Annotated in this window: 65 protein-coding genes and 1 tRNA gene (1 of these 66 running past the window's edge); 26 read left to right on the plus strand and 40 right to left on the minus strand. The window is 63.9% G+C overall.

Features of this window, described 5'->3' with window-relative positions; all coding sequences use genetic code 11:
* The coding region (locus D0Z70_RS06660; RefSeq protein WP_147418747.1) for a type II toxin-antitoxin system ParD family antitoxin at positions 1 to 242 on the plus strand (242 nt) is incomplete at its 5' end.
* A 16-nt stretch (positions 243 to 258) separates the two neighbouring features.
* On the opposite strand, the gene D0Z70_RS24580 is transcribed toward D0Z70_RS06660, so the two are convergent.
* From D0Z70_RS24580 to sdhC, 4 genes are read right to left on the minus strand one after another with little or no spacing between them, the layout of a single operon-like run.
* Complete coding sequence (locus tag D0Z70_RS24580; protein ID WP_147418748.1) at positions 259 to 963, minus strand: hypothetical protein; 705 nt, start codon at positions 961 to 963, stop codon at positions 259 to 261.
* A complete protein-coding gene (gene sdhA / locus D0Z70_RS06665) occupies positions 963 to 2,765 on the minus strand; it encodes a succinate dehydrogenase flavoprotein subunit (protein WP_119744678.1) in 1,803 nt (600 codons plus the stop codon). Before sdhA ends, D0Z70_RS24580 begins: the two co-directional genes overlap by 1 nt.
* Entirely contained in the window at positions 2,765 to 3,154 is a 390-nt protein-coding gene (sdhD, locus tag D0Z70_RS06670; protein WP_006956239.1) for a succinate dehydrogenase, hydrophobic membrane anchor protein, read from the minus strand. The genes sdhA and sdhD overlap by 1 nt, the downstream gene beginning before the upstream one ends.
* A complete protein-coding gene (sdhC, locus tag D0Z70_RS06675) occupies positions 3,154 to 3,549 on the minus strand; it encodes a succinate dehydrogenase, cytochrome b556 subunit (RefSeq protein ID WP_119744679.1) in 396 nt (131 codons plus the stop codon). The genes sdhD and sdhC overlap by 1 nt, the downstream gene beginning before the upstream one ends.
* Positions 3,550 to 3,732: 183 nt before the next feature.
* Here sdhC and D0Z70_RS06685 point away from each other — a divergent pair, with 183 nt between their 5' ends.
* The 3 genes from D0Z70_RS06685 to D0Z70_RS06695 all read left to right on the plus strand — a co-directional run bounded on the left by D0Z70_RS06685 (position 3,733) and on the right by D0Z70_RS06695 (position 6,987).
* Positions 3,733 to 5,085 carry a methyl-accepting chemotaxis protein gene (locus D0Z70_RS06685; protein WP_119744680.1) on the plus strand — a complete coding sequence of 451 codons (1,353 nt, stop codon included), beginning with the start codon at positions 3,733 to 3,735 and terminating at the stop codon, positions 5,083 to 5,085.
* Between the two features lie 173 nt (positions 5,086 to 5,258).
* On the plus strand, positions 5,259 to 6,254 hold the full coding sequence (locus D0Z70_RS06690; protein ID WP_119744681.1) for a 50S ribosomal protein L11 methyltransferase: 996 nt from the start codon (positions 5,259 to 5,261) through the stop codon (positions 6,252 to 6,254).
* Between the two features lie 10 nt (positions 6,255 to 6,264).
* A complete protein-coding gene (locus D0Z70_RS06695; protein ID WP_119744682.1) occupies positions 6,265 to 6,987 on the plus strand; it encodes a dienelactone hydrolase family protein in 723 nt (240 codons plus the stop codon).
* A gap of 84 nt (positions 6,988 to 7,071) precedes the next feature.
* Here D0Z70_RS06695 and ruvC read toward each other — a convergent pair whose 3' ends face one another.
* The 5 genes from ruvC to D0Z70_RS06720 form a co-directional block, all read right to left on the minus strand.
* Positions 7,072 to 7,563: a crossover junction endodeoxyribonuclease RuvC gene (ruvC, locus tag D0Z70_RS06700; RefSeq protein ID WP_006956228.1), complete on the minus strand. Its 492-nt coding sequence runs from the start codon at positions 7,561 to 7,563 to the stop codon at positions 7,072 to 7,074.
* Between the two features lie 178 nt (positions 7,564 to 7,741).
* A complete protein-coding gene (locus tag D0Z70_RS06705) occupies positions 7,742 to 8,485 on the minus strand; it encodes a YebC/PmpR family DNA-binding transcriptional regulator (protein ID WP_119744683.1) in 744 nt (247 codons plus the stop codon).
* 70 nt (positions 8,486 to 8,555) lie between these two features.
* Positions 8,556 to 8,882 carry a heavy metal-binding domain-containing protein gene (locus tag D0Z70_RS06710; protein ID WP_171899206.1) on the minus strand — a complete coding sequence of 109 codons (327 nt, stop codon included), beginning with the start codon at positions 8,880 to 8,882 and terminating at the stop codon, positions 8,556 to 8,558.
* 188 nt (positions 8,883 to 9,070) lie between these two features.
* Positions 9,071 to 9,313 (minus strand): DUF2312 domain-containing protein, encoded by a 243-nt coding sequence (locus D0Z70_RS06715; RefSeq protein WP_006956223.1) that lies wholly within the window; start codon positions 9,311 to 9,313, stop codon positions 9,071 to 9,073.
* 43 nt (positions 9,314 to 9,356) lie between these two features.
* Positions 9,357 to 9,656 (minus strand): DUF1244 domain-containing protein, encoded by a 300-nt coding sequence (locus tag D0Z70_RS06720; protein ID WP_119744685.1) that lies wholly within the window; start codon positions 9,654 to 9,656, stop codon positions 9,357 to 9,359.
* A gap of 116 nt (positions 9,657 to 9,772) precedes the next feature.
* On the opposite strand from D0Z70_RS06720, the gene pyk reads away from it, so the two are divergent.
* Entirely contained in the window at positions 9,773 to 11,224 is a 1,452-nt protein-coding gene (gene pyk, locus D0Z70_RS06725) for a pyruvate kinase (RefSeq protein WP_119744687.1), read from the plus strand.
* Here the strand turns inward: pyk and hemW are convergent.
* Complete coding sequence (hemW, locus tag D0Z70_RS06730; protein ID WP_119744689.1) at positions 11,221 to 12,408, minus strand: radical SAM family heme chaperone HemW; 1,188 nt, start codon at positions 12,406 to 12,408, stop codon at positions 11,221 to 11,223. The two genes, pyk and hemW, sit on opposite strands and share 4 nt — an antisense overlap.
* Here hemW and D0Z70_RS06735 point away from each other — a divergent pair.
* Positions 12,407 to 13,084, plus strand: coding sequence for a CAP domain-containing protein (locus D0Z70_RS06735; RefSeq protein WP_119745172.1), 678 nt, complete (start codon positions 12,407 to 12,409; stop codon positions 13,082 to 13,084). The two genes, hemW and D0Z70_RS06735, sit on opposite strands and share 2 nt — an antisense overlap.
* A gap of 139 nt (positions 13,085 to 13,223) precedes the next feature.
* Here the strand turns inward: D0Z70_RS06735 and rdgB are convergent, their stop codons facing one another.
* Both rdgB and rph read right to left on the minus strand, forming a co-directional pair.
* Positions 13,224 to 13,853 (minus strand): RdgB/HAM1 family non-canonical purine NTP pyrophosphatase, encoded by a 630-nt coding sequence (gene rdgB / locus D0Z70_RS06740; RefSeq protein ID WP_119744691.1) that lies wholly within the window; start codon positions 13,851 to 13,853, stop codon positions 13,224 to 13,226.
* A gap of 136 nt (positions 13,854 to 13,989) precedes the next feature.
* The gene (rph, locus tag D0Z70_RS06745; RefSeq protein ID WP_088183292.1) at positions 13,990 to 14,706 is read right to left on the minus strand and encodes a ribonuclease PH; all 717 of its coding nucleotides are present in this window, start codon (positions 14,704 to 14,706) and stop codon (positions 13,990 to 13,992) included.
* A 93-nt stretch (positions 14,707 to 14,799) separates the two neighbouring features.
* Here rph and D0Z70_RS06750 point away from each other — a divergent pair, with 93 nt between their 5' ends.
* The 5 genes from D0Z70_RS06750 (at position 14,800) to D0Z70_RS06770 (ending at position 17,501) form a co-directional block, all read left to right on the plus strand.
* The gene (locus tag D0Z70_RS06750; protein ID WP_220475627.1) at positions 14,800 to 15,306 is read left to right on the plus strand and encodes a DUF6438 domain-containing protein; all 507 of its coding nucleotides are present in this window, start codon (positions 14,800 to 14,802) and stop codon (positions 15,304 to 15,306) included.
* A 55-nt stretch (positions 15,307 to 15,361) separates the two neighbouring features.
* Positions 15,362 to 16,408, plus strand: coding sequence for a heat-inducible transcriptional repressor HrcA (gene hrcA, locus D0Z70_RS06755; RefSeq protein WP_119744693.1), 1,047 nt, complete (start codon positions 15,362 to 15,364; stop codon positions 16,406 to 16,408).
* Positions 16,405 to 16,956 (plus strand): nucleotide exchange factor GrpE, encoded by a 552-nt coding sequence (gene grpE, locus D0Z70_RS06760; RefSeq protein WP_119744695.1) that lies wholly within the window; start codon positions 16,405 to 16,407, stop codon positions 16,954 to 16,956. Before hrcA ends, grpE begins: the two co-directional genes overlap by 4 nt.
* Positions 16,957 to 17,033: 77 nt before the next feature.
* Positions 17,034 to 17,219: a hypothetical protein gene (locus D0Z70_RS06765; RefSeq protein ID WP_239018841.1), complete on the plus strand. Its 186-nt coding sequence runs from the start codon at positions 17,034 to 17,036 to the stop codon at positions 17,217 to 17,219.
* Between the two features lie 3 nt (positions 17,220 to 17,222).
* Positions 17,223 to 17,501 carry a DUF2218 domain-containing protein gene (locus D0Z70_RS06770; protein WP_119744697.1) on the plus strand — a complete coding sequence of 93 codons (279 nt, stop codon included), beginning with the start codon at positions 17,223 to 17,225 and terminating at the stop codon, positions 17,499 to 17,501.
* Positions 17,502 to 17,579: 78 nt separating this feature from the next.
* Here D0Z70_RS06770 and D0Z70_RS06775 read toward each other — a convergent pair whose 3' ends face one another.
* Together D0Z70_RS06775 and D0Z70_RS06780 are read right to left on the minus strand one after the other, a co-directional pair.
* Positions 17,580 to 18,710, minus strand: coding sequence for a M14 family metallopeptidase (locus tag D0Z70_RS06775; RefSeq protein ID WP_119744699.1), 1,131 nt, complete (start codon positions 18,708 to 18,710; stop codon positions 17,580 to 17,582).
* On the minus strand, positions 18,707 to 19,306 hold the full coding sequence (locus D0Z70_RS06780; protein WP_119744701.1) for a hypothetical protein: 600 nt from the start codon (positions 19,304 to 19,306) through the stop codon (positions 18,707 to 18,709). Before D0Z70_RS06780 ends, D0Z70_RS06775 begins: the two co-directional genes overlap by 4 nt.
* Positions 19,307 to 19,505: 199 nt before the next feature.
* Here D0Z70_RS06780 and ykgO point away from each other — a divergent pair, with 199 nt between their 5' ends.
* Complete coding sequence (gene ykgO, locus D0Z70_RS06785; protein WP_003046794.1) at positions 19,506 to 19,631, plus strand: type B 50S ribosomal protein L36; 126 nt, start codon at positions 19,506 to 19,508, stop codon at positions 19,629 to 19,631.
* A gap of 49 nt (positions 19,632 to 19,680) precedes the next feature.
* Here ykgO and D0Z70_RS24865 read toward each other — a convergent pair whose 3' ends face one another.
* From D0Z70_RS24865 to D0Z70_RS06825, 9 genes are all read right to left on the minus strand, one after another.
* A complete protein-coding gene (locus D0Z70_RS24865; RefSeq protein ID WP_182913872.1) occupies positions 19,681 to 19,845 on the minus strand; it encodes a hypothetical protein in 165 nt (54 codons plus the stop codon).
* 48 nt (positions 19,846 to 19,893) lie between these two features.
* Positions 19,894 to 21,423, minus strand: coding sequence for a M56 family metallopeptidase (locus D0Z70_RS06790; RefSeq protein WP_119744704.1), 1,530 nt, complete (start codon positions 21,421 to 21,423; stop codon positions 19,894 to 19,896).
* Complete coding sequence (locus D0Z70_RS06795) at positions 21,420 to 21,797, minus strand: BlaI/MecI/CopY family transcriptional regulator (protein WP_119744706.1); 378 nt, start codon at positions 21,795 to 21,797, stop codon at positions 21,420 to 21,422. Before D0Z70_RS06795 ends, D0Z70_RS06790 begins: the two co-directional genes overlap by 4 nt.
* A gap of 537 nt (positions 21,798 to 22,334) precedes the next feature.
* Positions 22,335 to 22,667, minus strand: a complete 333-nt coding sequence (gene grxD, locus D0Z70_RS06800) for a Grx4 family monothiol glutaredoxin (RefSeq protein ID WP_119744708.1) — start codon at positions 22,665 to 22,667, stop codon at positions 22,335 to 22,337.
* Positions 22,668 to 22,722: 55 nt separating this feature from the next.
* Positions 22,723 to 22,956, minus strand: a complete 234-nt coding sequence (locus tag D0Z70_RS06805) for a BolA/IbaG family iron-sulfur metabolism protein (protein WP_006965900.1) — start codon at positions 22,954 to 22,956, stop codon at positions 22,723 to 22,725.
* Positions 22,957 to 22,967: 11 nt separating this feature from the next.
* Positions 22,968 to 23,291, minus strand: a complete 324-nt coding sequence (locus tag D0Z70_RS06810; RefSeq protein WP_119744710.1) for a DUF1476 domain-containing protein — start codon at positions 23,289 to 23,291, stop codon at positions 22,968 to 22,970.
* Positions 23,292 to 23,348: 57 nt separating this feature from the next.
* Positions 23,349 to 23,942, minus strand: coding sequence for a 3-isopropylmalate dehydratase small subunit (leuD, locus tag D0Z70_RS06815; protein WP_119744712.1), 594 nt, complete (start codon positions 23,940 to 23,942; stop codon positions 23,349 to 23,351).
* A gap of 109 nt (positions 23,943 to 24,051) precedes the next feature.
* Positions 24,052 to 25,503, minus strand: a complete 1,452-nt coding sequence (gene leuC / locus D0Z70_RS06820; protein ID WP_119744714.1) for a 3-isopropylmalate dehydratase large subunit — start codon at positions 25,501 to 25,503, stop codon at positions 24,052 to 24,054.
* An 89-nt stretch (positions 25,504 to 25,592) separates the two neighbouring features.
* A complete protein-coding gene (locus D0Z70_RS06825) occupies positions 25,593 to 26,279 on the minus strand; it encodes a glutathione S-transferase family protein (RefSeq protein WP_119745175.1) in 687 nt (228 codons plus the stop codon).
* Between the two features lie 189 nt (positions 26,280 to 26,468).
* On the opposite strand from D0Z70_RS06825, the gene D0Z70_RS06830 reads away from it, so the two are divergent.
* Positions 26,469 to 28,277, plus strand: coding sequence for a DUF885 domain-containing protein (locus D0Z70_RS06830; protein WP_119744716.1), 1,809 nt, complete (start codon positions 26,469 to 26,471; stop codon positions 28,275 to 28,277).
* Between the two features lie 207 nt (positions 28,278 to 28,484).
* Here the strand turns inward: D0Z70_RS06830 and D0Z70_RS06835 are convergent, their stop codons facing one another.
* On the minus strand, positions 28,485 to 30,080 hold the full coding sequence (locus D0Z70_RS06835) for an isocitrate lyase (protein WP_119744718.1): 1,596 nt from the start codon (positions 30,078 to 30,080) through the stop codon (positions 28,485 to 28,487).
* A 141-nt stretch (positions 30,081 to 30,221) separates the two neighbouring features.
* Between D0Z70_RS06835 and D0Z70_RS06840 the strand changes: the two genes are divergently transcribed.
* Positions 30,222 to 31,610, plus strand: coding sequence for a helix-turn-helix domain-containing protein (locus D0Z70_RS06840; protein WP_119744720.1), 1,389 nt, complete (start codon positions 30,222 to 30,224; stop codon positions 31,608 to 31,610).
* On the opposite strand, the gene D0Z70_RS06845 is transcribed toward D0Z70_RS06840, so the two are convergent.
* The 9 genes from D0Z70_RS06845 to D0Z70_RS06885 all read right to left on the minus strand — a co-directional run bounded on the left by D0Z70_RS06845 (position 31,607) and on the right by D0Z70_RS06885 (position 38,736).
* Positions 31,607 to 31,801: a hypothetical protein gene (locus D0Z70_RS06845; RefSeq protein ID WP_119744722.1), complete on the minus strand. Its 195-nt coding sequence runs from the start codon at positions 31,799 to 31,801 to the stop codon at positions 31,607 to 31,609. The two genes, D0Z70_RS06840 and D0Z70_RS06845, sit on opposite strands and share 4 nt — an antisense overlap.
* Positions 31,802 to 31,832: 31 nt before the next feature.
* The gene (locus D0Z70_RS06850; protein WP_119744724.1) at positions 31,833 to 32,771 is read right to left on the minus strand and encodes a right-handed parallel beta-helix repeat-containing protein; all 939 of its coding nucleotides are present in this window, start codon (positions 32,769 to 32,771) and stop codon (positions 31,833 to 31,835) included.
* Between the two features lie 237 nt (positions 32,772 to 33,008).
* Positions 33,009 to 33,470 carry an SRPBCC domain-containing protein gene (locus D0Z70_RS06855; protein WP_119744726.1) on the minus strand — a complete coding sequence of 154 codons (462 nt, stop codon included), beginning with the start codon at positions 33,468 to 33,470 and terminating at the stop codon, positions 33,009 to 33,011.
* Positions 33,467 to 33,958, minus strand: coding sequence for a VOC family protein (locus D0Z70_RS06860; protein WP_119744728.1), 492 nt, complete (start codon positions 33,956 to 33,958; stop codon positions 33,467 to 33,469). Before D0Z70_RS06860 ends, D0Z70_RS06855 begins: the two co-directional genes overlap by 4 nt.
* The gene (locus D0Z70_RS06865; protein WP_119744730.1) at positions 33,955 to 34,758 is read right to left on the minus strand and encodes a VOC family protein; all 804 of its coding nucleotides are present in this window, start codon (positions 34,756 to 34,758) and stop codon (positions 33,955 to 33,957) included. Before D0Z70_RS06865 ends, D0Z70_RS06860 begins: the two co-directional genes overlap by 4 nt.
* A gap of 23 nt (positions 34,759 to 34,781) precedes the next feature.
* Complete coding sequence (locus tag D0Z70_RS06870; protein WP_119744732.1) at positions 34,782 to 35,144, minus strand: DUF1428 domain-containing protein; 363 nt, start codon at positions 35,142 to 35,144, stop codon at positions 34,782 to 34,784.
* Between the two features lie 129 nt (positions 35,145 to 35,273).
* A complete protein-coding gene (locus D0Z70_RS06875) occupies positions 35,274 to 36,137 on the minus strand; it encodes a hypothetical protein (protein ID WP_119744734.1) in 864 nt (287 codons plus the stop codon).
* An 85-nt stretch (positions 36,138 to 36,222) separates the two neighbouring features.
* A complete protein-coding gene (locus D0Z70_RS06880; RefSeq protein ID WP_119744736.1) occupies positions 36,223 to 37,236 on the minus strand; it encodes an NAD(P)H-dependent flavin oxidoreductase in 1,014 nt (337 codons plus the stop codon).
* Between the two features lie 234 nt (positions 37,237 to 37,470).
* On the minus strand, positions 37,471 to 38,736 hold the full coding sequence (locus tag D0Z70_RS06885) for an aspartate kinase (protein ID WP_119744738.1): 1,266 nt from the start codon (positions 38,734 to 38,736) through the stop codon (positions 37,471 to 37,473).
* Positions 38,737 to 38,818: 82 nt separating this feature from the next.
* Between D0Z70_RS06885 and ubiG the strand changes: the two genes are divergently transcribed.
* Together ubiG and D0Z70_RS06895 are read left to right on the plus strand one after the other, a co-directional pair.
* Positions 38,819 to 39,556, plus strand: coding sequence for a bifunctional 2-polyprenyl-6-hydroxyphenol methylase/3-demethylubiquinol 3-O-methyltransferase UbiG (gene ubiG / locus D0Z70_RS06890; RefSeq protein ID WP_119744740.1), 738 nt, complete (start codon positions 38,819 to 38,821; stop codon positions 39,554 to 39,556).
* Between the two features lie 4 nt (positions 39,557 to 39,560).
* The gene (locus D0Z70_RS06895; protein ID WP_119744743.1) at positions 39,561 to 40,151 is read left to right on the plus strand and encodes a YdeI/OmpD-associated family protein; all 591 of its coding nucleotides are present in this window, start codon (positions 39,561 to 39,563) and stop codon (positions 40,149 to 40,151) included.
* 38 nt (positions 40,152 to 40,189) lie between these two features.
* Here D0Z70_RS06895 and D0Z70_RS06900 read toward each other — a convergent pair.
* Positions 40,190 to 40,276, minus strand: a tRNA-Tyr gene (locus D0Z70_RS06900).
* A gap of 104 nt (positions 40,277 to 40,380) precedes the next feature.
* Here D0Z70_RS06900 and D0Z70_RS06905 point away from each other — a divergent pair.
* Positions 40,381 to 41,121 carry a TrmH family RNA methyltransferase gene (locus tag D0Z70_RS06905; protein WP_119744745.1) on the plus strand — a complete coding sequence of 247 codons (741 nt, stop codon included), beginning with the start codon at positions 40,381 to 40,383 and terminating at the stop codon, positions 41,119 to 41,121.
* Between the two features lie 35 nt (positions 41,122 to 41,156).
* On the plus strand, positions 41,157 to 41,876 hold the full coding sequence (locus D0Z70_RS06910; protein ID WP_119744747.1) for a hypothetical protein: 720 nt from the start codon (positions 41,157 to 41,159) through the stop codon (positions 41,874 to 41,876).
* Positions 41,877 to 41,893: 17 nt separating this feature from the next.
* On the opposite strand, the gene D0Z70_RS06915 is transcribed toward D0Z70_RS06910, so the two are convergent.
* Positions 41,894 to 42,211, minus strand: coding sequence for a 2Fe-2S iron-sulfur cluster-binding protein (locus D0Z70_RS06915; RefSeq protein ID WP_119744749.1), 318 nt, complete (start codon positions 42,209 to 42,211; stop codon positions 41,894 to 41,896).
* Positions 42,212 to 42,289: 78 nt separating this feature from the next.
* Between D0Z70_RS06915 and D0Z70_RS06920 the strand changes: the two genes are divergently transcribed.
* The 3 genes from D0Z70_RS06920 to D0Z70_RS06930 all read left to right on the plus strand — a co-directional run bounded on the left by D0Z70_RS06920 (position 42,290) and on the right by D0Z70_RS06930 (position 43,670).
* The gene (locus D0Z70_RS06920; protein WP_119744751.1) at positions 42,290 to 42,907 is read left to right on the plus strand and encodes a DNA-3-methyladenine glycosylase family protein; all 618 of its coding nucleotides are present in this window, start codon (positions 42,290 to 42,292) and stop codon (positions 42,905 to 42,907) included.
* Between the two features lie 2 nt (positions 42,908 to 42,909).
* Positions 42,910 to 43,137: a DUF2188 domain-containing protein gene (locus tag D0Z70_RS06925; protein WP_119744753.1), complete on the plus strand. Its 228-nt coding sequence runs from the start codon at positions 42,910 to 42,912 to the stop codon at positions 43,135 to 43,137.
* A 98-nt stretch (positions 43,138 to 43,235) separates the two neighbouring features.
* On the plus strand, positions 43,236 to 43,670 hold the full coding sequence (locus D0Z70_RS06930; protein WP_119744755.1) for a response regulator: 435 nt from the start codon (positions 43,236 to 43,238) through the stop codon (positions 43,668 to 43,670).
* On the opposite strand, the gene D0Z70_RS06935 is transcribed toward D0Z70_RS06930, so the two are convergent.
* Positions 43,618 to 45,144: a PAS domain-containing protein gene (locus D0Z70_RS06935; RefSeq protein WP_119744757.1), complete on the minus strand. Its 1,527-nt coding sequence runs from the start codon at positions 45,142 to 45,144 to the stop codon at positions 43,618 to 43,620. The genes D0Z70_RS06930 and D0Z70_RS06935 overlap by 53 nt on opposite strands.
* Complete coding sequence (gene murA, locus D0Z70_RS06940) at positions 45,137 to 46,420, minus strand: UDP-N-acetylglucosamine 1-carboxyvinyltransferase (RefSeq protein ID WP_119744759.1); 1,284 nt, start codon at positions 46,418 to 46,420, stop codon at positions 45,137 to 45,139. The genes D0Z70_RS06935 and murA overlap by 8 nt, the downstream gene beginning before the upstream one ends.
* A gap of 184 nt (positions 46,421 to 46,604) precedes the next feature.
* Between murA and D0Z70_RS06945 the strand changes: the two genes are divergently transcribed.
* The gene (locus tag D0Z70_RS06945) at positions 46,605 to 47,339 is read left to right on the plus strand and encodes a Crp/Fnr family transcriptional regulator (protein WP_119744761.1); all 735 of its coding nucleotides are present in this window, start codon (positions 46,605 to 46,607) and stop codon (positions 47,337 to 47,339) included.
* 93 nt (positions 47,340 to 47,432) lie between these two features.
* Here D0Z70_RS06945 and D0Z70_RS06950 read toward each other — a convergent pair whose 3' ends face one another.
* Complete coding sequence (locus D0Z70_RS06950) at positions 47,433 to 47,699, minus strand: hypothetical protein (protein WP_119744763.1); 267 nt, start codon at positions 47,697 to 47,699, stop codon at positions 47,433 to 47,435.
* Positions 47,696 to 48,262: an HNH endonuclease gene (locus D0Z70_RS06955; RefSeq protein ID WP_119744765.1), complete on the minus strand. Its 567-nt coding sequence runs from the start codon at positions 48,260 to 48,262 to the stop codon at positions 47,696 to 47,698. The genes D0Z70_RS06950 and D0Z70_RS06955 overlap by 4 nt, the downstream gene beginning before the upstream one ends.
* A 94-nt stretch (positions 48,263 to 48,356) precedes the next feature.
* Between D0Z70_RS06955 and gluQRS the strand changes: the two genes are divergently transcribed.
* The 4 genes from gluQRS (at position 48,357) to D0Z70_RS06975 (ending at position 51,128) form a co-directional block, all read left to right on the plus strand.
* On the plus strand, positions 48,357 to 49,334 hold the full coding sequence (gluQRS, locus tag D0Z70_RS06960) for a tRNA glutamyl-Q(34) synthetase GluQRS (protein WP_119744767.1): 978 nt from the start codon (positions 48,357 to 48,359) through the stop codon (positions 49,332 to 49,334).
* A gap of 9 nt (positions 49,335 to 49,343) precedes the next feature.
* Positions 49,344 to 49,580, plus strand: a complete 237-nt coding sequence (locus tag D0Z70_RS06965) for a twin transmembrane helix small protein (RefSeq protein WP_119744769.1) — start codon at positions 49,344 to 49,346, stop codon at positions 49,578 to 49,580.
* 4 nt (positions 49,581 to 49,584) lie between these two features.
* A complete protein-coding gene (locus tag D0Z70_RS06970) occupies positions 49,585 to 50,154 on the plus strand; it encodes a cob(I)yrinic acid a,c-diamide adenosyltransferase (RefSeq protein ID WP_119744771.1) in 570 nt (189 codons plus the stop codon).
* Positions 50,155 to 50,279: 125 nt separating this feature from the next.
* Positions 50,280 to 51,128, plus strand: coding sequence for a GGDEF domain-containing protein (locus D0Z70_RS06975; RefSeq protein ID WP_119744774.1), 849 nt, complete (start codon positions 50,280 to 50,282; stop codon positions 51,126 to 51,128).
* Positions 51,129 to 51,210: 82 nt separating this feature from the next.
* Here D0Z70_RS06975 and D0Z70_RS06980 read toward each other — a convergent pair whose 3' ends face one another.
* Positions 51,211 to 52,061: the 3' portion of a DUF1176 domain-containing protein gene (locus D0Z70_RS06980; protein ID WP_119744776.1), read on the minus strand. The gene runs 196 nt beyond the window's last position; 851 of the gene's 1,047 nt are visible here — the last part of the coding sequence; its start codon lies beyond the right edge, outside the window; the stop codon is at positions 51,211 to 51,213.

Genomic DNA, 52,061 nt, shown 5'->3' on the forward strand with positions numbered 1-52,061 from the left:
ACCTATCCGAAAACCGCGATGACCACCCGCGCTGCTGGCTGGCTGCCACAGCGCTATATCGAAAGCGCGCAGCCAGCCAGCAGCGCTACCGTCATAACCTACACCACGTCCGGGGACGCGACCTCGACCGCAAAGTTGCGGAAAGCCGGTTTCGTTCAAGAAGCGAGGCCATTTGTGAGGGAATGAGGCTACTCGAATTGCAAGAAATTCAAATCAAAGAAAATGTTAAGCAGCTGTTTTGAACACTGATTTCAATAATTACAGTGACTTAATATTCTCTAAAATTGCATCCTCATGGATTTTTCCATCTAAAAAGGACCATGGGCAATGGATAGGATATAGCATCCCTAAGAGGGATTTAACGTCATCGTAATCTGGCTCCATAATTTCTGCTTTTGATAACATTGCCCTCACATAGCCATATCGGGCTAGAGATTTCGCATCCAAATCCCCAAGAAGGCCGATAGATAGATCATATTCGCTTAAGAATAGTCGGCAATGAAAGCGAATTTGCGATAGGCCCCATTCATATAGTCCATTGTGAACAGCGTGCCATCGGTTCTGGTCGGGCGCAAACCTCCCGGCAAAGTAATCAGAAAACTTCGCTGGATCTCGGAGATCTTCAATAAGGTCTGAATTATAAGTTTCGCTGATGGCACCGAGATAGACCCGCACCAAGTCATCCTTGAAGGCTCTATACCGGCTTGCCAGCCACGCCCGCATACGACGCCGCTTGGTGTAGGCGGGCACCACAACAACTAATATGTTGAAAATCCAGCTAGAAAAATAACCGAGCGAAACGTCATTTGCGAACGATGATAACCCTCGCGATCCAATCGCTAGCGGAGGTAAAATTTTGTGGCTGACGAGCATTTGCCCCAAGGCAATAATCGCCAGCATAGCCAAAAGAAGCTGAAAAAAGGACTGGCGGAACCATCGTTGCGCCACCAGTCCTTTCGACATCAGTAAACCCGCGCCTTGGGTTTCACATATTCTGCTTCGTCGGTCATCGTATAGTCGTGGACCGGGCGATAATCGAGCGTCACCTTGCCGCCCGAACCGCCCCAGCCTTCGAACCAGCTGATGGTGTGCTTCATCCAGTTTTCGTCGTCGCGGTTGGGGAAATCCTCATGCGCGTGGGCGCCGCGTGATTCCTTGCGCGCTTCGGCGCCTTCCATCGTGCAGATGGCCTGGCTCATGAGATTGTCGAGTTCGAGCGTTTCGACCAGGTCGGTGTTCCAGATCAGCGAGCGATCGCTGACCTTGACGTCCTGGAGCCGCTTGTTGACCGCCTGCATCTGGCGCACGCCTTCGGACAGGAGCGCGCTGTCGCGGAACACGGCGGCGTGCTTCTGCATGGTGCGCTGCATGTCGAGGCGGATGTCCGCCGTCGGCGTCGCGCCCTTGGCATTGCGATAATGGTCGAGGCGGCCGAGCGCCAGGTCGGCGGCGTCGGACGGGAGCGGCTTGTGCGGCGCGTTGGGCTTCAGATTATCCTTGAGGAACAGGCCGGTGGCGCGGCCGAACACGACAAGGTCGATCAGCGAGTTGGAGCCGAGGCGATTGGCGCCATGGACGGACACGCAGGCCGCTTCGCCGACCGCGAACAGGCCGGGCACGATCACTTCCGGGTCATCGCCCTTCTTGGTCACGACCTGGCCATGATAATTGCACGGGATGCCGCCCATATTATAATGGACCGTCGGCGTGACGGGCAGCGGCTGGCGGGTGAGGTCCACGCCCGCGAAAATCTTGCCGCTTTCGGTAATGCCGGGCAGGCGTTCGGCCAGCACCTTGGGATCGATATGGTCGAGGTGCAGGAAGATATGATCCTTATGCTCGCCCACGCCGCGCCCTTCGCGCATTTCCATCGCCATCGAGCGGGACACGACGTCGCGCGACGCCAGATCCTTGGCTGAGGGCGCATAGCGTTCCATGAAACGCTCGCCTTCGGAGTTGGTGAGGTAGCCGCCCTCGCCGCGCGCGCCTTCGGTAATCAGCACGCCCGCGCCGTAGATGCCGGTCGGGTGGAACTGCACGAACTCCAGATCCTGAAGCGGCAGGCCTGCGCGCAGCACCATGCCGCCGCCGTCGCCGGTGCAGCTATGCGCCGATGTGGCGGAGAAATAGGCGCGGCCATAGCCGCCCGTCGCCAGCACGACCGCATGGCTGCGGAAGCGGTGGATCGAGCCATCTTCCATGCACAAAGCGATCACGCCCCGGCACTCGCCATTTTCCATGATCAGGTCGATGGCGAAATATTCGATGTAGAAGTCCGCGTCATATTTCAGCGATTGCTGATAGAGCGCGTGGAGCATGGCGTGGCCGGTGCGGTCGGCGGCGGCGCAGGTGCGCTGCACCGGCGGGCCAGCGCCCATATTCTGCATGTGACCGCCGAAGGGACGCTGGTAGATCGTGCCGTCCTCGTTGCGGCTGAACGGCACGCCGGCATGTTCCAGCTCGATGACGGCGGCGGGGGCTTCGCGCACCATATATTCGATCGCGTCCTGATCGCCCAGCCAGTCGGACCCCTTGACGGTGTCGTACATGTGCCAGGTCCAGTGATCGGGCGAGTTGTTGCCAAGGCTCGCGGCGATGCCGCCCTGCGCCGCCACGGTATGGCTACGAGTCGGGAACAGCTTGGTGATGCAGGCGGTCTTGAGGCCCGCTTCTGCGCTACCCATGGTCGCGCGCAGGCCCGAACCGCCCGCGCCGACAACCACGGTGTCATACACATGGTCGATGATCTTATAGGCTTGCGTCATTATTCGACGACCCCCGTGAAGGCGATCTTGGCGATCGCAAAGACGCCCGCGGCCGCGCCGCCAAAGGCATAGAAGTTGAGCAGCAGCATCGAGAAGAAAGCCAGCCCCTTGTCGTGGACATAATCTTCCAACATCACCTGCATCCCCAGGCGCAGGTGCCAGAAAATGCTGACGATCATCAGCATCATCGGCACCGCGACCAGCGGGTTGGCGATCCACAGCACGACGCTGTCATAGTCGAGACCCGGCAGGCTCAGGAGGCTGAAGATCAGCCACAGCACCAGCAGCAGGTTGCCGACGGCAGTGTAGCGCTGCGCCAGCCAGTGATGCGCGCCATGCCGCGCCGATCCAAGGCCACGGACGCGGCCGATACCAGTACCGTTGCCCATCAGAAGGCCTTTCCGAAAATGTAGAGCCAGACAAGGCCGGTCACCAGCACCGACGCGACCATCGCCGCGATCGACCAGCTCTTGTTGGTGTTCAGTTCATAGCCCGCGCCCATATCCAGCACGAAATGGCGCAGACCTGAAAAGAGATGCTGGAAAAAGGCCCAGGTGATGCCGATCATCACCAGATAGCCAAAGGGCGAGGTCGCGCACTTCATGAAGGTCGCATAAGCTTCCGGCCCAGTCGCGGCGGCCATAAGCCACCAGACCAGACCCAGCGCGCCTACGGTCGCAAGGCCGTTGCCGGTCACGCGGTGCAAAATGGAGATGGCCATAGCCGGACCCCATTTCCAGATCGTCAAATGCGGCGAGAGCGGCCGGCTGTTGGATCGCGCCATGTCTACCCTTGTCCCTATAAGTCCCTTAAGTGCGATCCCCTTAAGAGCGAACGCGGATGAGGGCAAGCCACGCAAAGCATGGCTGCCCCAACGACCGTGTCGTGCGAGCATAAGAAGTGATTAACCAAAGCGCGCTAAGGTCACCTTGCTAAAGACCATTGCACCAACAGGGGCTGTCCCATCATGTCGTCCTTCGCCGTATCACCTGCCAACAACAGTAACGGTATAGTCAGCTCGGAACTGATCGCGAAAATTGATCCCGACAACAGGTTGTCCGAGGGCGCGCGGGAAATCGGCATGTTGATTCAGGATAGTCTCGCCAGCGTGGGCGCGGCCTTCTTCAAGACATATATGCGTGAAACCGGCCTGCGCGACAAACTCAGCCCCGCTGCCATCAACGCGATCGAGGCGGCGACGCATCATTATGTCGAACAGAAATTATTGTATTTCAAGGATGCCGTGTGGGCAAGGTCGTCCGCCGACTGCGTGCGCAGTGCGCGCAAACATGGGGTATCTGTGCGATCCGTGCTGGGCGCCGTAGCCGCAGCCAACGAAAGAATCACCGAACTCATCTGGCAATATAGCCGCGACGACGAAGCCCGCAGCCAGCGACTGACCATCATCATGCTTCATATATCGATGATGGATGCAGGCTTTATGAGCAATGTCCTGACCAACGACCAAGCCGAAGCGCAGCGCGCCGAGCGTCAGCGCTTTGGTTCCTTGTTCGAACAGCGAATCGTCGGCGAGATCGACGGCGCGACGCGTCTTGGCGAATCGCTGCGCGAACAGGCCAAGGATGCGTCCGCCGCCACGCGCGGGATGCTGGGCAAGGCGTCGGAAGTCGCAGCGGCTGCCGAACAATCCGCCCTCGCGATGCGGGAAGCCGCGCGCACATCGGCCGGACTGATCCGCGCGATCGAGGATGCGCGCACCGAAGTGGAAGGCGCGGCGGGCGTTGCCCTGCGCGCCGCCAAACAATCGGGCGACGCGGTCACCATGTCCTCCACCCTGTCCGATCATGCTAAATCGATCGAATCGATTCTGGGCCTGATCCGCGACATTGCCGGGCAGACCAACTTGCTCGCGCTCAACGCCACGATCGAGGCGGCACGCGCAGGCGATGCTGGACGCGGCTTTGCCGTGGTGGCGCAGGAAGTCAAAAGCCTGGCCAACCAGACCGCCCGCGCGACCGACGAGATTGCGGGCAAGATTGCCGACATTCAGGCATCGACCCGCCAGTCGGTGGAAACCAATGAACGCATCCGCGACACGGTGGGTGAAGTGCAGGCCAGTGCCGAACGCATCCGCCACGCCATGGACGCGCAGGCGCAGACCGTCACCATGATCACCGCGGCCGTCGATGAAACCGCACTGGCGGCCGATTCGATGTCGACCACCATTTCGGCGATCCGGCAGGACACCGAAGTCGTTGCGTCGGAAATCGACCAGTTGGAACGTGGCTTTGTCAGTGTCGAAGGCAAGCTTGCCAGTCTGCGTCACGCATCATCCGATTTCGGGCGGCAGGTCGCGTAAGATTGGGCTGATGCCGGGCTGCAAATAGCGCCTTCCTGCGCTTCCAGTGCTCACGTGCTTTAAGCACGCTGCGTGCTGGTTCTCGAAAGTCACTATTTTCGCTCCGGCCTGAGCCCAATCTGGCAATTGTGAGGTTCTTCCCCTCCCCTCCATGGTCGGCTAAAGGCGGCGGCATGACCGCTGCCACACATTCCGCACAAAGCTGGAAAGTCACCCTGCCCTGCACCCGCGCCGAAGCCGAGGCGCTGGACGGGGATATTGCCGCCTTTGCGCTGATGGACCGCCCGCCGGTGCTGATGACCAGCGAAGCGGCACCCGACGACGACAATGTCTGGCAGCTGGATGCCTATTTCGAGGGTAAGCCCAGCGCCGCCGCGATCAAGCTGTTGCGCTCTATGGTGCCCAGCGCTGCGGGAACCAAGCCGCTGGTCGAGGCGCTGCCGGACGAGGATTGGGTAACGCTGAGCCAGCAGGGGCTTGAGGCCGTCACCGCCGGGCGCTTCCATGTCCGCAACCTTGCCGACGACCCGGAACAGCCGGGACAGGTCAATATATTGATCGCCGCCAGCCGCGCCTTTGGCACGGGCCAGCATGAAACCACGGCCGGCTGCCTGGCTATGCTCGACCGGATGCGCCGGGTGGGGATGCGGTTCAACAATATCGCCGACATCGGCACCGGCACAGGGCTGCTTGCCTTTGCCGCGATGAACTTGTGGCCGCGCGCCTATGCGATTGCATCGGACATTGATCCGGTCGCGGTCGAGATCAGCGCTGAAAATGCCGTAACTAATGGCGTGCCGACAGGTGCCGGGCCGGGGCAGTTGGCGCTGGTCACCGCCGCCGGGGTCAATCATGCCGCGATTATCGGTCGCGCACCCTATGATCTGCTGATCGCCAATATTTTGGCCGGGCCGCTGGTCGAACTCGCGCCCTCGCTTTGCGCGCTGGTCGAGGATGGTGGGACGATCCTGCTGGCGGGCCTGCTCGATACGCAGGCTGATGCGGTGCTGGCGGCCTATCGCGCGCAGGGGATGCGGCTGGCCGAACGTGCCGACCGGGGCGACTGGCCGACGCTGCGCCTGCGCAAGCGCCCGCGCATCGGCTGGAAACGGCCCAACCGCCTGAACCCCGCGGCACGCGGCGAAGCGCCGGGCTTTGGCAGTATTTAGGAGCGACACTATGAGCATCACGCGCCAGACCATCGTCCATGAAGGACCGGGCGGCCTGTTCGAGAGCATGGTCGTGGTCGATAGCGCCGCCTCCGTGCCGCTGCCCGGCATCCTGCTCTTTCCCAATGTGCTGGGGACCAAGGAGGCTGATTTCGCCTATGCGGAAAAGGTGGCGGCGCTGGGCTATGTCGTGCTGGTCGTGGATCTCTATGGTCAGGGCAAGCGGACCACCCGCGCCGATCCCGACCCGGCGCGCTATATGGCGGAGATGAACGCTGACCGCGCCCTATTGCGCGACCGTCTGCTGTCTGCCCATGCGCTGTTGAAGGGGCTGGATGGGGTGGATGCGACGCGCACTGCTGCGATCGGATTCTGCTTTGGCGGCAAAGGCGTGCTGGACCTGGCGCGCGCTGGCGCGGACATGGCGGGCGGCGTCAGCTTCCATGGCGTCTATGACGCTCCACCCTTCCCCAATGCCGCGATCCGCGCGAAATTGCTGGTCTGCCATGGCTGGGACGATCCGATCGCGCCGCCCGATGCGACCGTGGCGCTGGCACAGGAATTGACCGCAGCGGGTTGCGACTGGCAGATCCACGCCTATGGCCGCACTTGTCATGCCTTTACTGACGAAAGCGTCAACATGCCGGAAAAGGGGCTGGCCTATAGCGCGGATGCGGACCGGCGGAGTTTTCGCGCGATGGTGGGGTTTCTGGAAGAGCTGTTTGGAGGTTAGGCAGAACCTCCGTTCGTCCTGGCGAGATGACCGGGATATTCAGGATCGGGAACACATGGCACTTGGACGATAACGATTTGAAATTCAACGCGTCGGGATACGTCGCGCGCTGGCGAGGTGATGGGCGTGGGTGATCGCGACGGCGAGCGCGTCCGCCGCGTCCGGCCCGGCGATCTTCACGCCGGGCAGCAGGCGCGATACCATGGCGTGGACCTGATCCTTCGACGCATTGCCCACGCCGACGACGGATTTTTTGACCAGCCGCGCGGCATATTCGCCGACCTCCATGCCAGACCGCGCGGCATTGAGCAGGATCACGCCGCGTGCCTGCCCCAGTTTCAGCGTCGATTGCGGATTGACGTTCACGAACACCTCCTCGACCGCCGCGCCATCGGGCCGATGTTCGAGGATCAGGTCCGTGAGCGCCAGATCGAGCGCCAGCAGCCGTGTCGCCAGCGGCATCGCGCTGTCGGTCTTGATCTGGCCATTGCCCAGATGCGTGAGCCGGTTGCCATCGGCGGCGATCAGCCCCCAGCCGGTGGTGCCAAGGCCGGGGTCGAGGCCGAGGAGGATCATCGGAATTTCCTCGCCCCATCAGGGGAGAGGATAGCAAGGCTTGCCGACGTGTCGGCTAGCCGCGCTTGGAGAGGGGGGAGATAGTCGCGGATGGCAGCGCCCCCTCTCCCAGCTTCGCCTAGGCGGCAAAGCCGCCAAGGCTGCGCAACCCTCTCCCCAAGGGGAGAGGGACAGGGGTTCAACCCAGTTTCTCCATTACCGCGTCGGACACTTCATAATTGCCCCAGACGGTCTGGACATCGTCATCATCTTCCAGCGTGTCGACCAGCTTCATCAGCGTGGCGGCGTTAGCTTCATCGACTTCGACGGTGGTCGTGGGTTTCCAGGCGAGCTTCGCGCCATCCGCCGGACCAAGGCTCGCTTCCAGCGCCTTGGCGACTTCGTGAAGCGCGTCCATCGCGGTCCAGATTTCATGTTCGTCCTCGTTGGACGACACATCCTCCGCGCCCGCTTCAAGGGCCGCCTCGAAGATCGCATCGGCGTCGCCTGCGCTGGCAGGATAGGTGATCAGGCCGACGCGGTCGAAACCATGGCTCACCGCCCCGGACGCGCCGAGATTGCCGCCATTTTTGGAAAAAGCGGTGCGTATGTTGGTCGCGGTGCGATTGCGGTTGTCGGTCAGCGCCTCGACGATGATGGCAATGCCTGCGGGGCCATAGCCCTCGTAGCGCACTTCCTCATAATTCTCGCCGCCCGCCGCGTTCGCCTTGTCGACGGCGCGCTGGATATTGTCCTTGGGCATGGACTGCGCCTTGGCGGCGTTGATCGCCAGCCGCAGGCGCGGGTTCATGTCCGGGTCGGGCATCCCCATCTTGGCCGCGACGGTGATTTCGCGGCTCAGCTTGGAAAACATCGATGAGCGCTTCTTGTCCTGCGCGCCCTTGCGATGCATGATATTCTTGAATTTGGAATGGCCGGCCACGGCCTTCTCCTGACATTATCTGGTGAAACACGAGCGCGCTCTCTAGCGAGGGGCGCGCCCGTGCGCAATGTTACACGAGGATGGCGGTCCCCGATGCCGACACCATCAGCATCGAGCCGTTCGCGCCCAACACTTCATAGTCGAGATCAACGCCAACGACCGCATTGGCACCCAGCGTCGCGGCACGCATTCGCATCTCGCCGATCGCCTGCTCCCGCGCGCGTTGCAACACATCCTCATACGCGCCCGACCGGCCGCCGACGATGTCGCGCACGCTGGCGAACAGATCGCGGAACAGATTGGCACCCACGATCACCTCGCCGGTGACGATGCCCAGATATTCCTTGGCAGGCCGTCCTTCCAGACGGCTGGTGGTGCTGACGATGATCTCGGACATTTCACTCTCCCGTTCGTGCTGAGTAAGGACTGAGCCTGTCGAAGGCCTGTATCGAAGCATAGTGCGTGCCGCGGTCCTTCGATACGCTGCTTCGACTTCACCTTTGGTGAAGTTTATCCTGAGCGCCTGCTGCAAGCAGGCAGTCGAAGGGCTCAGCAGCTGCTCAGGACGAACGGGTAAGATGCCCGCTATTCCATACCCAGCGCGGACAGGTAGGTCTGGAGGATGGCTTCCATTTCCTGCCGGTCGTGGGGCTGCATCTTCCGCAGGCGGACGATCTGGCGCATGATCTTGGGGTCGTAGCCGGTCGCCTTGGCTTCCAGATAGACGTCCTTGATGTCGTCGCCGATGCCCTTTTTCTCTTCTTCCAGGCGCTCGATACGCTCGATCAGCAGGCGGAGCTGGTCGGCAGCGACATTGGGTTCAGTCATGGGATCGTGTCTCCAAAAATATGTGAATCGGTTGGAGGGCGTCCTAGTGGCTGTCGGCGTTCTTCGCCACACTCTCTTTCATCCGCGCGATCTGCTGTGGCGTCGCTTCGCCCTGATAACGAGATTTCCATTCGGCAAAGGACATCCCGTGGATGATCTCACGCGCCTGATCCTTTGTCAGGCCGCCGTCCGCCTCTGCCACCCAGTCGGCCAGGCAATTGCGGCAAAAGCCCGCCAGCCCCATCAGGTCGATATTTTCGACGTCCGTGCGATGCTGCAAATGCATCACCAGACGGCGGAAGGCGGTTGCGGCGGCGGCATCTGTGAGTATGGTGTCGCTCATCGGCGGACCCTTTCGCTGATCTACATCATCCTGTCGTGCAGCACGGATAACCCATAACGACGCGCTAGCAAGGTCCTAGACCAAGCCAGCAGCGATCATGACGGCCAGGAGACTATATGTCACGACTACCGCCCCGCTCGCGCAAGGTCCGCATTCTTGCGACGCTTGGTCCTGCGAGCGATACGCCCGAAATGATCCGGGCGCTGTTCGTTGCCGGGGCCGACGCCTTTCGCATCAATATGAGCCATGGCGCGCATGAGGATCATGCCGCGCGCATCGCCACCATCCGCGCGCTTGAAAAGGAATTTCAGCGGCCCACCACAATCCTGGGCGACCTTCAGGGGCCAAAGCTGCGCGTTGGCACGTTCGAGAAGGGGCTGGCGCTGCTGGAGACCGGCGCGCCCTTCATTCTGGACCGGGACGAGACGCCGGGCGATTCGCGCCGGGTGAACCTGCCCCACCCGGAAATCTATGCCGCGCTGGTGCCAGAAACCCGGTTGCTGCTGGACGATGGCAAGATGGTGCTGCGCGTGAAGGCGATCAGCGAGGACCGGATCGACACCATCGTCGAGGTTGGCGGGACGCTGTCCAACCGCAAGGGCGTGAACGTCCCCGACGTTGTGGTGCCGGTCCCGGCGCTGACCGACAAGGACCGGCGTGACCTGAGCTTTGCCATGCAACAGGGGTGCGACTGGATTGCCTTGAGCTTCGTGCAGCGGCCAGAGGATCTGGCCGAAGCGCGCAAGCTGATGGGCGGCTATGGATCGCTGATGGCCAAGATCGAAAAGCCGTCGGCCGTGCAGCGGCTGGAGGAGATTATCGAGATGGCCGATGGCGTGATGGTCGCGCGCGGCGATCTGGGCGTCGAATTGCCGCCCTATGACGTGCCGCCGCTGCAAAAGCAGATCGTCGCTACCGCGCGCCGCATGGGTCGCCCGGTGGTGGTCGCGACCCAGATGCTCGAATCGATGATCAAGTCCCCCTCCCCCACCCGCGCCGAAGTGTCGGACGTGGCGACGGCGGTCTATGACGGGGCGGACGCGGTCATGCTGTCGGCGGAAACTGCGGCGGGCGACTGGCCGGTCGAGGCGGTGGCGATGATGGACGCGATCGCTCACAGCGTGGAGCGTGATCCGGGCTATCTCGCCCGGCTGCATTTTACCGAGACGCTGCCCGACCCGACCACCGCCGACGCGCTGGCCGAGGCGACGGGGAATATCGTCAATGTCGTGGGCGCCAGTGCGATCACCTGCTTCACCTCTTCGGGAAGCACGGTGCGGCGCGTGGCGCGCGAACGGCCGTCCGCGCCGATCCTGGCGCTGACCCCGCGCACTGACACCGCGCGCAAGCTGGGGCTGACCTGGGGCGTCCATGCGATCCGCACCAAGGATATCGGCAATTTCGAGGAAATGATCGGCAAGGCCCGCCGCATGGCCCTGCGCCACGGCATGGCCGAAAAGGGCGGCAAGATCGTCGTGCTGGCCGGGGTTCCGTTCGGCACGCCGGGATCGACCAATGTGCTGCATGTCGCGGCGGTGCGCGGGGATGAACTGAAGGATCGGGATTAAATCGCCACCACCTCCGGCAGGATCGCGTCGAGCAGGAGCATTCCGGCGGGCGCGACTTGCAGGCGGGTGTCGGTCAGGTGGATGAGGCCCAGGTCGGTGAGCTGGTCGATGGCGCGGTCATCGACCAGCTTTGCCACAGCAACGCCTGACAGCGCCGCGATGCGGGCGAGATCGACCCCCTCGCCCAGCCGCAGCCCCATCAGTAGCGCCTCACGCGCGCGTTCCTCGCCTGCCAATGGCTGTTCGGTTTGCAGGCCATGGCCGTTGCGGCTGACTGCGCCGATCCAGTTTTCCGGCTTTTTGTGGCGCTGAGTCGCCATGCCCCCGCGCCGCCCGTGCGCGCCGGGACCAACGCCGACATAATCGCCATAGCGCCAATAGGTCAGGTTATGGCGGCTCTCCTGACCGGCGCGGGCGTGGTTGCTGATTTCATAAGCGGGGATGCCCGCCGCGCCGGTCATGGAGGCGGTCAGTTCATAGAGGGTTGCACCATGATCGGGGTCGGCGGGCGTCATCCTGCCCTGCGCCACCAGCGTGGCGAAGCGGGTGCCGGGTTCGATCGTCAGCTGATAGAGCGAGAGATGGCCGGTGCCGAAGGAGAGCGCCTGGGCCAGTTCGGCCTCCCATTGGGCCTCGCTCTGGTCGGGGCGGGCGTAGATCAGGTCGAAGCTCACCCGGTCGAACACGGACTGGGCGGTGTCGAGCGCGGCCAGCCCTTCGGTGACGTCATGGGCGCGGCCGAGGAAGTGGAGCGCGTCATTATCCAGCGCCTGCAAGCCCAGCGACACGCGGTTGACCCCGGCGGCGGCGAGATCGGCAAAGCGGGCGGCCTCGACCGAGTTGGGATTGGCCTCCAGCGTGATCTCGATATTGGGGGTGAAGCCCCAATGGCGTTCCGCCGCCGCGATCAGATCTGCGACCAGCGTGGGCGGCATCAGCGAGGGCGTGCCGCCGCCAAAGAAGATGGATGAGAGCGGGCGGCCAGCGGTCAGTGCGGCCTCATGCGCCATGTCGGCCAGGAGCGCGCTGCGCCACGCTTCAACATCTATGCCATCACGAACGTGACTGTTAAAATCGCAATAGGGACATTTGGATACGCAAAAGGGCCAATGCATATATAAGGCCAAAGCGTCGGCGGGGGCTGACGCCGATGGGAATGGAGATTCGGGGGGAATGACGGCCATGGCTGGGGGCAGCCCTAATCTGTTTTTACGCGCCGGGCTATGGGCGGCGTTGCTGATCGCGAGCGGAGCGCAGGCGGCGTCCGATAGCGCGCCGGGGAGCAAGGCGGCGGTTGCGGCGCCTGTTGCTGTGCCGACCGGGGTGGTCATGCCCGCCGCTTATTATGGCATGGAGGAAGCCCCACGCGGCGACCCGCTGCTGCGGGCCGTGATGCTGGAGGCTCATAATGGCGAGCGGGCGCAGGTAGGCGTCGCAGCGCTGGAATGGGATGAAGCGCTGGCGGCGGACGCGGCGCGCTATGCCGCCGACATGGCGCAGACTGGTGCGTTCCGTCACAGCCCGCGCGCCAGCCGGACAATCCCCAGCGGCGAAAATCTGTGGATGGGGCCGCGCCGCCTCTATGGCTATAATGTCATGGTCGGCGCGTTTGCGGACGAGAAAAAGCTGTTTCGGGCGGAGGGCAAATTGCCCGACCTCAGCACAAGCGGGCGCTGGCAGGATGTCGGCCATTATAGCCAGATGATCTGGCGCGGTACCCGCAAGGTCGGCTGCGCGCTGGGTGAAGGCGCGAATTATGACTATCTGGTGTGCCGCTATTTTCCCGCTGGCAATGCCTTTGGGCAAGGGCCGCTGGATGGGGACGCAGCGCCGATCGAGTTGGCGAGCGGGGGACGGTAATTCCTCCCCGGCACGGGGAAGGGGACCGGCGAAGCCGGTGGAGGGGGCTGGCCGTCATACGCAACCATAGTGGCCAGACGAACGCCCCCTCCGTCGCGCTTCGCGCGCCACCTCCCCGTGCCGGGGAGGAGTGGGAAGATCAAATTACCGCTGCTACCAGTTTCCTGAACGCATCGGCGCGGTGGCTCATGGCATGTTTCGCGTCCGGGTCCATTTCGCCGAAGCTGATGTCGAACCCCAGCGGCTGGAACATGGCGTCATAGCCAAAGCCATTGGCGCCGCGCGGTGGCCAGACGAGGGTACCGTCGACCCGCCCCTCAAACGCCTCGACATGGCCGTCGGGCCAGGCGAGGGCGAGAGCGCAGATGAAATGGGCATCATGGCCCGCATCCGGGCCTTTGGCGGTGACCCCGTCCCAGACCTTTTGCATGGCGAGGGTGAAGTCCTTGGTCTCACCCGCCCAGCGCGCCGAAAACAGTCCCGGATCGCCGCCCAGCGCTTCGACGCACAGGCCGCTATCGTCGGCCAGCGCGGGCAGGCCGGACAGGTCGGCAGCCTGCAAGGCCTTGAGTTCCGCATTGGCGATGAAGGTGGTGCCGGTCTCCTCCGGTTCGGGCAGGTCGAGCGAGGCGGCGGAGATCGGCTCGATCCCGTAGGGACCAAGCAGCGCGGCGATTTCGCGCACCTTGCCCGCATTATGGCTGGCGATCACCAGCTTGCCGGGGGCGAGCTTTCGGATCGCCTGTTCCTGTCCGAATTGGTCGGTCATGATCTGATTCCCAGTTATGAACCAAAACTCCGTTCGCCCTGAGCGAAGTCGAAGGGCTCGCCTGAGCTTTGGCGAAGGCTGCACCTCGCTTCGCTCGGCGGAAGGCTTCGACTTCGCTCAGCCCGAACGATCCTGTTTACCGCCCCGTCGCGGCATCCTGCGCGGCGAAGATTTTGGCGCAGCCGATGCGTGCCAAACGCAGCAAGCGGAGCAGTTCTTCCTCGTCATAGGCCGCGCCTTCGGCGGTGGCCTGGACTTCGGCGAATTTGCCGTCGCCGGTCAGGATCAGGTTGGCGTCCGTCTCGGCATTGCTGTCCTCGGCATAATCGAGGTCGAGGACCGGCGTGCCTTCATAGATGCCGCAGCTGATGGCCGCGACCTTCTGGATGATGGGATCTTCCTTGAGCGCGCCGGACGCCAGCAACTTGTCCACCGCGATGCGCAGCGCGACCCACGAGCCGGAGATCGCCGCCGTGCGGGTGCCGCCATCGGCCTGGATGACGTCGCAATCGATCACGATCTGGCGTTCGCCCAGCTTCTTCATGTCCACCACAGTGCGCAGCGAGCGACCGATGAGGCGCTGGATTTCCTGCGTGCGGCCCGACTGCTTGCCCTTGGCCGCTTCGCGGCTGCCGCGGGTGTGGGTGGCGCGGGGCAACATGCCATATTCGGCAGTGACCCAGCCCGACCCCTTGCCGCGCAGGAAGGGCGGCACTTTTTCTTCCACCGACGCGGTGCAAAGCACGCGGGTGTCGCCGAAACTGATCAGGCAGCTTCCTTCGGCATGGATGGTGAAGCCTGGCTCCATGGTGATGTCGCGCATCTGGTCGGGCGCGCGGCCGGAAGGACGCATGTTCTTTTCTCCAAAACGGTCAGGGGACGGCGCTTAGCGCCCGGCGGCGTTTCTTGCCAGTGCCAAGCGCGCAATTAGGCGATAAGAAGGGTCATGATGATCAGAATGATGATAGCCGCCACCGCGATGCTGCTGACCGGATGTGCCACCGCCGACACTGAGCTGGACATACCGCGCGCCGCCGGTGACACGATCCGCTTCACCGCCGGACGCTGCTTTGGTGCCTGCCCGGCCTATAGCGTACGGGTGACGCCGGACGGATCGGGCCTGCTGGAGCCGGAGAAATTCACCGCCGTGCCGGGGCCGACCCGCTTTACCGTGACCCCCGCGCAATATCGGCAGCTGCGCGCGGCGCTGGCCCCGTACAAGCCGCCGGTCGGCACGGAAAAGAGGATCGCCCATGGCGAGAATTGCACCCGCTTTGCGACCGACATGCCCGGATATCGCATCGAATGGACGCGGGGCGAGGCCAAGCCGACGCGGCTCGACTATCAATCGGGCTGTATGGACGCGCGCTATGGGAAGCTGCGCACGACAATCGGCGGCATCCCCAAATTGCTGGGGATCGAACCGATGCTCAAGCCCAAGCCTGCCCAATAGGCCGGTTGGGCACGCAGACGTTGAGCATGGGCGCAATCCATCCTACATCGTGCCGATGACACCAACCACACCCATGACCGAATTGAATGATCGCGCCCGCGACGTCTTTCGCCTGGTGGTGGAAAGCTATCTGGGCACCGGTCTGCCGGTCGCGTCGCGGACGCTCAGCAAGATGGCCGCGCTCAGCCTGTCGCCCGCCTCCATCCGCAATGTGATGCAGGACTTGGAGGAGCTGGGCCTGCTGGCAGCGCCGCATACGTCGGCGGGGCGGATGCCAACCGAAACGGGGCTGCGGCTGTTCGTCGACGGGATGATGCAGGCCGCGTTGCCATCGGCGGAAGAACGGCGCGCGATCGAGGCAGGGCTGGCCGAGGCCGGGCCGATCGAGGAAGCGCTGTCCGCCGCCACTGCCGCGCTGTCGGGCCTGTCGGCCTGCGCGGGGATCGTGATGGTGCCACGGCGCGAGCCGGTGTTGCGCCAGTTCGGTTTCGTGCCGCTGAACGACCGGCAGGCGCTGGCCGTGCTGGTCGGGCAGGACGGATCGGTCGAAAATCGCGTGCTGGACCTGCCGCCTGGCGTGTCTCCCTCCATGCTCAACGAAGCAGCCAATTTCATGTCGGCGCGCTTTGCGGGCATGACGTTGCGGCAGGCGGGTGATCATCTGGCGCAGGAGATGGAGAACGAGCGTAGCGCGCTCGACGGCGCGGCGCGGGATCTGGTGGAGCGCGGCATCGCCATCTGGTCGCATGACGCCGATGACCGGCCGGTGCTGATCGTGCGGGGCCAGGCCCATCTGATCGACGATGGCACGGCGGCGGACCTGGAACGGGTGCGGCAATTGCTGGAGCAGCTGGAGGGCAAGCAGGAAATATCCCGCCTGCTGGAGAGCGCATTGGCGGGCAGCGCGACCAAAATCTTCATCGGATCGGAAAACAAGCTCTTTTCCCTGTCGGGTTCTTCGGTCATAGCCGCCCCCTATCGTGGCGCGGACGGCCGGGTGGTCGGCGTGGTCGGCGTGATCGGCCCCACGCGCTTGAACTATGCACGGGTGATCCCCATGGTGGATTTCACCGCACAAACGCTGTCGAGATTGATGAGATGAGCGAAGAAAATCTGAACGTCGAAAATACCGAAGTCGTGGACCAATTGCCGGAGGATGCGCCCGTGGCCGATGCCAGTGCAGAGCGCATCGCCGCGCTGGAAGCGGAACTCGCGACCGCCAAGCAGGACATTCTCTATGCCCATGCCGACACGCAAAATGTGCGCCGCCGGCTGGAAAAGGAGCTGGCCGACACCCGCGCCTATGCCGCGACCAATTTTGCCCGCGACATATTGTCGGTCGCCGACAATCTGAGCCGCGCGCTCGCCACCATCCCCGCCGACCTGCGCGAGGATGAGAAGTTCAAGGGTCTGGTCGTCGGGCTGGAAGCCACCGGCCGCGAGCTGGAGGCGGTGTTTGGCCGCAACGGCATCAGCAGAATCGAATCGGTCGGCCAGCCGCTCGACCCCAACAAGCATCAGGCGATGATGGAAGTCCCCTCCGCCGATGCCGCGCCCGGCACGATCCTCATTGAGATGCAGGCGGGCTATATGATCAAGGACCGGCTGCTGCGCCCGGCCATGGTCAGCGTGGCGAAAGCGCCGGAATAAGGCTTTTCACCGTTTTCGAGCGTTGAAATCAGAAACGCCCGTCTGGTTTTTGCCGGCGGGCGTTTTGCTGTGTGGTCATGGAGCGGATTGCGTCGCTGGCCCATAAAGCCGGACAGACCGATAGCGCGCCCCTACGCCGGGCGATGCACAATCTGCGCATGGCGATCCAGGGGCGGCTTGAAAAGGAAGGGGCCGATGCCCAGACCATGTTCGACGTCGCGTCCCTGATCGACGAGGCCGCCACCAAGATCGAAAGGCTCTAAGTCATGACGCTGACCGCCCATGTCCCCACGCCCAACGCCAGCCGCTATCTCCAGCAGCTGTGCAAACATTGGAGCCACAAGTTCGAGACGGAGTGTGATCCGCAATCGGGCGTCATCGCCTTCCCAATGGGACCGATCCGCATGGCCGCGCAGGAGGAGGCGCTGGTGGTGACGATCGATCCGACCCCGGAGGCCGATGTCGCGGTGTTCAAGAAGGTGGTCGCGGAGCATCTCGACCGCTTTGCGTTTCGGGAAGCGCCGCTGGCATTTGATTGGAAATAGGCTGTGTGTTCCCGCGCAGGCGGGAACCCGGATCAGACCGTGGGACTGGGTTCCCGCCTGCGCGGGAACACGTTATTCCTAGATATCCCCGATCATCTCCGCCAGCACGGCCAGGCAATCCTTGCCCAGTTGAGCGGAGCGGGCGGGGGACCAGCCGAAATCGGCGTCGGGCAGGTCGTCATTATCCTTGAACGGCATTTCCAGCGTCATCGCCACCGCGCCGAAGCGTTCGGCGACCTGATTGGTGGACATGGACAGGTTTGCCCGCCCCTCCCCCGCTACCGGATAGCCCAGCCGCGTCTGGAAATCGGGCGTGCGGCTGGCAAGCGTGTCGCGATAGCGGTGGTAGAGGGTCAGTTGGCGTTCGGTGATGGACGGGATGCCTTCAAAGCCCGCGATAAACACCGCAGGGATCGCTTCGTCGCCATGCACGTCGATGGCAAGATCGACGCCGGTTTCGTCCATCGCCGCGCGGACCAGAAATACCTCCGGGCTGCGCTCCATCGACGGTTCATGCCATTCGCGATTGAGGTTCACGCCGACCGCATTGGTGCGCAAATGGCCCCGGCGGCTGCCGTCCGGGTTCATGTTGGGCACCAGATGGATGGTCGCTTTCTGGCGTAGCAGGCGCGCGACCGAATCCTCCTCGTCGCACAGCCGTTCCAGCGCGCCTTCCATCCACCATTGCGCCATGGTTTCGCCCGGATGCTGACGGGCATACAGCCACACCTGTTTCGGCCCTTCGCCCATAGTCAGGAGGTCGATCGGCTGGCCGTCCAGCGTCAGCCCCAGTTCGCGGTGGGTGACGCCCGGCTGGCAGGCGGCAAAGGCGATCAGGTCATGGTGGCGCTCCATCGAATAGGGCGCGAAATAGGCGACCCAAAGCGCATTGCTGTCCGGCTCCAGCCGGATCGTCAGCGTACCATCGGCATAGCTGGTATCGGCCTGGCTCCAGGTTTCGCGATCCTCGCTCACCCGCGCCTTATAATTGGCCCAGCCGTCAGGATAGGCCGACCCGCCGCAATTGACGATCGCCAGTTCCACGGAGCGCCCGGCGGCGTTGGCCACGCGAAAATGGAACCATTGATAGAAATCGCTCTGATGGTCGGTCACGATTTCCAGTTCGGCGCGGACACCCTCTGGCGTGTCGGTGATGGAAAGGACGCGGATATTGCCGCTGTCGAATGCGCTGGTGATGGAGATGGTCATTTGACGGTTATAGTGCGCCCGGAATCGCCCGGATAGCCCCCGATCAGCGCGGCGCTCAGCTTTTGTGCGGCAAGGCCCGGTTGCGCGGCGGGCGTGCCTTCGCGGGCCTGCGTCAGGGCGCGGCCTTCCCAGATCATCGTCGAATCGGCGCGGCGGCGCAGCTGCACCTGCAATTCGGTGGTGACGATATCCTTGGGCTTGCCCGACAGGTTGATGCCGATGCCCACGCCCAGCCCGGAATAGCCGCCGCTGCCGATACCGCCGCCCACGCCGACGCTGACCGGCTTGTCGCTGCTGCGGTCGATGCCGGCAGGGCGGAAGCTGCGGCGGAAGGCGACGCTGGCGACATAGTCGCTGGTTGCGCCTGCGGTAACAGGAGTGAAACCGACCCGCTGCCACTCCTGCGCCACGGCGGCGGCATAGGTGCGAAATTCCAGGCTGATATCGGGATTGCCGCGCATTTCCTCCACCGCGATCGTGCCGCTGCGCGCGGGATCACCGATATGGAAGCGGGTCACCTCCACCGGGGGAATCGCCGTCGCGCACGCGCTCAAGGACAGGGCAAGGCTGGCGGCAAGGATCAGGCGCTTCGACATGGCATCTACTCCAACGGGGCATATTCCGCTAAACGACGCGGACAGCATAATTCCTTCAACGCTCCAAGCCATCAACTTGCTGCACGGGGGATGAACGGAGGCAAAAGTCGCGCCGCCGGACTTGACTTAAGCCCGTCCCGCCCATAGGGGCAGCGCTTCGATTTTCCGCTAAAGCCAGATTCTAAGAAGGCAGACTTCCATGAAGATCCGCAACTCGCTCAAGTCGCTCAAGGACCGTCATCGCGATAACCGCGTGATCCGCCGTCGCGGCCGCACCTATGTGATCAACAAGACCAACCGCCGCTTCAAGGCCCGCCAGGGCTAAGCCATGCGGTGAGGCCTGCCGCCGTACTATGCGACGGTCGGCAAGCCTTTCATGATATTGGGACCGTCGGGTCCTGTCCGAGCGCCTGATCGATGCCGATCAGGCGCTCGACGCATTTGTGCGGCATCGGGTGATTCGAGCTGAGAGTGAAGGCGATCGCACCGATGCTCTGATCTTCACGACACGCAAAAAAGCCATCCATAGGCAGACCCATGGATGGCTTTCGCCTTCGCAATCCTGTCGATGCAGTGGAGCGTGAGGGTCAGTCCCCCTGCCCGTCCATCTTGGCGATTTCATCGTCCAGGTCGCGCAGCGCGTCGGCGCGGATGCGGTCGGTCATATGAGCAGCGCGGGCGATCTGGGCGCGGGCTGCCATCAGCCCGGCGCGGGCAGCGCGATGGGCCTGCGCCTCGATCTGCGCCTCGCAGATGCGGATGCGGATGGTGCGGCGACCATCGCTGTCCACGCTTTCGCGCTTGCTGACGGTCTGGTCGCCCTCACAGCCATTACGGACATCGACACGCGGCACCATGCGGCGGATTTCGGCCTCGGTCGGGATGTGGTGGCGCTCGACCCGGCCATCGGCATGGGTGATGGTGATCGCGTTCTTCTCTTCGCGCACGGTGACAGGCGGCACCGCTGGCATGGGCGGCACTGGCGCGACCGGCGCGATCATGTCGGCGGCCGGGACGATCGGCGCGGTTGGCGCGGGCGGCGGTGCGGCGGCCATTTCGGCGTCGATCCTGGCCGCTGTCGGGACGACGGGCGTTTCCGGCCACTCATCGACGGTCTGTGGCACGGTGGCGGCGGCGGGTTGGGCCACCAGATTGGAAAGCCGTGCAAAGTCTGCGGTTTCGACCGTGTCGCTGATCGCCGCCATCTGCTGCGCGGCGCGGCTGCCCGATGCGGTGAGGGCCAGGCCCGTGGCGGTAACAATGGCGACGGCGGCCATGCCCCAGCTGATCCGCTGGAGCGAAATTTCGTGGCGCGAAAGCATGATGAGCCTCCCCTTCAAGGTTGTGATTCGGGTCAGATGACAGGCGGCGGCGAACTGGCGGCCACCGGCGGCTTTCAGGATGGCGCGGCCATAGACATGGGCCTGATCCTGGCCATAGAGCGCCAGTACGCGGGCGTCGCAGGCGGTTTCCTGATCGGCGCGATAGGCACGGTAGGCGATCCAGGCGATGGGGTTGCACCAGTGGATGGCGAGCAGCGCCAGCGCGACCATGTTCGCCGCCAGATCGCCATGGGCATGATGGGCGCGTTCATGCGCGATCGCCATTTCCTGTTCCAGCGCATCATAGCGCAGGGCGAAATCGGCGGGCAGGACGATGAAGGGCTGGAACACGCCAAAGGCTAGCGGACCGCTGGCGTGCGGGCTGGTGATCAGGCGGATGCGGCCTTCCTCCCCGATGGGCGTCGCGCCGGTCAGCATGTGCCGCCGGAACCGCGCATAGCCCACCGCCTGGATGATCAGGAACGCCAGCATCCCGGCAAACCAGAGGCCGATGCCGACCTCCAGCCAGGGGAAGGCCGTGTCGGTCGCCACCTGTGTCATTGGCGCTACGGTCAGCAGGTCGGGCAGGCCCGCCTGATCGACCGCGACATGCAAGGGTGAAGGGCTGGCGACATCGCCGGGCAGCGCAGGCAGCAGCATCCGGGCAAAAGGCACCGCCCAAAGGCAATAGGCCGCCCCTGCCCCCAGCCAGCGCGCCACCGGTCGGCGCAGCAGCATGACCAGCGCCATCAGCAGCGTCGTGGCAATCAGCGTTTCGACCATCCAGACGCTCATGATTTCAGCCCTTTCAGGATTGCCTCAAGCTCGGCAATATCATCCTCGGTCAACTGGTCCTGGCTGGCCAGTTGCGCGACCAGCGGCGAGACCCGCCCGCCGAACAGCCGATTGACCAACCGCCCCGATTCGCTGGCGACATAATCCTCCCGCGCGACCAGTGGGCGGTAGAGGAAACGACGGCCATCCTGATCGGCGGCGATCACATCCTTGGCCATCAGCCGCGACAGCAATGTCTTGACCGTCTGCGCGCTCCAGTCGCGGGCGTCGGTGACGCGATCGGCCACGTCATTGGCGGTCAGCGGCGACTGTTCCCACAGCGCCTCCATCACCACCAGTTCGGCTTCGCTGATCTTTTCACCCGTCTGCGCCACGCGACTCTCGCCTCTTGTTCAACTACAGATGTAATCGCATTGATTACGATTGTAGTCAATGGGGGAGCAGGCTGACGGACAATGTTGAAAGTCCAATATCCTCCCTTTGCAGGGAATCGTTGCGAAATTGCCTGTACACAGATTTTGACGTCATCCCCGCGCAGGCGGGGATCCATCTCCGAATCTATAAACAAGATGATAAGGTGGGAGATGGATCCCCGCCTTCGCGGGAATGACGGAGCTTTAGATACAGCCGCGTGCAAGGTGCATCGGTTTGAACACCAGACCGTCGGAATTTTTGACAGATGCCGCATCGTCGCACGCGGCATTAACCCTTGTAACTGCGGAATTGCGCGCCCTGCTGCTTCTGGCATGGCGGTTGCGTCTCTTACTCCCGTAACCCACCGTGTAACTACCCTGGGGGTGCTGGCCGATCTCCGTCGGCACCCCCAACCCGGTGGCTCCCCTAAATCCAGCAATAAAAAAGGCGGCCCGATGATCGGACCGCCCTTCATGGCGTGGACAATATGGCTAGTGTCAGCTTGCCGCGGCGACGCCCTGATCGGTCATCAGCTGGTGCAGTTCGCCCGCTTCATACATTTCCATCATGATGTCGCTGCCGCCGACAAATTCGCCCTTCACATAGAGCTGCGGGATGGTCGGCCAGTCGGAAAAGGCCTTGATCCCCTGACGGACGGCCTGGTCCTGCAACACGTCGACCGTGTCATAGGCGACGCCCAGATGCTCCAATATCGCGATGGCGCGGCTGGAAAAGCCGCACTGGGGGAAGAGCGGCGTGCCCTTCATGAACAGCACCACGTCGTTGGCGCCCACGATTTCGGCAATCCGCTGATGCACGGCGTCGGTCATGATCGAAAGTCCATTCCTGTCTGGCGTCACGATGGACGCAAATCTGTGATGCGCGTTAGTTGGGAACCGCGGTGGTCAGTTGCAAGGCGTGCAGCACGCCCCCCATCCGCCCGCCGAGCGCGGCATAGACGGCGCGTTGCTGGGCCACCCGGCTCATTCCGCGGAAACTTTCCGCCACCACCCGCGCGGCATAATGATCGCCGTCGCCCGCCAGATCGGTAATTTCGACATCGGCGTCGGGGATCGCGGCGCGAATCATGTCGGCAATATCATCGGCGGCCATCGGCATCGCAGGCGGCCTTACTGCGCTTCGATGAACATGCGGCGAGCGATCACCGCCTGTTCTTCGAGCGCGGCGCGCACGCCCGGCTCGTCGATGTCGATGCCCGCCGAGGTCATGTCGCCGACCAGCTTGCGGATGACATCTTCATCGCCCGCTTCCTCGAAATCGGCCTGGACCACCGCCTTGGCATAGGAATCGGTTTCTTCCGGCGTCAGTCCCATCTTCACCGCGGCCCATTCGCCCAGCAGCCGGTTGCGGCGCGCCTGGATGCGGAACTGCATTTCCTGATCATGGGCGAACATATTTTCAAAGGCCCGTTCGCGATCGTCGAAAGTCGTCATGCCAAATGCCCTGTCCAAAGCCCGATAGTGCGATAAGAGATAGGAAGAAGCGTGCGTTTACGCAACGGCGGGGATCATCCAGGGGCGATCCTGCGCCACTTTTGCTTCATAGACGCCGATGCCGTCGGCATCGCCCAGCGTCAGGCCGATCTCGTCCAGACCGCCCAGCAGGCAATGTTTGCGGAACGGGTCGATTTCGAAGCTGAAACGATCCTGAAACTGGGTCGTGACGGTCTGCTGTTCCAGATCGACATGGATTTGGTCGGTCTGCGCCACCTCCATCAGCCGGTCGATCGCCTCCTGCGGCAATACGACGGTCAATATGCCATTCTTGAACGCATTGCTGGAGAAGATGTCGGAAAAGCTCGGCGCGATCACGACCCGGATGCCCAGATCGCCCAGCGCCCAGGCGGCATGTTCGCGGCTGGAGCCGCAGCCGAAATTGTCGCCCGCGATCAGGATCGGGCTGTCCGCATAGGCCGGATCGTCAAAGACGTTGCCCGGCTCCTTGCGCAGCACTTCAAACGCGCCCCTGCCCATGCCGTTGCGCGAAATCGTCTTGAGCCAGTGCGACGGGATGATGATGTCGGTGTCGACATTCTTCATCCCGAACGGATAGGCCTTGCCCTCGACCGTGGTCAGCTTGTCCATCAGCGCGCCTGCTTTGCTTCCTTGGCGGGAACATCCTCGGCCCGGCCCAGCGTCGCGGCCATGGCCGCGCTCGCCAGCGCGCCCAGCGTCAGCAGCCAGAAAATCTTTTTCACTGTGCTATCCCCTCTTCTTTTTTCAGCAGTTCGCGCACGTCGGTCAGCCGCCCGGTGATCGCCGCTGCCGCTGCCATCGCGGGCGACACCAGATGGGTGCGCGCGCCCGGTCCCTGACGGCCCATGAAATTGCGGTTGCTGGTCGATGCGCAGCGTTCGCCCGCAGGCACCTTGTCCGGGTTCATGCCAAGGCAGGCGGAACAGCCCGGCTCGCGCCATTCAAAGCCAGCGTCGGTGAAGATCCGGTCCAGCCCTTCGGCTTCGGCCTGCCGCTTGACCAGGCCAGAGCCGGGAACGACCATGGCGTGCTTGATGCCGCTGGCGATGTGCCGTCCATCGAGCAGCGCAGCAGCGGCGCGCAGATCCTCGATCCGGCTGTTGGTGCAGCTGCCGATGAAAATATGTTCGATCGCCACATCGGCCAGTTTCTGCCCGGCGGTCAGCCCCATATAGTCGAGCGACTTTTGCGCCGCCGCCCGCTTGGACGCATCCTCGAAACTTTCCGGGTCCGGCACCACGCCGGTCACCGCGACGACATCTTCGGGACTGGTGCCCCAGGTGACGGTCGGCACGATGTCGGCGGCGTCGATCACCACCGTCTTGTCGAACTGCGCGCCCTCGTCGGTGACCAGCGTGCGCCACCAGGCGACGGCTGCGTCCCAGTCGGCACCCTTTGGCGCCATCGGGCGGTCCTTCAGATAGGCGAAGGTCGTTTCGTCGGGCGCGAACAGACCCGACCGCGCGCCCGCCTCGATCGACATGTTGGCGACGGTCAGGCGACCTTCGATCGACATGTCGCGGAACACAGAGCCGCGATATTCCATGACATAACCGGTGCCGCCCGCCGTGCCGATATGCCCGCAAATCGCCAGCGCGACATCCTTGGGCGTCACGCCGAAACCCAGCTTGCCTTCGACCACGACTTCCATCGTTTTCGATTGCTTGAGCAGCAGGGTCTGGGTCGCCAGCACATGCTCGACTTCGGACGTGCCGATGCCGAAGGCCAGCGCGCCCAGCGCGCCATGCGAACTGGTATGGCTGTCGCCGCATACCAGGGTCGTACCCGGCAGGGTGAAGCCCTGTTCGGGTCCGACGACATGGACGATGCCCTGCTCCACATCTGCGTCGCCGATCAGGCGCACGCCAAATTCCGGCGCGTTCCGTTCCAGCGCGGCCAATTGCTGCGCGCTTTCCGGGTCGGCGATCGGGATGCGATGGCCGTCGGCGTCGCGACGTGGCGTCGTGGGCAGATTATGATCCGGCACCGCCAGCGTCAGGTCCGGGCGGCGCACTTTTCGGCCTGCGAGACGAAGCCCCTCAAACGCCTGTGGCGACGTCACTTCATGGACGAGGTGGCGATCAATATAGATCAGGCAGGTGCCATCCGGGCGGCGCTCGACGACATGCGCGTCCCAGATCTTCTCATAGAGGGTGCGGAGCTTAACCATAGTGGTTTCCCCCTAGACCCGGAATGGTCAGGGGAAAAGGGGGAAGCGGGCAGAAAACTGTTCTTTTGTCCATATGGCGGGCAACAATGTTACACCGCCCGATAATCCGCGATGATCCGTCCTGCTGCACCGATTTCGGCCTCGTGGCTGTCCTCGCGCCATGTCTCGGCCAGAGCGGCAGCTTCCCATGCCTGCATCGCGGGGTGCGCGAGCATATGGTCGACCCATGCCTGCCCCGCCGGGCCGACATCCAGACCATAGGTCCGCACCCGGAACGCGACCGGCGCGTAGAAAGCATCGACGGCGGTGAAGGCCGATCCGGCAAGGAACGGCCCGCCAAAGCAAGTCAGCCCTTCGGCCCAAAGCTCGGCGAGGCGCGCAATGTCCCTGTTCAGCGCGGGCGAGTGCAGATGCGGCTCGACACGCACCCCGACATTCATGGTGCAATCGTTGCGCAGTGTGGAAAAGCCGCTGTGCATTTCCGCCGCCGCGCATTGCGCCCAGGCGCGCGCGGCTTCATTGGTCGGCCAGACGGTGGGATGACGATCGCCCAGATAGAGGGTGATACCCAGCGAATCCCAGATGGTCCGTTCCCCGTCTATCAGGGCAGGCACCTGTCCGGTCGGCGAAAAGCTGCGGAAGGCGGCATAGTTGGTCGCCTGCGTGAAGGGTTCGATCCGGTCGACGAACGGGATGCCCAATGCGGTCATCAGCACCCAGGGGCGCAGCGACCAGCTGCTATAATTGCGGTTCGCGGTGATGAGGGTGTAGGTCATGGGCGTGTCTCCCTGATGCAGGCTGGTCGCGGCATTATCGTATCGATAAATGCCGGTATAGCCGCAACCGGCAATGCGAAACATAAGGCTGGCTTATCCCTAGCCAAGCTCCTGGAAGGGCGGCACAAGGGGGCATCATGGGCGTTACACCCCTATCGCCCCACGCCTGAACAGACGGAGTCCCCTGTCGTGAATCGACGCCAATTTCTCGCCACCAGCGGCGCGACCGCGCTGACCGCTGCTGCCACCCCCGCCTTTGCCCAGCCCGCGGCCGCCGATGCCCGGTTGCGCGCCATGCTCGACGGCTTTTTCTACGAACGGCTGGCGGATTCGCCCGAACAGGCCACCCGACTTGGCCTCGACACGGGCGAGCGCGCCGCGTTGCGCGGCAAGCTGAGCGACACGTCCGCCGCCGGGGTCGCGCGTGACCTCGCCCGCAGCAAGGCGCAGGCACAGCAGCTGGCCAGCATCGACCGCAAGGCACTGAGCAACGCATCGAAGCTCGATTATGACGTGGTCAGCTATCAGCTTGATCGGTCGATCGGCGGCGAACGCTTTGGCTATGGCGAAACGGCGGGCCGTTACGCGCCCTATGTGCTGAGCCAGCTGACCGGCAGCTATCGCGAGACGCCCGATTTCCTCGATTCGCAGCATCGGGTGAAGGACGCGGCTGACGCCGACGCCTATCTCGCCCGGCTCGAAGCCTTCCCTGCGTCGATGGACGGCGAATTGGCGAGGCAGAAGGCCGACGCGGCCAAGGGCGTATTTGCGCCCGACTATATTCTCGACACGACGCTCAAGATGCAGGCGTCGCTGCGCGATCAGGCCGCCGCGCAGACGGTGCTTGTCGCGTCCTTCGCCAGGAAGCTTGCCGCTGCTGGCCTGCCGCCCGAACGTGCGGCGCAGGCCGAAAGGATCGTCACGGACAGGATATTCCCTGCGCTCGATCGCCAGCGCGCGCTGGTTCAGCAGTTGAGGGCCAAGGCGACGCATGACGCGGGCGTGTGGCGTCTGCCGGACGGCGAAGCCTTTTACGCGGCCGCTGCCGAAGCGGCGACCACCACCGCGCTGACCGGCGATGAAATCCATCAGATCGGGCTGGATCAGGTGGCGGAGATCAGTGCGCGGATCGACACGATCCTGAAGGGCGAAGGGATGAGCCAAGGGAGCGTGGGCGACCGCCTTGTCGCGCTCAACCAGCGCCCGGACCAGCTTTTCCCGAACACCGATCCGGGTCGCGAGGCGCTGCTGGCGCAACTCAATGTCCAGATCATCGCTATGCAGAAGCGGCTGGGCGAAGCGTTCAATACCGTGCCCAAGGCCCCGGTCGAGGTCCGCCGCGTGCCCGTGACGATCCAGGCGGGCGCGCCGGGCGGCTATTATCAGAATGCCTCGCTCGATGGATCGCGACCGGCCATCTATTATATCAACCTGCGCGACACGTTCGACCGGCCCAAATTTGGCCTTGCAACACTGACCCATCATGAGGCGGTGCCGGGTCATCATCTGCAAGTGTCGGTCGCTTTGGAATCGGACGCCATTCCGATGATCCGGCGGCGCGGCGGCTATAGTGGCTATAGCGAAGGCTGGGCGCTCTATTCCGAGCAGCTGGCGGACGAAATGGGCATGTTCGACGGCGATCCTCTGGGGCAGGTCGGTTATCTCCAGTCGCTGCTGTTCCGCGCGACGCGGCTGGTCGTGGACTCCGGTATGCACGTCAAACGCTGGAGCCGGGAAAAGGCGACCGACTATCTGATCGCCACCACCGGCATCGCGCGCGGGCGCAGCCAGGGCGAGATCGACCGCTATACCGTCTGGCCGGGACAGGCGTGCAGCTACAAGATCGGTCATACCGTGTGGAACGACCTGCGCGCGGAGGTGAAGAAGAAGCAGGGCGCAGAGTTCGACATCAAGGCGTTTCATGACGTGCTGACATTGGGCGCAATGCCGCTCGACATATTGAAGCAGACGGTGCGACAGCGGGCGGGGATTGTTTGACGCTAAGAAGCGATTGAATGCAGCGTGTTCCCGCGAAGGCGGGAATCCAGTTCAGACGGCGGGACGAGGTTCCCGCCTGCGCGGGAACACCAACACCTTCTAAAATCGACAAAAAAACGACCCGGCGGTGCGCCGCCGGGTCGTCAAGTCCTTCCACCCAAATCGCGGGACATCTGCACGTCCCGCGAACTGGCTCTTGAGCAGCCTTTAGGCTGCGAACTGATTCATCGTATTGTGGGCGCCACCGGCCTTGAGCGCGGCTTCACCGGCGAAATAATCCTTGTGATCGTCGCCGATATCGCTGCCGCTCATATTCTGGTGCTTCACGCAGGCGATGCCTTGACGGATTTCCTTGCGCTGGACGCCCTCGACATAGCCCAGCATCCCTTCTGCGCCGAAATAGGTCTTGGCCAGATTGTCGGTGCTGAGCGCCGCCGTGTGATAGGTCGGCAGGGTGATGAGGTGATGGAAAATCCCCGCCCGCGCCGCTGCATCCTTCTGGAAAGTGCGGATCTTGTCGTCTGCTTCCCGGCCCAGATCGGTGTCGTCATAATCGACGCTCATCAGGCGCGCGCGGTCATAGGCGCTGACATCCTTGCCTGCCTCGACCCATGCGTCATAGACCTGCTGGCGGAAATTCAGCGTCCAGTTGAAGCTGGGCGAGTTGTTATAGACCAGCTTGGCGTTGGGGATGACCTCACGGATACGGTCGACCATCGACGCGATCTGCTCGATATGCGGCTTTTCCGTCTCGATCCACAGCAGGTCCGCGCCATTTTGCAGCGAGGTGATGCAGTCGAGGACGCAGCGGTCCGCGCCGGTGCCTTCGCGGAACTGGAACAGGTTGCTGGGCAGGCGCTTGGGGCGCAGCAGCTTGCCGTCGCGGTTCAGGATGACATCGCCATTCTTCGCCGTCGCGGGGTCGATCTCCTCGCAATCGAGGAAGCTGTTATACTGGTCGCCAATGTCGCCCGGTTCCTTGCTGACCGCGATCTGCTTGGTGAGGCCCGCGCCCAGCGAGTCGGTGCGGGTGACGATGATGCCGTCGTCAACGCCCAGTTCGAGGAAGGCGTAGCGGCAGGCACGGACCTTCGCGAGGAAATCCTCATGCGGCACGGTGACCTTGCCATCCTGATGCCCGCACTGCTTTTCGTCGCTGACCTGATTTTCGATCTGGAGCGCGCAGGCGCCCGCCTCGATCATCTTCCTGGCGAGCAGATAGGTCGCCTCGGCATTGCCGAAGCCCGCGTCGATGTCCGCGATGATGGGGACGACATGGGTTTCATAATTGTCGATCGCGTGGGTCAGGCGCTGGGCCTCGACCGCGTTGCCGGTCTCGCGCGCCTTGTCGAGATCGCGGAACAGCAGGCCGAGTTCGCGGGCGTCCGCCTGCTTGAGGAAGGTGTAGAGTTCCTCGATCAGCGCGGGAACGCTGGTCTTTTCGTGCATCGACTGGTCGGGCAGCGGGCCGAAGTCGGAGCGGAGCGCGGCGACCATCCAGCCGGACAGGTAGAGATACTTCTGCTTGGTCGTGCCGAAATGCTTTTTGATCGCGATCATCTTCTGCTGACCGATGAAGCCGTGCCAGCAACCCAGCGACTGGGTGTAATTGGCCGGGTCGAGATCATAGGCGGCCATGTCGCGGCGCATGATGCCAGCGGTGTATTTGGCGATGTCGAGACCGGTGTTGAAGCGGTTTTGCAGCTTCATGCGGGCGACGGATTCGGCGTTGATGCCGTCCCAGGTGCCGGGATGGCTGCCGATGAGTTGCTGCGCCTTCGCGATAGTGTCCTGGTAGGTCATGGCCGGTCCTTGCGTGGGAAGTGAGCTGTTGCGGCCCGCCTAATCCCTCCTGTTGCAGTGCGGCAGTCCTCCTGAAGTTCAGTTGTCGATCTTTACAAATTTATGCTGTAAAGTTGTAAAGAATGCACAGGAGTCGGCCCGATGCGCAAGGATAGTCCGGTTTATATGGGGCCACGGTTGCGGCGGTTGCGCCGTGACCTTGGCCTGACGCAAGCCGATATGGCCGCCGACCTCGACATTTCAGCCTCCTATGTCGCGCTGCTCGAACGCAACCAGCGGCCGCTGACGGCCGACATGCTGCTCCGGCTGGCGCGCACCTACAAGCTCGACATGGCGGAGGTGGCGGGCGATGGCGGCACCGAACAGACCGCCCGGCTGCACGCCGTGCTCAAAGACCCGATGTTTGCCGATCTGGACCTGCCCGCACTCGCCACCGGGGACGTTGCAGTCAATTATCCGGGCATTACCGAAGCGCTGCTACGGCTCTACACCAGCTATCGGGAGGAGCATCTGGCGCTCGCCGATCAGGGCGTGACACACGACGATGCGCCCGATCCGGTCGCAGAATCGCGCCGCTTTCTGGCTGCCCGCCGTAACAGCTTTCCGCTGCTGGACGATGCCGCGGAGAAGCTGGCGGCGGAGGCGGAGGCAGAGGGCGGGCTGACCGGCTGGCTGCGCGCACGCCATAATCTGCGCGTCCGCCGCCTGCCCTCCGATGTCATGGCCGGGTCGCTGCGCCGCTATGACCGGCATCGGGATGCGGTGCTGCTCGACGACACGCTCGATACGGCCAGTTCGCAATTCCAGCTGGCGCTCCAGATCGCCTATCTGGAGATGCGCAAGAGTTTCGATGCGATCCTGAAGGACGGCCAGTTTGCGGGGGAAAGCGGGCGCCGCCTCGCCCGGCGGGCGCTGGCAAGCTATGGGGCCGCGGCGATATTGATGCCCTATACCGCTTTCGCCAAGGCGGTGGAGACGCGGCGTTATGATGTCGAGGCGCTGGCGCGGCAGTTCGGCACCAGTTTCGAGCAGACTGCGCATCGGCTGACGACATTGCAGAAACCGGGGCAGGAACGGGTGCCCTTCTTCTTCCTGCGCGTCGATCCGGCGGGCAACGTGTCCAAGCGGCTCGACGGGGCGGGCTTCCCCTTTGCCCGTCATGGCGGCTCCTGCCCGCTCTGGTCGGTGCATCGGGTGTTCGAGACACCACGGGAGGTCGTCACCCAATGGCTGGAGCTACCCGATGGCCAGCGTTTCTTCTCGATCGCGCGCACTGTGACGGCGGGCGGTGGCGGCTGGGGGGCACCCAGGGTGGAGCGGGCGATTGCGCTCTGTTGCGCCGCCGATCACGCCCATCGGCTGATCTATACGCAGGGCCAGCCGACGCCGGAGCCGACCCCCATTGGGGTCACCTGCCGCCTTTGCCACCGGCCCCAGTGCCTCGCCCGGTCCGCGCCGCCGATCGGGCGGGAGATGCTGCCCGACGATTTTCGCCGGACACGCGCGCCCTTCGGCTTTGCTGACGGTTAGCTCTCGATCAGGTCGAGATAGGCCACCACATCATTGTCCGTCGCCAGATAGAGGCCGTCCTGGGTTTCCTGCGTCTGCTGCTCGGCCACGCGCAGCGCTTCGCTCAAGGGGCCGTACATCAGGGTCGTCGCGCCGCCATCGTCGCCCAGATAATAGAGGCGGACGGTGGCGCTGTCATAGGTGGTTCGCATGATAACCGCCTAGCACAGCGTCGCGGACGAGTCAGCGCCGGTCCTTCACCTTCATGCTTGGCGCGAGGTCGTTCGCGCCGATCCGCACCGCATCGTCGGTGAAGTTGGCGACGAAGGTGGAATTGCGCTCCAGCCCCGGCACGAAACCGGCCTTGTTGCCCTCGATCACTAGGCCTGCGCTCGAATGTTCGCGGCCTTCGGGGGCGATGGTGATGAAGGCGGACCAGTTGTCCTTGTCCTTGCCCTGCACCATCTCGTTGCCGCTGATGATGCCGCTCGCGCCGTTGGACAGGTCGATCATATAATTGGTCAGCTTGCCGCCGCTGTCGTCGAAGCTGTTGCCGGTGATGGTGACGCGGGCGGTGCGGCTTTTGAGATAATGGCCGCCATCGCCGAGGTCAAAGCGGCTGTTGGTGACGGTGAGCGCCGCCAGTCGGCCAATATAGATGCCATGGGCGCAATCAAGATCGCGGTCGCAGCGGCCCAGATGGCGGAAGGTTGATTTGTCGATGCTGACCTGCCCGCCATCATAATCGCCGGTCAATATGCCTTCCTCGCTATTGCGGAACAGGCTGTTGCGGACGGTGAGGGTGCCGCTTTCCAGGCGAATGCCCGCGCCATTGCCGTCGGGGACGCGGATATTCTGGAAGATGATGCCATCCACCGCGCTCGCCCGCCCGCGCAGCACTAACGCGCCCTTGCCCTCGCACGGCACGCCGTCGAAAATCACCGTGCCAGGCGTTGCGGCGCGAATGGTGACGTCGCCGCCCTGCTGCACGGCGCATTGATGATAGGTGCCGGGCGCGACCACCACCGTTCCGCGCCCGTCTCCGATCGCGCCCAGCGCGTCGGCCAGCGAGCCAAAGGCGCGGCCCGATTCGGCGACGGTGAAGGGGGCGGGATTGCCCTGTGCCAGCGCGGTCGAGGCGATGGCGATGGAGACGAGGAGGCTGGTGGACAGAATACGCATGGCGGCAAGGATAGGCGCGCGCCGCGCTGCGACCAAGGCGGGAACGGGGTTAACGCCGCTCTGCCCCGCTATGGGACAGAGTGGTGTGGGAAGGTTGATGGGAGGAATGAGGGTGTAACGGGATCTGGGTTGAGCGCCACATCAGCGTCCCCCCCGTCATCCAACTTCGCCTAGGCGGCAAGCCGCCAAGGCTTCATATCCTTCTCCCCCCAGGGGAGAAGGGAAAGTTGCTTCTGACTAGCCCGCCTCCGCCTCGCACAGCGCCTTATACTGCGCCATCATTTGGTCCCAGCCGGGGTGGAAGCCCATCTCCAGATGCCGGGCCTTGGATTCTGCGTCCCAGTGACGGGCGGTGGCGGTGAAGCGGGTGGCGTCGCCCTCTTGGGCGAATGTCCAGATGGCGGTCATGAAGGGGGTTTGTGGCACCCAGCCTGCGGCATAGGCGTCGGTGGTGACGATCCGTTCAAGCGGCACGACCTCCAGAAAGACGCCCTCCATCGGGCCGGTTTCCTCGCCATCGGGGCCGAACATCTGCACCGCGCTGCGGCCGCCGGGGCGCAAATCTTCCTCGATCACTTCCGCGCGCCAGGGTTTGGGGCAGAACCAGTCTTCCTTGCGGTCGGTCCACACGCGCCAGCATGTCGCGCGCGGGGCGGCGATGGTGCAGGTGACGGACAGGTCATGTGCGCCCTCGCTCATGCCGCTTCGCCATCGAAAGCCGCCTGCATGGCAGCGACGTCGAGCTTCTCCATCGTCATCATCACCTTGATCATGCGGTCGATCCCGGCCTGGTCGCCGCTATGGTAATTGGCGAGTATCCCTTGCGTCACCAGTTGCCAGGACAGGCCATATTTGTCCTTGAGCCAGCCGCAGGGCGCGGGTGATCCGCCGTCTGCGGTCAGCGCGTCGTAATAAAGGTCCAGTTCCGCCTGATCCTTGCACGCGACCGACAGCGAGACGGCTTCGGTGAAGGGGAATTGCGGGCCGCCGTTCAGTCCCTGATAGCTTTGCCCGAACAGCGTAAACTCGACCAACAGGACGCTGCCGCCGGCCGCTGGCGAAGGGGAGAGATTTTCCTGCGGATAGTAACTGATATGATCGACCGACCCGCCAAAGACGGAGACATAGAAATGCGCCGCCTCCTCCGCCTGCCCGTCGAACCAGAGGCAGGGAGCGATGATGGTCATGCGGCTTCTCCTGTATCGGCGCGGGTGCCGACCAGCGCGAACATCGCGCCTTGTGGATCGAGCGCCTGGACGATCCAGCTGCCGCCCGGCACTTCGGACGGGCCGTGGAGGATGGAGCCGCCGCCTGCGGTCACGCGCGCCGCGGCTGCGTCAATGTCCCCAACGACGAAGTAGAAGAGCCAGAGCGGCGCGGGCATTTCCTTGGGGATCGGCATGATGCCGCCCGACATGCTGGGAAAATCGCTGCCGCCGGTCTGCGAGACGAGCTGGTAGATGCCCATGTCGCCCATATCCATGGCCTCACCCTTGGTCCAGCCGAACTGGCCGGTGTAGAAGGCCATATCGGCATCGAAATTGCCGCTATACAGCTCATGCCAGCCGACATGGCCCATCGCCATGGGCGGCGGGGCTTCCATGCCGTCGGGGCTGGAGCCTTTGAGCAGCATGAAGGTAGCGCCGCCCGGATCGCCCATGACCGCGAAGCGACCGACGCCGTCTATATCCTCCGCCGGGCGCTTGATGCTGCCTCCCGCCGCGACCAGCCGCGCGGCGTCGGCATCGACATCGGCCGAGGCGATATAGCCGCCCCACCAGGGGGTCATGCCGCACTCTTTCGCCTCATCCGGGATCGCCATCACCCCGCCGAGCGGCCCGGCGCTGCCGACGACCAGCGTATAGCCGCCATCCTCGCCGAACGGCATCGTGTCCCAGCCCACGACATCGGTGTAGAAGGCGAGCGCCGCCTGCGGATCGCTGGTCATCAGCTCGACCCAGAAAAATTGCCCGTTGCGGTCGGTCATCGCCTCTCTCCTGCCTTAGTGGTTCAGGCCTTTTCGTCGACCAGCACGGCAAAGCCGCCATAGATGAGGCGCGCGCCGCTGAACGGCATGTCCTGCCCCTCCTCCGGCTTCATCCGCTCGTCGGCCATCATCTTGGCGGACCCTGCGTCGCGGGTTTCCTTGTCGGGCCATTCGATCCAGGAAAAGACGACCTCTTCAGCCTCTTCGGCGATCACGGCGGTGCGGAAGTCGTTGACCTTGCCCGGCTTGATATCGTCCCCCCAACATTCGACCACGCGGGTCGCGCCATATTCGATGAAGATCGGGGCCATTTTCGCCGCGATATCGATATAGGCCTGCTTGTTGCCCTTGGGCACCGGGATCACGAAACCGTCCATATAGGCCATCGTCTCTCTCCTCCTTGGCACCGCCATGCGCTGGCATGGCGGGCAGAGCCGCTGAGCGACTCGCCAAGGATGATGCCGCCGCCCCCGCCGATGCGCAATGGTGGCCCGCCATTGGCTGGACGAGCCGCCCTATTCGGCGGTCGTGGGCAATGGCTGGACCATCAGCTTTGGCCCCGGCGCGGCGGGCAGGGTCGGCGCGACGGCGGGCGGACGGGCGGCCTGAGCCGCATCGGGGGGTGGCGGCAGATTTTGCTGGATCGCGCTGGTCACGCCGGGGGCAAAGCCCGCTCGCGGTGCTTCGCCGGGCGGAACGGGCGGCGGTGGCAGCGGCGTTGGGGAAGCCCATACTGTCACCGTCCCGCCAAAGCGCGACTGCCATTCAGCCAGCCGCCGCAGATAATCGGCATAGGCGGCGTAAAAGTCCTGAAACGGCTTTTCGAGTTCCGCTAGCGCGGTCGGGGCATAATCCAGCAGGGCGCTGGACGGCATGGCCAGCAGCTTTGCACCCACCGTTTCGGCGACCGGGCAGAAGCTTTTGGTGACTGGGGGCAGCGAGAAGAAATTATAGACGGTGGTGTTGAGCCGTTCGCGCGCGCCGAACCCGGCGCTGCCATAAGCGACGTTGTAGTTGCGATCGACCGCTTCATTGGCCTGGGTCAATATGGGTCCGTGGACATGGAGCAGCCGGTTATATTGCAGCCGTGGCAAGTCAGCCGCGCTGCGGCAGGACAAGGCCGCCACGTTGAGCGCCATGCGGACATGCCACAGCGCAGTGTTGGAGGTCACCTTGCGATTGGGGGTCAGATATTTGCCATCCTCGATATCCGGGATGCTCATATCCTCCACCGCGCCCATGGGCGGGCGCGGCATGATGGTGTCCACCACCGGCGGCGGCGGGGTGGGCGGGGGTGGCTTGACCGGGATCGAACAGGCCGCCAGCACGGCCAGCGACACAAGCGAAAAACGGCCATAGAAACGGCGCACGACGATCATCAAATTCTCCGATGGGCTGTGCACCGGTCATGCCGGGCATTCTGGTCGGAGGAAATATGCCTGATTAACCGTTCATCGCAAGGATTCAGGCGGCCCGTCGCTCTAGGGCCACGGCGGCCTCCGCCATCAGCTGCGCGATGATGTCAGCGACCGGTTCTTCCTTCGTCACCATGCCGACCGACTGGCCCGCCATCAGCGACCCGCCATCGACATCGCCGTCAATCACGGCGCGGCGCAGCGCACCGGCCCAGAAATGTTCGATCTGCAACTGTGCCTCGCCCATATCGACCGCGCCGGCGTCGAGCAGATTGGCGACTTCGCGCTGTTTGGCGGTGAAATTTTCCATGCCCGCATTTTTGAGCGCGCGCACGGGAATGACCGGCAGGCGCGGGTCGATCTGGACGCTGGCGATGGCGTCGCGGGCCGAGGCGCGGAAGAAGGCCTTTTTGAACGCTGGGTGGGCGATGCTTTCGGTGGCGCAGGCAAAACGGGTGCCAAGCTGCACGCCGGCTGCGCCCATTTCCAGATAGGCGGCGATCGCTTCGCCCCGGCCAATGCCGCCCGCGACGAACACGGGCAATTGCTCGCTCATTTCGGGCAGGATTTCCTGCGCCAACACGCTGGTCGCGACCGGGCCGATATGGCCGCCTGCTTCATGGCCCTCAACGATCAGCGCATCGACGCCCGACCGCGCCAGCTTCTTGGCCAGCGCCAGGGCGGGCGCGAAGCAGATGAGCTTGGCGCCCTTGGCCTTGATCGCCTCGATACTGCCCTTGGGCGGCAGGCCGCCGGCCAGCACGACATGGGTCACGTCATGGCTGGCGCAGACGTCGATCAGGTCGAACAGTTGCGGGTGCATGGTGATGAGGTTGACGCCGAAGGGCTTGGCTGTCAGCGCCTTGGTCGCAGCGATTTCCGCGTCGAGGAGGGCTGGTGTCATCGCGCCGCAGGCGATCACGCCGAAACCGCCCGCGTTGGACATGGCCGACACGAGATGCCGTTCCGACACCCAGCTCATCGCGCCGCACAGGATCGCGCTTTCGCAGCCGAGGAATTGCGTGCCGCGAGCCATGAGGGCAGTGAGTTTGGCGTTGGTCATGTGTCGAACCTCAAGAAGCGCAAAAGCCACCGCCAGTCGAGAGGCCGGGAGATGGATCCCCGCCTTCGCGGGGATGACGATTGAAGTAAAGAGCGAAGCGGCTTGGTCGATATTTGGCTCAGGCCGAGACGAAAATGGTGCCTTTCGAGAACCGGCGCGCAGCGTGCTTAATGCACGTGAGCACCGGAAGCGCAGAAAGGTGCCATTTGCAGGCCGGCATCAGCCAAATAGCGACTAAGCCGCCGGGGCGTCCAGACCATAGGCGGTGTGCAGCACGCGGACGGCCAGTTCGGTTTCGTCCTCGTCGATCAGGACCGAAACCTTGATCTCGCTGGTGGAGATCGCTTCGATATTGATGCCGCGGTCGGCCAGCGTCTTGAACATGGTCGCGGCGACGCCGGCGTGGCTGCGCATACCCACACCCACGACGCTGATCTTGGCGACCTCGGTGTCGGTGATGATGCGGCGGAAGCCGATCGCGTCCTTGTTCGCTTCGAGAATATCGACGCTGCGGGCAAGGTCGGCGCGCGGCACAGTGAAGGTGACGTCGGTCTCTTCATTATCCTTGCTATCATTCTGGATAATCATGTCGACGTTGATCGCAGCGTCCGCCAGCGGCGTGAAGATGCTGGCGACCGCGCCCGGCTTGTCGGGCACGCGGGTCACGATGATCTTCGCCTCATTCTTGTCATGGGCGATGCCGGTGATGAGCTGACGTTCCATCTTGCTTTCCTTGAGCTTGGCTTCCAGTTCCTCGTCGCTGACGATCAGCGTGCCGGGCAGGTCGGTCTGGGTTGGATCATCGAAGGAGGACAGGACCTGCACGACCACGCCTTCCTTCATGGCAAGGCCGACCGAGCGGGTTTGCAGCACCTTGGCCCCGACCGAGGCGAGTTCGAGCATTTCCTCATAGGTGACGAGGTCGAGCTTGCGCGCGCGCGCCACGATGCGCGGGTCGGTGGTATAGACGCCATCGACGTCGGTATAGATGTCGCAGCGATCGGCCTTGATCGCAGCGGCGACGGCGACGGCGGAGGTGTCGGAGCCGCCCCGGCCAAGCGTCGAGACGCGGCCATCGGCCATCATGCCCTGAAAGCCGGGGATCACGGCGACCTGCCCCGCGCCCATCGCAGCGAGCAGCGCGTCGGTATCGATGCTGCTGACCCGCGCCTTGGCATGGGCTTCCACGGTCTTGATGGGGAGCTGCCAGCCGAGCCAGCTGCGCGCGTCCACGTCCATGGCCTTCAGCGTCATCGCCAGTAGGCCGCTGGTGATTTGCTCACCGGCGGCAACGACGACATCATATTCGGCCGGATCATAAAGGGCGGAGGCTTCCTTGCAGAAGCCGACGAGCCGATCCGTCTCGCCCGCCATGGCGGATACGACGACGGCGACTTGATGGCCCTGGCTCACCACATGTTTGACACGCGCGGCCACGTTGCGAATTCGCTCCATCCCCGCCATGGAGGTGCCGCCGAATTTCATCACGATGCGCGCCATTTGCTTGTCGAACCTGCCTGTTGGTGAGAAAGAAAATGTCCCAGAAGGGCGAAACGGCGCTTCTTTAGCAGCGGATACGGATATGGCAAGCAACCCGACAGCAACGATCGACCCCAGGGAGGCCGCCCATTTCGGCACGATGGCGGCCGAGTGGTGGGACCCGCAGGGCAGCAGCGCGATGCTGCACAAGCTGAACCCGGTGCGGCTCGCCTATATTCGGGCGGCGATCGACGCGCACTGGCCGGGCAAATCGCATGATTTTGAGCCGCTTGGCGGCAAGCGGGCGCTGGATGTGGGGTGCGGTGCAGGGTTGCTGGCCGAACCGCTGGCGCGGCTGGGCGCAAGTGTGACGGGGCTGGACGCGGCGCCGGAGAATATCGCGGCGGCGCGCGCCCATGCCGACCGCCAAGGGCTGGCGATCGACTATCGCGCGACGCCGGTAGAGGAAGTGGCGGACGGCGGGTTCGATCTGGTCACATCCATGGAGGTGATCGAGCACGTCGCCGATCCCGCCGCTTTCGTCCGCGCGCTGGCCGAAAGACTCGCTCCCGATGGCCTCATGATCCTGTCCACGCCCAACCGCACCCCCCTCTCCCGCCTGGCGATGATCACGATCGGCGAGAGCATCGGCGGCATCCCCAAGGGGACGCATGACTGGGGCAAGTTCATCACGCCGGAGGAATTGACAGCATTGCTGGAACAGGCCGGGCTGGAGGTGATCGACAGCAGCGGGCTGAGCTTCGATCCGGGGCGGGGCTTCACCCTGTCGGCGAACAAGGCGATCAACTATCTGCTGACCGTGCGGCACCGGCAGGACTGACGCGATGCCGGGCGATCCCCGCATCGACGCCTATATTGCGCGGCAGGCGGATTTTGCCCGGCCAATCCTGACCCATATCCGCGCGCTGGTTCATGCCACAGTGCCGGAAGCGGGTGAGGCGATTAAATGGGGAATGCCCTTCTTCACCTATAAGGACCAGAATCTGTGCAGCATGGCCGCGTTCAAGAGTCATGCCGCCTTCGGTTTCTGGCATGACAAGGTTGGGCAGGACGCCGCCAAATCGGGAGCGATGGGGCAGTTCGGCAAGATTGCCAGCCTGATCGACCTGCCGCCCGACGCGGAAATCGCCGCGCTGCTGCGCCAGGCAATGGCGTTGATTGATGCGGGGGATCGGCCGCGCACCAGCGCGAAAGAGCCGCGCGCGCCGCTTGCCGTCCATCCGGCTTTTGCAGAGGCGATTGCTGCTGACCCGGCTGCCGCGGCGGTGTGGGCCGCCTTCCCGCCGGGCAAGGTCCGCGACTATTGCGAATGGATCAATGACGCCAAAGGTGATTCGACCCGCGACAAGCGCATGGCCCAGGCGGTCGAATGGATCGCGCAGGGCAAGGGGCGGAACTGGAAATATCAGAGATAGCGGGGAGCGACTTGATCCGCCCGACCCTTTTGAGAGGGTGGTGGACAGGGTTGGGTTCGAACCAACGTAGGGCGTAGCCCGGCAGATTTACAGTCTGCTGCCTTTAACCACTCGGCCACCTGTCCATTACCCGTCGCGGTCAGGAAAAAGCTTCTTTCCCGCGCTGGAGGCGGCTCAATGGCGAAAGGAGGCTTGCCTGTCAATGGTCGGATGTGAAAAGAGCGCTTCCATGAAAAGAGGTCATCGTCCCGCCAAGCCCAAGGGCGCGTTCCCGCGCTTCTATGGTCGCCACGCCGTCATTGCGGCGCTGGCCAATCCCAACCGCATCGTGCGCAAGATATGGGGCACCCGCGAAGCGCTGGGCGCGCTGGAGCTGCCACCGGTGCTGCCGATCGTCTATGCCGATGTGGCGGATATGGGCCGGATGGTCCCGTCCGACGCGCCGCATCAGGGCATCGTCGCCGAAGTCGAACCGCTGGACGATGTCTGGCTGGGCGATGTGCTGGACGAAGGGCGCGATGACAAGCGGCCGATCCTGGTGCTGGACCAGGTGACCGACCCGCATAATGTCGGTGCGATCCTGCGGTCCGCCGCGGCGTTCGATGCGCTGTGCATCGTCACGCAGGACCGGCACGCCCCGCCCGAATCAGGCGTGCTGGCGCGCGCCGCGTCGGGCGCGCTGGAGATCATGCCGTGGGTGCGGGTGGTCAACCTGTCGCGGGCTTTGGACGAAATTGCCGAGGCCGGTTACTGGCGCATCGGGCTGGATGGCGAGGCGGACACAAATCTGGGCGACGCGATCGGCGAATCGCGGGTCGCGCTGGTGCTGGGGGCCGAAGGCGAAGGGCTGCGTCACAACAGCATGGCGCATTGCGACATTTTGGCTAAACTGCCGATCAGTCCGCGGATGGAGAGCCTGAACGTGTCCAACGCCGCGGCCATCGCCCTGTACGCCGCCGCCAGCCGGTAGGCGGCCGACCGGGCGGCTAGTCGGGGGACGTCGCCATGACATGTCTGTTGCGTTGGGTGCTGGCGCTGCCGGGGGTGATGGCGCTGTCGGCTTGCCTGGTGACGCCGGGCAAGTTCGAGTCCTCGCTCGACATCCGGGCCGACCGCAGTTTCAGCTTTGCCTATAAGGGCGAGATCATCGCGTCGGACAGCGGCAAGGGGGCGATGAGCGTCCCTGAACCGGCAAGCGAGGATGGCGAGACGGCACCGGCACAGCTGTTGCAAATCGCGCAGGAAAAGTTCGACAGCGAAGCCGACAATGGTAACGACGTGCAAATGCGCGCGATCGCCGACGCTCTGACGAAAGAAAAAGGCTTTAAATCAGTGCGTTACATGGGGAATCGCAAGTTCGAGATCGACTATGCGATCAGCGGGCGGCTGACCCATGCCTTCCTGTTTCCCTTCAACATCGACGCGCAGATCGTGCTGCCCTTCGTCGCGGCGGAATTGCGCGGGGACGACCGGGTGCGGGTGAAGGCGCCGGGCTTTGCCAATGGGTTCGACAAGAGTCAGGGGCCGACGCTGGGCGCGGGCGGGCCGGGCGAAGAAGCGGCCAAGGCGCTGAACGGCAGCTTCACGCTGACGACCGACGCGGAGATTATCAGCCAGAATCAGGAGGAGGGCGCGCAGCCTGTCGCCAATGGCAAGCGTATCGTCTGGCGGGTCACGCCGCTGACGAGTGAGGCGCCCGCCGCCACGCTGCGGTTGCAGCGGTAGCGGGCGCGCTCATAGCATCAATCTTCCGGCGCTATGGTGACGCGCAGGCCGTCCAGCGCATCGCTCAGCACGACCTGGCAGGACAGGCGGCTGGTGTCGTTGCGATGGTCGGAGCTGTCGAGCAGGTCATTTTCGTCCTCGCTCATCGCGGGAAGCGAATCAGCGAAAGCCGGGTCGATAAAGACATGGCAGGTCGCGCAGGAGCAGCAGCCGCCGCAGAGCGCCAGCAATTCGTCAAAGCCATTGTCGCGGATGACTTCCATCACCGACAGGCCATTGTCGCCATCGACAGCCTGTTCTTCGCCCGCACGGTTGACCACGATCAGTTTCGGCATCTATCCAGTCCCCTAGAATTTTCTCCGCCGCTCTGACGGACAGACGCCGGGAAATCAAGGGCGGACGGAAAACAACTTATGGTCACGACCGCAGAAACAATACGCACCAGCCTGGACGCCATCGCCGCGATCGAGCCGGGATTTGGCGCAGCGCTGACCCGTGTCGGCTATCCTGAACCGCGCCTGCGGGAGCCGGGCTATGAGACGCTGCTACGCACGATCGTAGGCCAGCAGGTGAGCGTGGCAGCAGCGGCGGCGGTGTGGCGCAAGCTGGAGGCGGAACTGGGCGCGGGCTGCGCGCCCGACGCGCTGCTGGGCCGCGACCATGACGCGCTGCGCGCTTGCGGCCTGTCGCGCCAGAAACAGGGCTATGCCCGCAGCCTGGCCGAAATGGTGCTGAGCGGGGCGCTGGACCTGAACGCCCTGCCCGCCGATGATGAGGACGCGATTGCGCAGCTCATCCAGATCAAGGGGATTGGCCGCTGGTCGGCGGAAATCTACCTGTTGTTCGCCGAAGGGCGGCCCGACATCTGGCCGGCGGGCGATCTGGCCGTGCAGATCGAGGTCGGCCGGATATTGGGCCTGCCCGAACGACCGAGCGAAAAAATGACCCGCCAGTTGGCCGAAGCCTGGCGTCCGCATCGCGGCGCCGTGGCCATCATGGCGTGGCACCATTATAACACAGAGGTTCTATAACCATGTCCGCTACACTGCCACACGCCCGCTACATCGTCCTGGCCCATGAGGGCGTGTGGAAGATCAATCTGAACAACAGCTATTATGGCCCGTTCGATAGCCAGGCGGCAGCGGTCGAGAGCGCGACAGACACCGCGCGCAAGGCTAGCGAAGGCGGCTATCCCGCGTCCGTCCTGTTGATGAAGGACGCCACCAATTTCGAGACATTGTGGAACAGCGGGCAGCATTGACCCTGTTCTTTGGTCTGTCGACCAAGGATTCTTATGCAGTCACGGGAACCGTGCGGGCAGCGGGGCATTTCTTGTCCTGAATCATACAGGCCCCAAGGATGAGCAAGAAAGTATTGATAGTCGAGGACGAGATTTTCGTCGCTCTGGAAATTGAACAGATTGTCGAGGAGACGGGATTCGACGTCAGCGCCATTGCCGCTGACCGCGAGGCTGCGCTGGCCTGCGCGGACTCCTGCGACATAGCGCTGGTCGATTTGAACCTGCGCGATGGGCCGACCGGGCCGACCATCGGCATGGAACTGGCCAGCCGCTATGGCATCCGCGTCATCTATGTCACCGCCAACCCTTCGCAGATTGGCGCGGCTTCGGTCGCGGCGCTGGGCGTCATCACCAAGCCATTTCGCGCGCAGAGCATTTCCGCCGCGCTGCAATTGGCCGCGGAGGATGAACCTGAATTGCACGCAGCCGATATTGCCGGCTTTATTCCTTTCCTGCCGAACGGCTCATCGAGCGGGATGGAATCCAGAGGCTGAGTTTCAGCCCGTCTGCGGACCAGTCCCGAACAATCCGTCCACCCAGTTGCCGCTCCACGCTCAGGGTGATGAGGCGGCTGCCAAAGCCATCGGAATGGGTCGGCTGAACCGCCGGGCCACCCTGCTCACGCCAATCAATACGAACATCCGGGCCTTCGCGGGTGATATGGAGGGCAATCCTGCCGTCTGGCGTCGATAGCGCGCCATATTTGGCGGCGTTGGTCGCCAGTTCATGGAACAGCAGCGCCAACGGCGTCGCCGAGCGGTCATCGATCGCGACATTGTCCCCCGACAGCGCGATGCGCGAACCATCCTGCGCTTTGTAGGGCGCGAAAATCTGTTCCAATATGCCCCAGAGCAGCCCCTGCCCATGGCCGACCTGCGGCGCGGATTCCGCGCTGTGGGGCCGCACGAAATCATGGGCGCGGCCGAGCGCCAGGATGCGATCGCGCAGATCGTCGGCGACATCGCTGATTTCGGGATGCTGGCGCGCCGACAGGCCGATGAGGCCTGCGATCACCGAAAAGATATTCTTGATCCGGTGGGACAGTTCGTGCGCGATCATCTCGCGCTCTTCCATCATCAATTTCTGTTCGTGGATTTCAGTGCAGGTGCCGATCCAGCGAAGGATATTGCCAGCCCCGTCGCGGATCGGCAGGGCGCGGCCCAGCGTCCAGCGATAGTCGCCGCTATGGTGGCGCAGGCGATATTCGATCTCATAAGGTTCGCCGGTTTCCAGCGAGCGGCGCCAGCGGCCCCAGGCGCGGTCCTGATCGTCGGGATGGAACATATCGTTCCACCCCTCGCCATCAGTCGATCCGGCCGGGACGCCGGTATATTCATACCAGCGCGCGTTATAATAATCATGATAGCCGTCCGGCAGGGTCGACCAGACCATTTGCGGCATGGTGTCGGCCAATGTGCGGAACATGCGGTCGCTGTCGGCAATGGCGGCAGCGTCCTGGCGTTGGCGGGCGATGACGTCACGGTCGCGGCGACGCCCCTCCAGTTCGACCATCACTTGCCGCGCCAGCAGGGTCAGCCCCTGCCGCTGCATAGGGGTCAGATCGGCGCGCGGCTGCGTATCGATGACGCACAGCGCGCCCAGCGGCACGCCCGCGCCATCGACCAGCGGCGCACCTGCGTAAAAGCGGATATGCGGCGGGCCGGTGACCAGGGCATTGTCGGCAAAGCGAGGGTCGTTGCACGCATCGGGCACGACGAAAATATCGTCCCCCAGCATCGCCAGCGCACAGAAGGACACGTCGCGCGGGGTTTCTTCAGCGTCAAGGCCAGTGCGGGCGAGGAAGCGCTGGCGCGCCTCTTCCACGATGCTGACAAGCGCTATGGGCGCATCGCACAGGGTGGAGGCGAAGGCGGTAATTTCGTCCAGATGACGAAAACCACCGGCATCCAGATCATAGAGCGCCAGGAGCGCCCTGCGATCCGTTTCCAGACCGATACCGTCAGCCATCACTGGCCCGCTCGATATCGGCACCAACGGCGGAGAGTTTTTCCTCCAGCCGTTCATAGCCGCGATCGAGATGATAGACGCGATTGACCTGGGTTTCGCCCTCCGCAGCCAGGCCCGCGAGGATCAGGCTCATGGAGGCGCGCAGGTCGGTCGCCATCACCGGCGCGCCGACCAGCCTGTCAACGCCGCGCACGACGGCGGTGCGGCCGTTGACGGCGATGTCCGCGCCCATGCGTGCCAGTTCAGGCACATGCATGTAGCGATTTTCAAAGATGGTTTCGGTCAGCACCGACGCGCCGTCCGCCATGGTCAGCATCGCCATGAATTGCGCCTGCATGTCGGTCGGTAAAGCCGGGAAAGGTGCGGTCGAGAGGGTCAATGGCTTCAATTTGCCGTCGGAGGAGACACGAATGCCATCCTTGTGGACGTCCACCTGCACGCCAGCGTCGCGCAGCGCGGCAATGATCGCGTGCATATCCTCGCCATTGGCGCCGATCAGGTCGAGCGACCCGCCGGTGATCGCCGCCGCGCAGGCATAGCTGCCCGCCTCGATCCGGTCGGGCATGACGCGATAGGTGGCGCCATGGAGGCGCTCACGGCCATGGATGATGAGCTTGTCGGTGCCGACGCCTTCAATGTCCGCGCCCATCGCCTGCAACAGGCGGCACAGGTCGACGATTTCAGGTTCGCGCGCGGCATTTTCCAGAATGCAGGTGCCCTTGGCCAGAACCGCGGCCATCAGCGCATTTTCGGTCGCGCCGACCGAGACCACCGGGAAAGTGTAGATGCCGCCGGGCAAGCCGCCATCGGGCAGGCTGGCGCGGACATAGCCCGCGGCAATCTCGATGATCGCGCCAAAGGCTTCGAGTGCCTTCAAATGCAGGTCGATCGGGCGGTTGCCGATGGCGCAGCCGCCGGGCAGCGACACCCGCGCTTCGCCCGCGCGGGCGAGCAAGGGGCCGAGCACCAGGATCGATGCGCGCATCTTGCGCACAATGTCATAGGGGGCTTCGGTCGAGGTGACCCGCCCGGCCCGCATCGTCATGACCCGGCCGAAATCCTCCGGCCTTGCCCCCTCGATCATGGTCGATACGCCCAGCTGGTTGAGCAGATGACCGAAACTGTCGACATCGGCGAGGCGCGGCAGGTTGCGCAGCGTCACCGGCTCGTCAGTCAGCAAGGCGCAGGGCAGCAGCGTCAACGCTGCATTTTTCGCGCCGGAGATGGGAAGGCGGCCGTTGAGCGCTTTGCCGCCGCGGATGATGATGCGGTCCATTGGTCAGGGTTAATAGCGGCAAATGCGCGCCGTGCAAGGCAAGCTACGGGCGATTTGTCGCGCCTGATTGTAACAGCCGAAACAAATGCAGCGATCTTGATCGAGTTTAGTGCGGCCAACCAAAATGCAGCCAAAAGGCGCGTGGGGCGTTTTGCCATCGTAACGAGAATTTTTAAGAGGTTTATTGGTGGTAACAAGTTGTTTCGCAGAAAGGCTGGCCAAGCATGTGCCGCTGTCCGACGCGGAAAAGGCGGCCCTTGCCCGGCTGGAGGAAAATCCGCGCAAGGTAAAGCGTGGCGCGATGATCCAGCGGGTCAATGATACGGTGACCGAATTGTTCGTGCTGCGTGAAGGCCGGGTGATGAGCTTTGTCATCCTGCCCGATGGCAGCCGCCAGATCCTGCGCGTCTATTTCCCCGGTGATTTTATCGGGTCAGCCAGCACCATTTATAGCAAGGCCCCCGAATCGCTGATCGCGCTGACCGATGTGGTGGTGTGCCCGTTCGACAAGCACGCGCTGCGCCGGTTGCTGGAGGAATATCCGCGGGTTGCGGCTTTGCTGTTCCTGCTGTCCAATGCCGAGCGGGTGGCGATGACCGACCGGCTGGCATCGCTGGGCCGCACATCGGCCAAGGCGCGGGTGGCGTCCTTCCTGCTCGACATGTTCGACCGGCTGCGCGTGACCGACGACGGCGTCATCGACAGTTTCGACCTGAAGCTGACGCAGGAAGAGATTGGCGATTCGATCGGCCTGACATCGGTGCATGTGAACCGCATGATCCGCCAGATGGAGCAGGAAGGGTTGATCAGCCGTTCCAACGGGCGGATTACCCTGCACCAGATGGCGCGGCTGGAGGAAATCGGCCATTACACCAACCGGCACAAGGATATGGATCTGGACTGGCTGCCGGTCGGCTGAGGTTCGCTTGTGTGCTCCCGCGCAGGCGGGAGCCCAGTTCGGAGCGTGGGACTGGGTTCCCGCCTGCGCGGGAACACGCTTTCTCTGCAACGCCTAGCGCGATTGTGGCGGTGGGCGATCGGGCGCGAAGCAGCGGGTGCAGCGGCGCCAGCAAATGAGGCCGGGCATGGCGACCGCAGGCTGGAGGCCGGGTTTGGGGTAGAGGCCGGTCAGGATGGCGGGCGACACCCCCTCCGGCGCGGCGGCGCTATGGCACATCAGGCAGTTGCGGACATATTTGGCGCGGGTGAGGCCGGAATGATCCTCCTGCGCGGCCAGGGGTGCGGGCGTTAGCAGCAGCAGCGCCAGCGCCAGTCTCACGCCAGCAACTCGACGTCCCAATAGAGCCAGTCATGCCAGCTTTCGTGCAGATAGCCGGGCGGGAAGGCGCGGCCATGTTCCTGCAAATGCCAGCTGGTCGGGCGGATCGGCTGGACGTGGAGCTGCATCCCCGCCTGCTTGGGGGTGCGCCCGCCCTTTTTGAGGTTGCAGGGCGAACAGGCGGTCGCGACATTTTCCCATGTGGTGCGGCCACCGGCGCGGCGCGGGACGACATGGTCGAAGGTCAAATCGCTGGTGCTGCCGCAATATTGGCAGCTGAATTTGTCGCGCAGGAACAGGTTGAAGCGGGTGAAGGCGGGATGTTCTGACGGCTTCACATAATGTTTGAGCGCGATGACCGAGGGGATTTTCATGTCCAGGCTGGGGCTATGCACCTGCCGCGCATAGGAGGCGATGATGTCGACCCGGTCGAGAAACACCGCCTTGATCGCGGTCTGCCACGGCCACAGGCTCAGCGGATAATAGCTGAGCGGGGTGTAATCTGCATTCAACACCAGTGCCGGACAGTTTTCCGGATGTCGTATTAGGTCGGGATGGTACATAGAAAGCCTCTACCCCCTTGCCGACGCTGCTGATCCACCAGCAACATGACGTCAGTATGACAGCATTAACCTCTATCGCCCGTCAAGAGCCTGTATGACATCATCCACCGCACCACAGCATATGGTGACCCGCTTTGCCCCCAGCCCCACCGGGCGGCTGCATGTCGGCCACGCCTGGTCGGCGCTGCTGGCGCACGACATGGCGCGGGCGGCGGGGGGCGCGTTCCGGCTGCGGATCGAGGACATAGACGGCACCCGCAGCCGCGCGGAGCATGTTGCGGGGATCTTGGAGGATTTGGCTTGGCTGGGGATAGGCTGGGACGGCGAGGTCATGTTCCAGTCGCAGCGGCTGGCGCAGTATGACGTGGCGCTGGCGCGGTTGCGGGGCATGGGGCTGCTCTATCCCTGTTTCTGCACGCGGGCGGATATTGCCGCCAGCGCCAACGCGCCGCATGGGCCGGAGGGGGCGGTGTATCCGGGGACGTGCCGGGAGTTGAGCGCGGATGAGCGGGCGCGACGGATGGACGCGGGGGCGGCTCATGCGTGGCGGATCGATATGGGGCAGGCGGTGGCGCGGGTTGGGATGGTGGAATGGCGGGCATCACCCTTCCCCTTCAGGGGAGGGGACGGGGGTGGGGGCTTGCCCCAGGCGCTTTACCAAGACGATAGCCCCCACCCCCACCCCAACCCCTCCCCTGAAGGGGAGGGGCTAAATCACGCCCATCCTCTCCTCCATGGCGACGTGGTGCTGGCGCGCAAGGATGCGCCTGCCAGCTATCACCTGTCCTGCACGCTGGACGATGCGGCGATGGGGGTGAGCCATGTGTTGCGCGGCGACGATCTGCTGGGCGCGACGGACGTGCATCGGCTGTTGCAGGCACTTCTGGGCCTGCCCTCCCCTGTCTATATCCATCATCCCTTGCTGGTGGACGCAGATGGCAGGCGGCTGGCCAAGCGGAGCGGGTCGATTGCGCTGGCGGATTTGCGGGCGCAGGGCATGGACCCGGCGCGCCTGGTCGCTGACCTAAGGGACAGGCGCTTTCCGGTTGGCATCAGGCTGGCAAGCGCCTAGAACCGACTTATGAATACCGTCCTAGTCATCGCCCTCGCCCTTGCCATGGCCGCAACTCTGTTTGCGCTGATCCGTGGCATCATCAGCTTCCTTCAGGTCACCAAGGAAGAACTGAACGCGCCTGAAGGCAGCGGTCCCGGCCCCTCGCGGCTCAAGCAGAACAAGATGATGTTGAACCGCGTGCTGTTTCAGGCCGGTGCGATCATCATCGTTGCCATCATGCTGCTGGCCAAGGGTAATAGCTGACCCGATGGTCAAGCTGAACAAGATCTACACCCGCACCGGGGACGCGGGGACGACCGGTCTTGTCGATGGATCGCGCCTGCCCAAGCACGCGCCGCGGATGCAGGCGGTGGGCGATGTCGATGAAGCCAATAGCGCGCTGGGACTGGCGATCATCGCGATGGGCGATAGGCCCGAAGCCGCGTGGCTGACGACGATCCAGAATGATCTGTTCGATCTGGGCGCGGATCTGGCAACGCCGATCCCCGATGGGGCGGACGAGCCATGGGCGCTGCGGATCATCGCCGGTCAGGTCAAACGGCTGGAGGATCAGATCGATGCGATGAACGCCGATCTCGCCCCGCTCGACAGCTTCATCCTGCCCGGCGGTTCGCCTGCCGCTGCCGCGATCCATCTGGCCCGCGCGATCACGCGGCGGGCGGAACGCAGCGCGACGGCGGCGGCGGTCGAGGTCGCGCTCAACCCGCAGGCTCTCGCCTATCTCAACCGGCTGTCCGACCTGCTGTTCGTGCTGGCGCGGCGGGTGAATGATAATGGCGCGGCCGATGTCAAATGGGTGCCGGGCGCGTCGCGCTGATCGCGCCGCTATCTGACTCAGCTACGGCACGGCTCGTCCCGCTTGGCAAAATTAACCCTGTTTCTTTGGAATCCATTTAGCTCGCCCCGCGACGTTGCGGCCCATTCGCAATTACGGGGCCATCCATGCATTTCTATCTCGCGACGTCTTTCATTTTCCCGCGCTCGCTGCGCCTGCGCCTGTTCACCCTCTGCTTCATTGTCACCCATTTGCCGCTGCTGGGCTATAGCAGTTGGGGGCTGGCGACCGGGCGGATCGCGCTGACCGAGTTTGTCCTGCTGACGTTGATGACAGTTTTCGGCACGGCAATCGCCCTCATGGGCATCGGCGCGCTGCTCAATCCCATTCATGCGCTGGCAGAGACGCTGAACCGCAAGGCGGAGACCGCGCTGCCCGAAATGGGCGATGTGATCCAGACGCTCTATGCCGGGGTCCATCGCGCCGCCAGCACGGCGCGCGCGCAGATCGATGACCTGCAGGTCGCGGCGCATGAGGACCCGCTGACCGGCATTGCCAACCGGCGCGGCTTTCTGGCGCAGATCGATGCCCTGCCCCGCGACCAGCGCCGGGGGTGTGTCGCCATCATCGACATCGACCATTTCAAGCAGGTGAACGACCAGCTGGGCCATGATGAGGGCGACCGGGTGCTGGCAGCCTTTGCCGATCGCCTGTCGGCGCAGCTGCGCCGCGTCGACAAGGTCGCGCGCTGGGGTGGCGAGGAGTTTGTAATCTTCTTCCATGGCGCGGCGGAGGATGAAGCCTGCTGGTCGCTGGCACGGATTACCAGCCAGATGCGGCAGGAGCCGATCGGCCGGATTCATGGCCGCCCGATCAGCTTTTCCGCCGGGGTGTGCCGCTGGACCGGGGACGTAGTGGATGGTGCGATCGCTGCGGCGGACACGGCGCTCTATGAGGCCAAGCAGTCGGGGCGCGACCGGATTTGTCGGGCGAGTGCGGCGGTGCAGATGGTGTGAATAGATAGTCTGCAACATAGTTACAATATGGCCCCTCCCCCGGCCCCTCCCCGCCGGGGAGGGGAGTTAAAACGTCTCGGTATTATTCGACGACGCGGGCGGTCCAGGTGGTGATCCAGTGCCAGGCGCCGCGACATTCGCCCATGGCCGCAGCCTCGATCAGGCGGAAGCGCTGGCCGTCCCAGACATAGGCTTCGCTGCCGCCGCAATCGCCCAGCCCCCGCCCCTTGGCGAAACTGTCGAGCCGCGATTTTTCCGGGGTCCAGCCGACATTGACCAGCATCGGGTGGCCCGCTTCCTCGCTCCAGCCCGGCTTGAAGTCGAAGGCGGCGAAGCGGAAGGCGCGGCGGCCCGGCACGCCGGTGGCGATGACCGGCACGGACGAGAAATTATAGGCACCCGATCCGCAAGGGACCAGGATGAGCGTTTCGGTCTTGGACAGGCGGTGCAGGTCCGGGGTCTGGTCGCTGCGCATGTCGTCGGTGCAGCCGGTATATTTGCCGAGCGCGGTCAGTTCCTCGCGCCACAGGGCGGCGGGCGCGGGACCGGCGGGGATGAGCGCGCGACGGATGGCGGGGGCTGCTGGTGCGGGCTTTACCGCCGTCGGACCAAGCGCGCCGGTGGCGATCAGCGCAGTCGTCGTCCCTGCCCTGCCCTGCCGCGCGTCCATATAGCGCAGCGCCGCGCCTGCCCCGGCGAGCGAGGGGCGACCATAGAGCTTGGCACCAGCGCGCACTTCCATGGTGGAGCCGCGCGCCATGGCGATGGCGAGGGCGGAGGCCTGTGGTCCGCGGATCGTCGCTTCGCCGTCGCGGGCGATGGCACTGGCGATTTTGCGGCCATCGACGGACAGGGTGACGTCGGCCTGGCCCTTGCCTTCGCGGCTGATCCAGACTTCGGCCTGGGCATCGGGTCCGGCGGCGCGGGCGATGC

It is taken from the genome of Sphingobium terrigena, from assembly GCF_003591655.1.
Classification (GTDB): Bacteria; Pseudomonadota; Alphaproteobacteria; order Sphingomonadales; family Sphingomonadaceae; genus Sphingobium; species Sphingobium terrigena.

Excerpts from the sequence above, each read along its gene's own strand:
- D0Z70_RS06810 (WP_119744710.1), bottom strand. The coding sequence starts at position 23,291 with ATGACGACTTTCGACGATCGCGAACGGGCCTTTGAAAATATGTTCGCC.
- D0Z70_RS24865 (WP_182913872.1), bottom strand. The coding sequence starts at position 19,845 with ATGGGTCTGCCTATGGATGGCTTTTTTGCGTGTCGTGAAGATCAGAGC.
- pyk (WP_119744687.1), top strand. The coding sequence starts at position 9,773 with ATGTCACGACTACCGCCCCGCTCGCGCAAGGTCCGCATTCTTGCGACG.
- D0Z70_RS06790 (WP_119744704.1), bottom strand. The coding sequence starts at position 21,423 with ATGAGCGTCTGGATGGTCGAAACGCTGATTGCCACGACGCTGCTGATG.
- D0Z70_RS24580 (WP_147418748.1), bottom strand. The coding sequence starts at position 963 with ATGTCGAAAGGACTGGTGGCGCAACGATGGTTCCGCCAGTCCTTTTTT.
- D0Z70_RS06850 (WP_119744724.1), bottom strand. The coding sequence starts at position 32,771 with ATGCGTATTCTGTCCACCAGCCTCCTCGTCTCCATCGCCATCGCCTCG.
- D0Z70_RS06770 (WP_119744697.1), top strand. The coding sequence starts at position 17,223 with ATGACGCTGACCGCCCATGTCCCCACGCCCAACGCCAGCCGCTATCTC.
- D0Z70_RS06860 (WP_119744728.1), bottom strand. The coding sequence starts at position 33,958 with ATGACCATCATCGCTCCCTGCCTCTGGTTCGACGGGCAGGCGGAGGAG.
- D0Z70_RS06870 (WP_119744732.1), bottom strand. The coding sequence starts at position 35,144 with ATGGCCTATATGGACGGTTTCGTGATCCCGGTGCCCAAGGGCAACAAG.
- D0Z70_RS06920 (WP_119744751.1), top strand. The coding sequence starts at position 42,290 with ATGGTCACGACCGCAGAAACAATACGCACCAGCCTGGACGCCATCGCC.
- leuC (WP_119744714.1), bottom strand. The coding sequence starts at position 25,503 with ATGGTTAAGCTCCGCACCCTCTATGAGAAGATCTGGGACGCGCATGTC.
- D0Z70_RS06840 (WP_119744720.1), top strand. The coding sequence starts at position 30,222 with ATGCGCAAGGATAGTCCGGTTTATATGGGGCCACGGTTGCGGCGGTTG.
- D0Z70_RS06935 (WP_119744757.1), bottom strand. The coding sequence starts at position 45,144 with ATGGCTGACGGTATCGGTCTGGAAACGGATCGCAGGGCGCTCCTGGCG.
- rph (WP_088183292.1), bottom strand. The coding sequence starts at position 14,706 with ATGCGTCCTTCCGGCCGCGCGCCCGACCAGATGCGCGACATCACCATG.
- D0Z70_RS06885 (WP_119744738.1), bottom strand. The coding sequence starts at position 38,736 with ATGGCGCGCATCGTGATGAAATTCGGCGGCACCTCCATGGCGGGGATG.
- D0Z70_RS06735 (WP_119745172.1), top strand. The coding sequence starts at position 12,407 with ATGGCTGGGGGCAGCCCTAATCTGTTTTTACGCGCCGGGCTATGGGCG.
- D0Z70_RS06925 (WP_119744753.1), top strand. The coding sequence starts at position 42,910 with ATGTCCGCTACACTGCCACACGCCCGCTACATCGTCCTGGCCCATGAG.
- D0Z70_RS06710 (WP_171899206.1), bottom strand. The coding sequence starts at position 8,882 with ATGTCCGAGATCATCGTCAGCACCACCAGCCGTCTGGAAGGACGGCCT.
- D0Z70_RS06910 (WP_119744747.1), top strand. The coding sequence starts at position 41,157 with ATGACATGTCTGTTGCGTTGGGTGCTGGCGCTGCCGGGGGTGATGGCG.
- ubiG (WP_119744740.1), top strand. The coding sequence starts at position 38,819 with ATGGCAAGCAACCCGACAGCAACGATCGACCCCAGGGAGGCCGCCCAT.
- gluQRS (WP_119744767.1), top strand. The coding sequence starts at position 48,357 with ATGACATCATCCACCGCACCACAGCATATGGTGACCCGCTTTGCCCCC.
- D0Z70_RS06780 (WP_119744701.1), bottom strand. The coding sequence starts at position 19,306 with ATGTCGAAGCGCCTGATCCTTGCCGCCAGCCTTGCCCTGTCCTTGAGC.
- D0Z70_RS06775 (WP_119744699.1), bottom strand. The coding sequence starts at position 18,710 with ATGACCATCTCCATCACCAGCGCATTCGACAGCGGCAATATCCGCGTC.
- sdhA (WP_119744678.1), bottom strand. The coding sequence starts at position 2,765 with ATGACGCAAGCCTATAAGATCATCGACCATGTGTATGACACCGTGGTT.
- ruvC (WP_006956228.1), bottom strand. The coding sequence starts at position 7,563 with ATGATCCTCCTCGGCCTCGACCCCGGCCTTGGCACCACCGGCTGGGGG.
- grpE (WP_119744695.1), top strand. The coding sequence starts at position 16,405 with ATGAGCGAAGAAAATCTGAACGTCGAAAATACCGAAGTCGTGGACCAA.
- D0Z70_RS06855 (WP_119744726.1), bottom strand. The coding sequence starts at position 33,470 with ATGAGCGAGGGCGCACATGACCTGTCCGTCACCTGCACCATCGCCGCC.
- D0Z70_RS06835 (WP_119744718.1), bottom strand. The coding sequence starts at position 30,080 with ATGACCTACCAGGACACTATCGCGAAGGCGCAGCAACTCATCGGCAGC.
- D0Z70_RS06750 (WP_220475627.1), top strand. The coding sequence starts at position 14,800 with ATGATGATCAGAATGATGATAGCCGCCACCGCGATGCTGCTGACCGGA.
- grxD (WP_119744708.1), bottom strand. The coding sequence starts at position 22,667 with ATGACCGACGCCGTGCATCAGCGGATTGCCGAAATCGTGGGCGCCAAC.
- D0Z70_RS06765 (WP_239018841.1), top strand. The coding sequence starts at position 17,034 with ATGGAGCGGATTGCGTCGCTGGCCCATAAAGCCGGACAGACCGATAGC.
- D0Z70_RS06875 (WP_119744734.1), bottom strand. The coding sequence starts at position 36,137 with ATGATCGTCGTGCGCCGTTTCTATGGCCGTTTTTCGCTTGTGTCGCTG.
- ykgO (WP_003046794.1), top strand. The coding sequence starts at position 19,506 with ATGAAGATCCGCAACTCGCTCAAGTCGCTCAAGGACCGTCATCGCGAT.
- D0Z70_RS06880 (WP_119744736.1), bottom strand. The coding sequence starts at position 37,236 with ATGACCAACGCCAAACTCACTGCCCTCATGGCTCGCGGCACGCAATTC.
- D0Z70_RS06905 (WP_119744745.1), top strand. The coding sequence starts at position 40,381 with ATGAAAAGAGGTCATCGTCCCGCCAAGCCCAAGGGCGCGTTCCCGCGC.
- D0Z70_RS06865 (WP_119744730.1), bottom strand. The coding sequence starts at position 34,758 with ATGACCGACCGCAACGGGCAATTTTTCTGGGTCGAGCTGATGACCAGC.
- D0Z70_RS06965 (WP_119744769.1), top strand. The coding sequence starts at position 49,344 with ATGAATACCGTCCTAGTCATCGCCCTCGCCCTTGCCATGGCCGCAACT.
- D0Z70_RS06930 (WP_119744755.1), top strand. The coding sequence starts at position 43,236 with ATGAGCAAGAAAGTATTGATAGTCGAGGACGAGATTTTCGTCGCTCTG.
- D0Z70_RS06955 (WP_119744765.1), bottom strand. The coding sequence starts at position 48,262 with ATGTACCATCCCGACCTAATACGACATCCGGAAAACTGTCCGGCACTG.
- D0Z70_RS06695 (WP_119744682.1), top strand. The coding sequence starts at position 6,265 with ATGAGCATCACGCGCCAGACCATCGTCCATGAAGGACCGGGCGGCCTG.
- sdhD (WP_006956239.1), bottom strand. The coding sequence starts at position 3,154 with ATGGGCAACGGTACTGGTATCGGCCGCGTCCGTGGCCTTGGATCGGCG.
- leuD (WP_119744712.1), bottom strand. The coding sequence starts at position 23,942 with ATGGACAAGCTGACCACGGTCGAGGGCAAGGCCTATCCGTTCGGGATG.
- rdgB (WP_119744691.1), bottom strand. The coding sequence starts at position 13,853 with ATGACCGACCAATTCGGACAGGAACAGGCGATCCGAAAGCTCGCCCCC.
- D0Z70_RS06825 (WP_119745175.1), bottom strand. The coding sequence starts at position 26,279 with ATGACCTACACCCTCATCACCGCGAACCGCAATTATAGCAGCTGGTCG.
- hrcA (WP_119744693.1), top strand. The coding sequence starts at position 15,362 with ATGACACCAACCACACCCATGACCGAATTGAATGATCGCGCCCGCGAC.
- D0Z70_RS06805 (WP_006965900.1), bottom strand. The coding sequence starts at position 22,956 with ATGCCGATGGCCGCCGATGATATTGCCGACATGATTCGCGCCGCGATC.
- D0Z70_RS06720 (WP_119744685.1), bottom strand. The coding sequence starts at position 9,656 with ATGAGCGACACCATACTCACAGATGCCGCCGCCGCAACCGCCTTCCGC.
- D0Z70_RS06685 (WP_119744680.1), top strand. The coding sequence starts at position 3,733 with ATGTCGTCCTTCGCCGTATCACCTGCCAACAACAGTAACGGTATAGTC.
- D0Z70_RS06915 (WP_119744749.1), bottom strand. The coding sequence starts at position 42,211 with ATGCCGAAACTGATCGTGGTCAACCGTGCGGGCGAAGAACAGGCTGTC.
- D0Z70_RS06845 (WP_119744722.1), bottom strand. The coding sequence starts at position 31,801 with ATGCGAACCACCTATGACAGCGCCACCGTCCGCCTCTATTATCTGGGC.
- D0Z70_RS06970 (WP_119744771.1), top strand. The coding sequence starts at position 49,585 with ATGGTCAAGCTGAACAAGATCTACACCCGCACCGGGGACGCGGGGACG.
- D0Z70_RS06715 (WP_006956223.1), bottom strand. The coding sequence starts at position 9,313 with ATGACTGAACCCAATGTCGCTGCCGACCAGCTCCGCCTGCTGATCGAG.
- murA (WP_119744759.1), bottom strand. The coding sequence starts at position 46,420 with ATGGACCGCATCATCATCCGCGGCGGCAAAGCGCTCAACGGCCGCCTT.
- hemW (WP_119744689.1), bottom strand. The coding sequence starts at position 12,408 with ATGGCCGTCATTCCCCCCGAATCTCCATTCCCATCGGCGTCAGCCCCC.
- sdhC (WP_119744679.1), bottom strand. The coding sequence starts at position 3,549 with ATGGCGCGATCCAACAGCCGGCCGCTCTCGCCGCATTTGACGATCTGG.
- D0Z70_RS06895 (WP_119744743.1), top strand. The coding sequence starts at position 39,561 with ATGCCGGGCGATCCCCGCATCGACGCCTATATTGCGCGGCAGGCGGAT.
- D0Z70_RS06975 (WP_119744774.1), top strand. The coding sequence starts at position 50,280 with ATGCATTTCTATCTCGCGACGTCTTTCATTTTCCCGCGCTCGCTGCGC.
- D0Z70_RS06690 (WP_119744681.1), top strand. The coding sequence starts at position 5,259 with ATGACCGCTGCCACACATTCCGCACAAAGCTGGAAAGTCACCCTGCCC.